62 protein-coding genes (2 of these 62 running past the window's edge) are annotated in these 53,846 nt (G+C 68.0%); 35 read left to right on the forward strand and 27 right to left on the reverse strand.

Going from position 1 to position 53,846, the window contains the following annotated elements:
- The 4 genes in view from KZC51_RS06110 to KZC51_RS06125 are tightly spaced (at most 40 nt apart) and all read left to right on the forward strand, a layout consistent with a single transcriptional unit that may run on beyond the window.
- A protein-coding gene (locus tag KZC51_RS06110) for an AAA family ATPase (RefSeq protein ID WP_247629117.1) crosses the window boundary here: on the forward strand, window positions 1-581 show its 3' portion. Its footprint begins 172 nt before the window's first position; 581 of the gene's 753 nt are visible here — the last part of the coding sequence; the start codon falls outside the window, past its left edge; the stop codon is at window positions 579-581.
- A gap of 40 nt (window positions 582-621) precedes the next feature.
- Entirely contained in the window at window positions 622-1,218 is a 597-nt protein-coding gene (locus KZC51_RS06115; RefSeq protein ID WP_247629118.1) for a TetR/AcrR family transcriptional regulator, read from the forward strand.
- A gap of 39 nt (window positions 1,219-1,257) precedes the next feature.
- The gene (locus KZC51_RS06120; RefSeq protein ID WP_247629119.1) at window positions 1,258-2,040 is read left to right on the forward strand and encodes an ABC transporter ATP-binding protein; all 783 of its coding nucleotides are present in this window, start codon (window positions 1,258-1,260) and stop codon (window positions 2,038-2,040) included.
- The gene (locus tag KZC51_RS06125) at window positions 2,037-2,771 is read left to right on the forward strand and encodes an ABC transporter permease (RefSeq protein WP_247629120.1); all 735 of its coding nucleotides are present in this window, start codon (window positions 2,037-2,039) and stop codon (window positions 2,769-2,771) included. Before KZC51_RS06120 ends, KZC51_RS06125 begins: the two co-directional genes overlap by 4 nt.
- Window positions 2,772-2,803: 32 nt before the next feature.
- On the opposite strand, the gene hrpB is transcribed toward KZC51_RS06125, so the two are convergent.
- The 3 genes from hrpB to KZC51_RS06140 all read right to left on the reverse strand — a co-directional run bounded on the left by hrpB (window position 2,804) and on the right by KZC51_RS06140 (window position 7,812).
- Window positions 2,804-5,356 (reverse strand): ATP-dependent helicase HrpB, encoded by a 2,553-nt coding sequence (hrpB, locus tag KZC51_RS06130; protein WP_247629121.1) that lies wholly within the window; start codon window positions 5,354-5,356, stop codon window positions 2,804-2,806.
- 202 nt (window positions 5,357-5,558) lie between these two features.
- A complete protein-coding gene (locus tag KZC51_RS06135) occupies window positions 5,559-7,169 on the reverse strand; it encodes an SPFH domain-containing protein (RefSeq protein WP_247629122.1) in 1,611 nt (536 codons plus the stop codon).
- Between the two features lie 214 nt (window positions 7,170-7,383).
- Window positions 7,384-7,812 (reverse strand): MarR family winged helix-turn-helix transcriptional regulator, encoded by a 429-nt coding sequence (locus tag KZC51_RS06140; protein WP_247629123.1) that lies wholly within the window; start codon window positions 7,810-7,812, stop codon window positions 7,384-7,386.
- Window positions 7,813-8,270: 458 nt separating this feature from the next.
- Here KZC51_RS06140 and KZC51_RS06145 point away from each other — a divergent pair, with 458 nt between their 5' ends.
- The 12 genes from KZC51_RS06145 (at window position 8,271) to KZC51_RS06200 (ending at window position 18,520) form a co-directional block, all read left to right on the forward strand.
- Entirely contained in the window at window positions 8,271-8,468 is a 198-nt protein-coding gene (locus KZC51_RS06145; RefSeq protein ID WP_247629124.1) for a hypothetical protein, read from the forward strand.
- Between the two features lie 167 nt (window positions 8,469-8,635).
- Window positions 8,636-9,298, forward strand: coding sequence for a GntR family transcriptional regulator (locus tag KZC51_RS06150; protein WP_247629125.1), 663 nt, complete (start codon window positions 8,636-8,638; stop codon window positions 9,296-9,298).
- 89 nt (window positions 9,299-9,387) lie between these two features.
- The gene (locus KZC51_RS06155) at window positions 9,388-10,365 is read left to right on the forward strand and encodes an ABC transporter permease (protein WP_247629126.1); all 978 of its coding nucleotides are present in this window, start codon (window positions 9,388-9,390) and stop codon (window positions 10,363-10,365) included.
- Window positions 10,366-10,394: 29 nt separating this feature from the next.
- A complete protein-coding gene (locus tag KZC51_RS06160) occupies window positions 10,395-12,107 on the forward strand; it encodes an ABC transporter substrate-binding protein (RefSeq protein WP_247629127.1) in 1,713 nt (570 codons plus the stop codon).
- A gap of 67 nt (window positions 12,108-12,174) precedes the next feature.
- Window positions 12,175-13,164, forward strand: coding sequence for an ABC transporter permease (locus KZC51_RS06165; protein ID WP_308194291.1), 990 nt, complete (start codon window positions 12,175-12,177; stop codon window positions 13,162-13,164).
- 1 nt (window position 13,165) lies between these two features.
- A complete protein-coding gene (locus KZC51_RS06170) occupies window positions 13,166-14,038 on the forward strand; it encodes an ABC transporter ATP-binding protein (RefSeq protein WP_247629128.1) in 873 nt (290 codons plus the stop codon).
- Window positions 14,035-14,823 carry an ATP-binding cassette domain-containing protein gene (locus KZC51_RS06175; RefSeq protein ID WP_247629129.1) on the forward strand — a complete coding sequence of 263 codons (789 nt, stop codon included), beginning with the start codon at window positions 14,035-14,037 and terminating at the stop codon, window positions 14,821-14,823. The genes KZC51_RS06170 and KZC51_RS06175 overlap by 4 nt, the downstream gene beginning before the upstream one ends.
- A gap of 68 nt (window positions 14,824-14,891) precedes the next feature.
- Window positions 14,892-15,953: a serine hydrolase domain-containing protein gene (locus tag KZC51_RS06180; RefSeq protein WP_247629130.1), complete on the forward strand. Its 1,062-nt coding sequence runs from the start codon at window positions 14,892-14,894 to the stop codon at window positions 15,951-15,953.
- 10 nt (window positions 15,954-15,963) lie between these two features.
- Entirely contained in the window at window positions 15,964-16,686 is a 723-nt protein-coding gene (locus KZC51_RS06185; RefSeq protein WP_247629131.1) for a maleate cis-trans isomerase family protein, read from the forward strand.
- Between the two features lie 10 nt (window positions 16,687-16,696).
- Window positions 16,697-17,500 carry a carbon-nitrogen family hydrolase gene (locus tag KZC51_RS06190; protein WP_247629132.1) on the forward strand — a complete coding sequence of 268 codons (804 nt, stop codon included), beginning with the start codon at window positions 16,697-16,699 and terminating at the stop codon, window positions 17,498-17,500.
- Window positions 17,497-18,186 carry a DUF2848 family protein gene (locus tag KZC51_RS06195; protein WP_247629133.1) on the forward strand — a complete coding sequence of 230 codons (690 nt, stop codon included), beginning with the start codon at window positions 17,497-17,499 and terminating at the stop codon, window positions 18,184-18,186. Before KZC51_RS06190 ends, KZC51_RS06195 begins: the two co-directional genes overlap by 4 nt.
- A complete protein-coding gene (locus KZC51_RS06200; RefSeq protein WP_247629134.1) occupies window positions 18,173-18,520 on the forward strand; it encodes a cupin domain-containing protein in 348 nt (115 codons plus the stop codon). The genes KZC51_RS06195 and KZC51_RS06200 overlap by 14 nt, the downstream gene beginning before the upstream one ends.
- Before the next feature lie 738 nt (window positions 18,521-19,258).
- Here KZC51_RS06200 and KZC51_RS06205 read toward each other — a convergent pair.
- Window positions 19,259-20,155, reverse strand: a complete 897-nt coding sequence (locus KZC51_RS06205) for a VOC family protein (protein ID WP_247629135.1) — start codon at window positions 20,153-20,155, stop codon at window positions 19,259-19,261.
- Window positions 20,155-20,526 carry a DoxX family protein gene (locus KZC51_RS06210; protein WP_247629136.1) on the reverse strand — a complete coding sequence of 124 codons (372 nt, stop codon included), beginning with the start codon at window positions 20,524-20,526 and terminating at the stop codon, window positions 20,155-20,157. The genes KZC51_RS06205 and KZC51_RS06210 overlap by 1 nt, the downstream gene beginning before the upstream one ends.
- A gap of 92 nt (window positions 20,527-20,618) precedes the next feature.
- Between KZC51_RS06210 and KZC51_RS06215 the strand changes: the two genes are divergently transcribed.
- The 3 genes from KZC51_RS06215 (at window position 20,619) to KZC51_RS17925 (ending at window position 21,720) form a co-directional block, all read left to right on the forward strand.
- A complete protein-coding gene (locus KZC51_RS06215; RefSeq protein WP_247629137.1) occupies window positions 20,619-21,083 on the forward strand; it encodes a MarR family winged helix-turn-helix transcriptional regulator in 465 nt (154 codons plus the stop codon).
- 88 nt (window positions 21,084-21,171) lie between these two features.
- Entirely contained in the window at window positions 21,172-21,513 is a 342-nt protein-coding gene (locus KZC51_RS06220; protein WP_247629138.1) for a hypothetical protein, read from the forward strand.
- A gap of 81 nt (window positions 21,514-21,594) precedes the next feature.
- Window positions 21,595-21,720 (forward strand): RNA polymerase sigma factor, encoded by a 126-nt coding sequence (locus KZC51_RS17925; RefSeq protein WP_372491794.1) that lies wholly within the window; start codon window positions 21,595-21,597, stop codon window positions 21,718-21,720.
- Window positions 21,721-21,777: 57 nt separating this feature from the next.
- Here the strand turns inward: KZC51_RS17925 and nhaA are convergent, their stop codons facing one another.
- The 3 genes from nhaA to KZC51_RS06235 form a co-directional block, all read right to left on the reverse strand.
- A complete protein-coding gene (nhaA, locus tag KZC51_RS06225) occupies window positions 21,778-23,049 on the reverse strand; it encodes a Na+/H+ antiporter NhaA (protein ID WP_247629139.1) in 1,272 nt (423 codons plus the stop codon).
- A gap of 69 nt (window positions 23,050-23,118) precedes the next feature.
- Window positions 23,119-23,292, reverse strand: coding sequence for a hypothetical protein (locus KZC51_RS06230; protein ID WP_247629140.1), 174 nt, complete (start codon window positions 23,290-23,292; stop codon window positions 23,119-23,121).
- 54 nt (window positions 23,293-23,346) lie between these two features.
- On the reverse strand, window positions 23,347-23,628 hold the full coding sequence (locus tag KZC51_RS06235; protein ID WP_247630599.1) for an ArsR/SmtB family transcription factor: 282 nt from the start codon (window positions 23,626-23,628) through the stop codon (window positions 23,347-23,349).
- A 143-nt stretch (window positions 23,629-23,771) separates the two neighbouring features.
- On the opposite strand from KZC51_RS06235, the gene KZC51_RS06240 reads away from it, so the two are divergent.
- From KZC51_RS06240 to KZC51_RS06250, 3 genes are all read left to right on the forward strand, one after another.
- A complete protein-coding gene (locus KZC51_RS06240) occupies window positions 23,772-25,073 on the forward strand; it encodes an FAD-dependent oxidoreductase (protein ID WP_247629141.1) in 1,302 nt (433 codons plus the stop codon).
- Between the two features lie 211 nt (window positions 25,074-25,284).
- On the forward strand, window positions 25,285-26,271 hold the full coding sequence (locus KZC51_RS06245; protein ID WP_247629142.1) for a metalloregulator ArsR/SmtB family transcription factor: 987 nt from the start codon (window positions 25,285-25,287) through the stop codon (window positions 26,269-26,271).
- Between the two features lie 26 nt (window positions 26,272-26,297).
- On the forward strand, window positions 26,298-26,705 hold the full coding sequence (locus tag KZC51_RS06250; protein WP_247629143.1) for an arsenate reductase ArsC: 408 nt from the start codon (window positions 26,298-26,300) through the stop codon (window positions 26,703-26,705).
- Window positions 26,706-26,709: 4 nt separating this feature from the next.
- Here KZC51_RS06250 and KZC51_RS06255 read toward each other — a convergent pair whose 3' ends face one another.
- Together KZC51_RS06255 and KZC51_RS17950 are read right to left on the reverse strand one after the other, a co-directional pair.
- Window positions 26,710-28,362 carry an FAD-dependent oxidoreductase gene (locus KZC51_RS06255; protein WP_247629144.1) on the reverse strand — a complete coding sequence of 551 codons (1,653 nt, stop codon included), beginning with the start codon at window positions 28,360-28,362 and terminating at the stop codon, window positions 26,710-26,712.
- Window positions 28,359-28,523: a DUF8730 family Cys-rich protein gene (locus KZC51_RS17950; RefSeq protein ID WP_504925993.1), complete on the reverse strand. Its 165-nt coding sequence runs from the start codon at window positions 28,521-28,523 to the stop codon at window positions 28,359-28,361. Before KZC51_RS17950 ends, KZC51_RS06255 begins: the two co-directional genes overlap by 4 nt.
- A gap of 90 nt (window positions 28,524-28,613) precedes the next feature.
- Here KZC51_RS17950 and KZC51_RS06260 point away from each other — a divergent pair, with 90 nt between their 5' ends.
- Window positions 28,614-28,892, forward strand: coding sequence for a metal-sensitive transcriptional regulator (locus tag KZC51_RS06260; RefSeq protein WP_247629145.1), 279 nt, complete (start codon window positions 28,614-28,616; stop codon window positions 28,890-28,892).
- A gap of 35 nt (window positions 28,893-28,927) precedes the next feature.
- On the opposite strand, the gene KZC51_RS06265 is transcribed toward KZC51_RS06260, so the two are convergent.
- Entirely contained in the window at window positions 28,928-29,434 is a 507-nt protein-coding gene (locus KZC51_RS06265; protein ID WP_247629146.1) for a hypothetical protein, read from the reverse strand.
- Between the two features lie 236 nt (window positions 29,435-29,670).
- Here KZC51_RS06265 and KZC51_RS06270 point away from each other — a divergent pair, with 236 nt between their 5' ends.
- Both KZC51_RS06270 and KZC51_RS06275 read left to right on the forward strand, forming a co-directional pair.
- Window positions 29,671-30,684, forward strand: a complete 1,014-nt coding sequence (locus KZC51_RS06270; protein WP_247629147.1) for a TerC family protein — start codon at window positions 29,671-29,673, stop codon at window positions 30,682-30,684.
- A 94-nt stretch (window positions 30,685-30,778) separates the two neighbouring features.
- Window positions 30,779-32,050, forward strand: coding sequence for a hemolysin family protein (locus KZC51_RS06275; protein ID WP_247629148.1), 1,272 nt, complete (start codon window positions 30,779-30,781; stop codon window positions 32,048-32,050).
- 40 nt (window positions 32,051-32,090) lie between these two features.
- On the opposite strand, the gene KZC51_RS06280 is transcribed toward KZC51_RS06275, so the two are convergent.
- Genes KZC51_RS06280 through KZC51_RS06300 form a run of 5 tightly spaced genes read right to left on the reverse strand, consistent with a single transcriptional unit; the run spans window position 32,091 to window position 36,666 of the window.
- The gene (locus KZC51_RS06280) at window positions 32,091-32,996 is read right to left on the reverse strand and encodes an arginase family protein (protein ID WP_247629149.1); all 906 of its coding nucleotides are present in this window, start codon (window positions 32,994-32,996) and stop codon (window positions 32,091-32,093) included.
- 45 nt (window positions 32,997-33,041) lie between these two features.
- Window positions 33,042-33,935 carry an SDR family NAD(P)-dependent oxidoreductase gene (locus KZC51_RS06285; protein ID WP_247629150.1) on the reverse strand — a complete coding sequence of 298 codons (894 nt, stop codon included), beginning with the start codon at window positions 33,933-33,935 and terminating at the stop codon, window positions 33,042-33,044.
- Window positions 33,936-33,939: 4 nt separating this feature from the next.
- Window positions 33,940-34,404 (reverse strand): GtrA family protein, encoded by a 465-nt coding sequence (locus tag KZC51_RS06290; protein WP_247629151.1) that lies wholly within the window; start codon window positions 34,402-34,404, stop codon window positions 33,940-33,942.
- On the reverse strand, window positions 34,397-35,146 hold the full coding sequence (locus tag KZC51_RS06295; protein WP_247629152.1) for a polyprenol monophosphomannose synthase: 750 nt from the start codon (window positions 35,144-35,146) through the stop codon (window positions 34,397-34,399). Before KZC51_RS06295 ends, KZC51_RS06290 begins: the two co-directional genes overlap by 8 nt.
- Before the next feature lie 2 nt (window positions 35,147-35,148).
- Complete coding sequence (locus KZC51_RS06300) at window positions 35,149-36,666, reverse strand: glycosyltransferase family 39 protein (protein ID WP_247629153.1); 1,518 nt, start codon at window positions 36,664-36,666, stop codon at window positions 35,149-35,151.
- 194 nt (window positions 36,667-36,860) lie between these two features.
- On the opposite strand from KZC51_RS06300, the gene KZC51_RS06305 reads away from it, so the two are divergent.
- Genes KZC51_RS06305 through KZC51_RS06315 form a run of 3 tightly spaced genes read left to right on the forward strand, consistent with a single transcriptional unit; the run spans window position 36,861 to window position 39,758 of the window.
- Entirely contained in the window at window positions 36,861-37,679 is an 819-nt protein-coding gene (locus tag KZC51_RS06305; protein WP_247629154.1) for a COG4705 family protein, read from the forward strand.
- 25 nt (window positions 37,680-37,704) lie between these two features.
- Window positions 37,705-38,385, forward strand: coding sequence for a response regulator transcription factor (locus KZC51_RS06310; RefSeq protein ID WP_247629155.1), 681 nt, complete (start codon window positions 37,705-37,707; stop codon window positions 38,383-38,385).
- On the forward strand, window positions 38,382-39,758 hold the full coding sequence (locus tag KZC51_RS06315) for a sensor histidine kinase (protein ID WP_247629156.1): 1,377 nt from the start codon (window positions 38,382-38,384) through the stop codon (window positions 39,756-39,758). Before KZC51_RS06310 ends, KZC51_RS06315 begins: the two co-directional genes overlap by 4 nt.
- A 37-nt stretch (window positions 39,759-39,795) precedes the next feature.
- Here KZC51_RS06315 and KZC51_RS06320 read toward each other — a convergent pair whose 3' ends face one another.
- The 4 genes from KZC51_RS06320 to KZC51_RS06335 all read right to left on the reverse strand — a co-directional run bounded on the left by KZC51_RS06320 (window position 39,796) and on the right by KZC51_RS06335 (window position 42,936).
- The gene (locus KZC51_RS06320; RefSeq protein WP_247629157.1) at window positions 39,796-41,037 is read right to left on the reverse strand and encodes a Dyp-type peroxidase; all 1,242 of its coding nucleotides are present in this window, start codon (window positions 41,035-41,037) and stop codon (window positions 39,796-39,798) included.
- On the reverse strand, window positions 41,037-41,576 hold the full coding sequence (locus KZC51_RS06325) for a copper chaperone PCu(A)C (RefSeq protein ID WP_247629158.1): 540 nt from the start codon (window positions 41,574-41,576) through the stop codon (window positions 41,037-41,039). The genes KZC51_RS06320 and KZC51_RS06325 overlap by 1 nt, the downstream gene beginning before the upstream one ends.
- An 11-nt stretch (window positions 41,577-41,587) precedes the next feature.
- Complete coding sequence (locus tag KZC51_RS06330; protein ID WP_247629159.1) at window positions 41,588-42,202, reverse strand: copper resistance CopC family protein; 615 nt, start codon at window positions 42,200-42,202, stop codon at window positions 41,588-41,590.
- Between the two features lie 119 nt (window positions 42,203-42,321).
- A complete protein-coding gene (locus tag KZC51_RS06335; RefSeq protein WP_247629160.1) occupies window positions 42,322-42,936 on the reverse strand; it encodes a hypothetical protein in 615 nt (204 codons plus the stop codon).
- Window positions 42,937-42,981: 45 nt separating this feature from the next.
- Between KZC51_RS06335 and KZC51_RS06340 the strand changes: the two genes are divergently transcribed.
- A complete protein-coding gene (locus KZC51_RS06340; protein ID WP_247629161.1) occupies window positions 42,982-43,401 on the forward strand; it encodes a hypothetical protein in 420 nt (139 codons plus the stop codon).
- Between the two features lie 30 nt (window positions 43,402-43,431).
- Here the strand turns inward: KZC51_RS06340 and KZC51_RS06345 are convergent, their stop codons facing one another.
- Both KZC51_RS06345 and KZC51_RS06350 read right to left on the reverse strand, forming a co-directional pair.
- Window positions 43,432-44,097 (reverse strand): cation efflux transmembrane domain-containing protein, encoded by a 666-nt coding sequence (locus tag KZC51_RS06345; protein WP_247629162.1) that lies wholly within the window; start codon window positions 44,095-44,097, stop codon window positions 43,432-43,434.
- Window positions 44,097-44,432 carry an ArsR/SmtB family transcription factor gene (locus KZC51_RS06350; RefSeq protein ID WP_247629163.1) on the reverse strand — a complete coding sequence of 112 codons (336 nt, stop codon included), beginning with the start codon at window positions 44,430-44,432 and terminating at the stop codon, window positions 44,097-44,099. The genes KZC51_RS06345 and KZC51_RS06350 overlap by 1 nt, the downstream gene beginning before the upstream one ends.
- Before the next feature lie 168 nt (window positions 44,433-44,600).
- Here KZC51_RS06350 and KZC51_RS06355 point away from each other — a divergent pair, with 168 nt between their 5' ends.
- A complete protein-coding gene (locus tag KZC51_RS06355) occupies window positions 44,601-45,536 on the forward strand; it encodes an alpha/beta fold hydrolase (RefSeq protein WP_247629164.1) in 936 nt (311 codons plus the stop codon).
- A gap of 330 nt (window positions 45,537-45,866) precedes the next feature.
- On the opposite strand, the gene KZC51_RS06360 is transcribed toward KZC51_RS06355, so the two are convergent.
- Window positions 45,867-46,409, reverse strand: coding sequence for a small multidrug efflux protein (locus KZC51_RS06360; protein ID WP_247629165.1), 543 nt, complete (start codon window positions 46,407-46,409; stop codon window positions 45,867-45,869).
- A gap of 154 nt (window positions 46,410-46,563) precedes the next feature.
- Between KZC51_RS06360 and KZC51_RS06365 the strand changes: the two genes are divergently transcribed.
- The 4 genes from KZC51_RS06365 (at window position 46,564) to thrC (ending at window position 50,410) form a co-directional block, all read left to right on the forward strand.
- Window positions 46,564-47,760: a sensor histidine kinase gene (locus KZC51_RS06365; RefSeq protein ID WP_247629166.1), complete on the forward strand. Its 1,197-nt coding sequence runs from the start codon at window positions 46,564-46,566 to the stop codon at window positions 47,758-47,760.
- Window positions 47,760-48,362, forward strand: a complete 603-nt coding sequence (locus tag KZC51_RS06370) for a response regulator transcription factor (RefSeq protein ID WP_247629167.1) — start codon at window positions 47,760-47,762, stop codon at window positions 48,360-48,362. The genes KZC51_RS06365 and KZC51_RS06370 overlap by 1 nt, the downstream gene beginning before the upstream one ends.
- Window positions 48,363-48,408: 46 nt before the next feature.
- Window positions 48,409-48,903: a methylated-DNA--[protein]-cysteine S-methyltransferase gene (locus tag KZC51_RS06375; protein ID WP_247629168.1), complete on the forward strand. Its 495-nt coding sequence runs from the start codon at window positions 48,409-48,411 to the stop codon at window positions 48,901-48,903.
- Window positions 48,904-49,006: 103 nt separating this feature from the next.
- Window positions 49,007-50,410: a threonine synthase gene (gene thrC / locus KZC51_RS06380; RefSeq protein ID WP_247629169.1), complete on the forward strand. Its 1,404-nt coding sequence runs from the start codon at window positions 49,007-49,009 to the stop codon at window positions 50,408-50,410.
- 81 nt (window positions 50,411-50,491) lie between these two features.
- Here thrC and KZC51_RS06385 read toward each other — a convergent pair whose 3' ends face one another.
- The 4 genes from KZC51_RS06385 to KZC51_RS06400 form a co-directional block, all read right to left on the reverse strand.
- The gene (locus KZC51_RS06385; protein WP_247629170.1) at window positions 50,492-50,902 is read right to left on the reverse strand and encodes a VOC family protein; all 411 of its coding nucleotides are present in this window, start codon (window positions 50,900-50,902) and stop codon (window positions 50,492-50,494) included.
- A gap of 98 nt (window positions 50,903-51,000) precedes the next feature.
- A complete protein-coding gene (locus KZC51_RS06390; RefSeq protein ID WP_247629171.1) occupies window positions 51,001-51,273 on the reverse strand; it encodes a glutaredoxin family protein in 273 nt (90 codons plus the stop codon).
- A 67-nt stretch (window positions 51,274-51,340) separates the two neighbouring features.
- Complete coding sequence (locus KZC51_RS06395) at window positions 51,341-51,739, reverse strand: DUF1801 domain-containing protein (RefSeq protein ID WP_247629172.1); 399 nt, start codon at window positions 51,737-51,739, stop codon at window positions 51,341-51,343.
- 38 nt (window positions 51,740-51,777) lie between these two features.
- The gene (locus KZC51_RS06400) at window positions 51,778-52,788 is read right to left on the reverse strand and encodes an FUSC family protein (RefSeq protein ID WP_247629173.1); all 1,011 of its coding nucleotides are present in this window, start codon (window positions 52,786-52,788) and stop codon (window positions 51,778-51,780) included.
- 159 nt (window positions 52,789-52,947) lie between these two features.
- Here KZC51_RS06400 and KZC51_RS06405 point away from each other — a divergent pair, with 159 nt between their 5' ends.
- On the forward strand, window positions 52,948-53,846 hold the 5' portion of the coding sequence (locus tag KZC51_RS06405) for a M20/M25/M40 family metallo-hydrolase (protein WP_247629174.1). Its footprint extends 451 nt past the window's final position; 899 of the gene's 1,350 nt are visible here — the first part of the coding sequence; the start codon lies at window positions 52,948-52,950; its stop codon lies off the right edge, out of view.

Raw genomic sequence — 53,846 nt, forward strand, 5'->3', positions numbered from 1 at the left:
TCGGCGAGAACGGCAGCGGCAAGTCGACCATCGTCGAGGGGGTCGCGATCGCGTACGGGCTGTCGCCCGAGGGCGGGTCGCGCCAGGCGAAGCACAGCACGCGACCGACCGAGTCGCCGTTGTCGGAGTGGCTGCGGCTCCAGCGCGGCGTCGGGGCGAACCGGTGGGGGTTCTTCCTGCGCGCCGAGACGATGCACTCGTTCTACACATATCTGGAAGAGAACCCGTCATCCCGCGGAGACGTCGCCTTCCACGAGATGAGTCATGGCGAGTCCTTCCTCGCACTGCTGGAGAGCAGGTTCGACGAACCGGGGTTCTACTGTCTCGACGAGCCCGAGGCCGCGCTGTCGTTCTCCTCGACGCTCGCACTCGTCGCGGTGCTGCAGCGCATCGTCGACGAGGGCGGCCAGGTGCTGTGCGCCACACACTCGCCGGTGCTCGCCGCGCTCCCCGGCGCGCGCATCCTCGAGGTCGGCGACTGGGGCATCCGTCCCGCCGAGTGGAACGACCTCGAACTCGTGAACCACTGGCGGTCGTTCCTCGACTCGCCGCCGCGCTACCTGCGTCATCTGCTCGACTGAGCCGGCATCCGTTCCCGAAGGAAGTCGTAGGCTGGCGGGCATGACCGAGCACACGGCCCCGAAGCGGCGTGGACGCCCGCGGGGAGTGTCCGACGCGCGGGAGCGGATCATCGCCGCGGCTGTCGACGAGTTCGGAGAGCACGGTTACGAGGCGGCGACGATCCGGCTCATCGCCGCACGTGCCGGCGTGGACTCGGCGCTCGTGCACCACTACTTCGGCACCAAGGCCGACCTCTTCGCCGAGGCCATCGGCATCCCGCTCCGCCCCGATATCGATGTGCCGGGGATCCTCGCCGGACCCAGGGACGGGATCGGCGAGCGACTGATCCGTTACGTGCTGCAGGCGTTCGAGCAACCGGAGATCCGCCGCCGTGGTGTCATGCTGCTGCGCACGGCGATCGGCAGCAAGTTCTCGACTCCGATGCTGGCCGGCTTCCTGTCGCGCGAACTGCTCTCGCGCGTGGCGAAGAGTCTCGACGTCGACGACGCGGAGCTGCGGGCCTCGCTCGTCGCCTCGCAGATCGCCGGGATGCTGATCGCGCGGTACGTGTTGCGGCTGCCGGCGCTCGCGGCCGCCTCGGTCGACGAACTGGTCGCCAGGGTGGGCCCCACGGTGCAGCGCTACCTCTTCGACTGACCGTTGACGTCGCTCGCGCGCAGGCGCATAATTCATCGCATGATGAATAATCTCGCGGTCGAGGTCTCGCAGCTGCGGGTGCAGCGCGGCAAGACCGCGGTGTTCGACGGGATCGACCTCGCCATCCCGCGCGGGCAGATCACCGGGCTGCTCGGTCCCTCCGGATGCGGCAAGACCACGCTCATGCGCTCGATCGTCGGCGTGCAGCGCATCATGTCCGGTGAGGTCACCGTGCTGGGCGAGCCGGGCGGATCCCGGCAGCTGCGGCATCGCGTGGCCTACGGCACTCAGGGCGCCGCGGTGTACGGCGATCTGAGCGTGCGGCAGAACCTGTCGTACTTCGCCGCGCTGCTCAAGGCTCCGAAGGGCGACGTCGATCGGGTGATCGCCGAAGTGGGACTCGGGCCGCAGGCCGGCCAGCTGGTCGACTCGCTCAGCGGCGGGCAGTCGACGCGGGTCTCGCTCGCGATGGCGCTGATCGGATCCCCCGAGCTCGTGGTGCTGGACGAGCCGACGGTCGGGCTCGACCCCGTGCTGCGATCCGAGCTGTGGGCGCTGTTCCGCAGTCTCGCCGACCGCGGGGTCACCCTCATCGTCTCGAGCCACGTCATGGATGAGGCTCTTCGCTGCGACCGGCTGCTGCTGCTGCGCGAGGGGCGGATCATCGCCGACACCACCCCGCACGCGCTCCTGGCCGACACCGGCACGGACGATCCGGAGGCTGCGTTCCTGGCGCTCATCGAACGAGATCGACCGTTCGCGGCGGACACCAGGAGATCACGCCGACACACGCGCGCGGATGACGGCGAGGCATCGGCATGAACGGACTGCGGATGCTCGCCACGGCAGGCAGGGTGCTGACGCAGTTGCGCCACGATCCGCGGTCGATCGCCCTGATGCTCATCGCGCCGAGCCTGCTGGTGGGTCTGTTCGCCTGGCTGTTCAGCGATCAGGAGGGCGTCTTCGACCGGTTCGGGGGTGCGATCCTGGCACTGTTCCCGTTCATCGTGATGTTCCTGATCACCTCGATCACCACGTTGCGGGAGCGCCGGTCCGGCACGCTGGAGCGTCTGATGACCACGCCGCTCGGCAAGGCCGACTTCATCCTCGGGTATGCGCTCGCCTTCGGGCTGATGGCGCTGCTGCAGGCCGTGATCACGGTGTCGTTCGCGGTGGGGGTATGCGGTCTCGACGTCGACGGTCCGCTGTGGCAGCTCGGACTGGTCGCGATCGTCGACGCCCTGCTCGGCACCGCGCTCGGACTGCTCGCCAGCGCGTTCGCCCAGACCGAGTTCCAGGCGGTGCAGTTCATGCCGGTGCTCGTCTTCCCGCAGATCATCCTGGGCGGGCTGTTCATGCCGCGCGACCAGATGCCCGATGTGCTGCACGCCATCTCGGACTGGCTGCCGCTGAGCTATGCGATCGACACGATCAACGCGGTCGCGGCGGGAGATGAGGGCTGGGACGTGTTCGGCCCGTTGCTCGTGGTGCTGGCGTTCGCGGTCGGCGCCCTCGTGCTGGCAGCGCTGACGCTGCGCCGGCGCACGCGCTGAGTCGGCGCACGCGCGGAGAACTCGGCCGCGGCTCAGCGCGCGGCGCGGTTCTTGGTGTGCCTGGTCGGCGCGGCGGCCCAGGGATCTTCCGGCCAGGGGTGCTTCGGGTACCGGCCGCGCATCTCCGCCCGCACCTGCGCATAGGGACCTGACCAGAATGAGGCGAGGTCGTCCGTGACGGCGAGCGGTCGGCCCGCGGGGGAGAGCAGATGGAACAACACCGGCACGCGTCCCTCGACCAGCCGCGGCGTCTCGGCCCAGCCGAAGCACTCCTGCAGTTTCACGGCGACCACGGGGCGCGCATCCGGGTCGTCGGGCGCCGGGTACACGATCCGCACGCGTGACCCGCTGGGCACCTCGAGTCGCTCGGGCACGAGCTCATCGAGGCGCACGGCCTCGGGCCACGGCAGCAGCCGGCGCAGCGCCGACGTCAGATCCAGTCGGGCTGCCGGGGTGCCGGAGGCGAGGGACTCGAGCTCCGGCGCGAGCCAGGTGTCGAGGGCGGCGAGGAGCCCGAGATCCGAGACGTCCGGCCAGGGCGCTCCTAGCTCGCGATGCAGCAGCGCCAGGCGACACCGCAGCTCTGCCGCGGAGGATGACCAGGTGAACAGGCCCAGCCCCTCGCGCTGCAGAGTGCGCCGCACCGCGTCACGGCCCTCGTCGGCCGATGCACGCACCGGTGCCGAGGAGCGCAGGATCGCCCCCACGCGGCGCTCGCGCCGGGCCTGCACGCGACCTCCGACGAACTCCGCCTCGACGCGGTCCGTGAGCAGATGACTCGCGGCCTGCTCCATCTGCTCCTCGCTGAGCGTCGCCGCCGACCGGACGACCGCCCCCGACCCGGCCGCCGCACGTCCGGAGGCGCGGGCGACGTCGGCGATGGCCAGCCATTCGACCCCCGCGAGCGGGCCGGTCACCCCCGCGCGGGTTCCGGATGCCAGCAGGAACGTCGCCCCGCCGGAGATCTGTTCCACACGGCGGGCGACCCGCTCGGGAAAAGCCAGCGCGATCACGAGACCGACGCCGTCGAGGTCGGAGCGCACACCCGGGGTCGCCGTGCTCAGACGCTCGAGGCGGTCTGCATCACTGCGCCAGCGACGGGCATCCGGCGTGCGCGCGCCTCGCAGTGCGATGAGCGCCTGGGCGACATCCGAGTCCGCGGTGCGCAGGTCGCCGCCCAGCAGCGCCACGACCTCGGCGGCGAGTCGAGCGCCCACCGCCGGTCCGCCATCACGCAAGGCGCGGGCCAGCCGCGGATCCGTGGGGATGCGGGCCAGGGCACGTCCCTCATCGGTGGCGCGGCCGTCGTCGTCGATCGCGCCCAGGCCGTGCAGCACCGTGAGGGCGTCGGACAGGCTGTCGGCGGGCAGCGGGTCGATCAGCCGCAGACCGGCACCGCCCGGGGCGCCCCAGCACGCGAGCAGCAGGGCGGCGTCCGCGAGGTCGGTCGACGCGATCTCCGGTGTCGGACGGGCGGGGGCAGCGGCGTAGGTGCGCTCATCGACGCAGCGGACGACGGTTCCCGGCCCCTGGCGGGTGGCGCGGCCGGCGCGCTGCACGCAGGACGAGCGGGAGGCCGCCGCGGTCACCAGTCCCGTCATCCCCCGTGCCGCGTCGCGCTGGGGAGTGCGGGACAGACACGTGTCGACCACCAGGCGCACACCGGGCACCGTGAGAGAGGACTCCGCGAGCGAGGTCGTGACGATGATGCGCGGTCGCTCATCGGCACGGCGGCCGCGCATCACGGCGTCCTGCTCAGCGGCGGGCATCCGGCCGTGCAGCTCGCGCACGTCGAAGGTGTCGGTGGCGTCGCGCACTCGGCGGGCGATCTCCGACACCTCTCGGGCGCCAGGGGCGAAGACGAGCACGTCGGCGGCCGGTTCGTCGTGGTGCAGCTCCCGCGCGGCGGATGCCGTGGTGCGCGCGACGTGATCGAGGAACGCCCCGGTGACTCCGCGTTCGTCAAGGCGTAGGGCGGAGCTCGGAGCCCAGCGCTCGGTGAGCGGGAACGCGGGCACATCGTGGTCGACGATCGGGGCCGGCTGCTCGTCGGTGCCGAGCACAGCGGCGATGCGCGCAGCGTCGAGGGTCGCCGACATGGCGATGAGCACGAGGTCGTCTCGCAGCTCGCGCACCTCCGAGAGCAGGCCGATCAGGAGGTCGGTCTCGAGTGCGCGCTCGTGCACCTCGTCGATGATCACGGCGTCCACGCCCTGGAGTCCCGGATCGTCGAGCAGGCGGCGCAGCAGCACACCGGCCGTGACGAACTCGACCCGTGTCTCCCGTGCGACCGCGCGCTCGCCGCGGACCGTGAACCCGACCCGCGTGCCGAGCGGCGAGCCGTCGAGCTGCGCGAGTCGACGTGCGGCTGCGCGGGCGGCGACGCGGCGCGGCTGCGTGACGATGACGCGGCCGGTCGCGCGCGAGGCGAGCAGCGGCGGCACCAGCGTGGTCTTGCCGGTGCCAGGGGGCGCGCTCACCACTGCGGACGTGCTCGTGTCGAGCGTCGCCGCGAGCTCATCGACGGCGGCCGCGAACGAGAGCCCTGCGCCGATGGCGGCGAGGTCGAAGGCGGCGGACGTCATCGTCCCAGTCTGCCCGGTCGGCGGGGTGCGGGGTCGTCCCCAACTCAGGAGAATTGCGTCCGATGTGGCACGAATCCGCATCTCTGCGCGGCGACGGCGACGGATCGCCTGAGTTGTGGACGGCGACCGGTTCAGCCGGCACGAGAACAGCGGATGCCGCGACCGAGATCGGCCGCGGCATCCGCTGTTCTGAGTGGGGAGACTACTCCGCGTCGGCTGCCGGTGCGGCGGGCGGCGGGGGAGTGGTCGGCGTCGGAACCCGGGGCTGCGCGGGGGCCTGCGCGGGGGCGGTGGCCGCGGCCACGCCTTCGCCGATGCCGCGGCCGACGGCCTGGCCCTGGATGATGCCCGCGAGGTCGAGTCCCGTGGCCGAGTGCACGCTGTCGAACACCGACCGCATCGCGATCGCGTTGTCGGCGCCGACGACCTGCGACGCGCCCTCGTCGCCCGAGCCGCCGATGATCGACACGTTGCCGATCGCCGCGTAGCCCTTCGAGAACTCAGCCATGATCGACGGCAGCACCTCGAGCACGCGCTGCGAGAGGAAGGCGTCCTGGTTCGAGGCGATCGCCTTCGCCTCGGCCTCGAGGGCGGCTGCTCGCGCGTCACCCTCGGCGCGGATGGCATCCGCCTCGGCGTTGGCGCGCAGTCGGCGTGCCTCTGCCTCGGCTTCGGCCTGGGATCGCAGTGCATCTGCCTCACCCTGCGCCTTCGCGACGGCTGCTGCAGCCTCACCATCGGCACGGGCCTTGTCGGCCTTCGCCTGCTGCTCGGCGATGCGGGTGCGGGCCTCTGCCTGCTTGACCTGCTCGATCGCGGCGGCCTCGGCCGCACGCTCACGGGTGTACAGCTCGGCTTGAGCACGCGTCTCCGCCTCGTACCGCTGGGCGTCGGCGACGCGCTTGACGTCGGCGTCGAGCTGGGCCTGGCGGTTCTCGGCCTGCTGCTGCAGCACGGCCTGCTGCGCCTGCTCGCGGGCGAGGTTCTCGGCCTGCTCGGCCTCGGCGCGCGCCCGGCCGATGCCCGCGTTGGAGTTCGCCGTGTTGGTGTCGAGCGCGGTCTGCTCGATCAGGTTGGCTTCCTGGTTCGCGATGTTCTTCTGGTTGATCGCGCGATCGGCGTTGGTCTGCGAGATCTCCGCGGACTGACGCTTCGCCTGGATCTCGGGAGCACCGAGCGACTGGATGTAACCGACCTTGTCGGTGATGCCCTTGATCTGGAACGAGTCCAGGATCAGACCCTGTTCGGCGAGCTCCTGCGAGACGTCGGCGGCGATCTGGTCGGAGAACTTCTTGCGCTCACGCATCAGCTCGACGACCGAGAGCGTCGCGACGATGCCGCGGAGGGCACCTTCCAGCTGCTCGGTGGTGAACTGCTCGATGGCCTTGTCCTGCGAGGCGAATCGCTCTGCCGCACGGCGGACCAGGATGGGGTCGGAGCCGATCTTCACGATCGCGACACCGTCGACGTTCAGGGTGACGCTGTCGAGCGACTGCGCCTCGGCGTTCAGGGAGACCTGGCGGGAGCGCAACGAGATGATCTCGTGGCGCTGCGTGATCGGGTTGACGAGCGACTTGCCGTTCACGATGACCGTGACGGGCGACTCCGACATCTCGGACGTGCTCGAGCCGTCGGTGGCGATGACGGCGCGTTGCACCTTCTGCTTGCGTCCCGAGATGACGAGCGCCTCATCGGCGCGGGCCACCTTGATCCAGCTGCGTGCGAACAGCAGCAGGATGAGCAGGATGATGACGGCGGCGACGATCGCGATGCCGACGATGATCAGGATGCCGACTGCTCCGGCGATCTCCATGGATGACCTCCCTGGTTCCCCCCGAGGGGGCGGTCTCGAGCGCGCCGTGGTGCGCGCCTTCACCTCCACCCTGTCAGAAAAGTACTTCTGACGTTCCGGCGCGGCGCCCTGGAGGAGAACTCGTTCTCGGGCGGAGAACCTCACGGGGATCATCCGCCCGACGTGGAGAAGTCTTCCCGCAGCGTGGCGGTCGCCGCGCTGCGGCGGCGGGAGGTCAGCCCTGGCGGAGCTTCTCGGCGAGGTCGCGCAGCGTGCGCAGCTCGTCGTCGCCGAGAGCCGACATCCGTTCGGCGATGGAGCGGCCGTGCACGGTGGCGAGCGAGCGGAACGCGCGCGCACCGGCCTCCGTGGCGCGGATGAGGGAGCCCCGCCCGTCGTCGGGGTCGGCGCACTTCGACACGAGCCCGCGCGTGACCATGCGGTCGACGAGTCGCGAGACGCTGGGCTGGCTGATCAGCATGTTCGCCGTGACGTCGCGCAGCCGCGCGGTCATGTCGGGGGAGCGGGTGACGGTGAGCAGCACGTCGTACTCGGCCTGCGCGAGCTCGCCGTGCTCGAAGTCCGCCATCATCTCGGTGAAGAGCTCGTGCTGCGCCCGGAACAGGCTCTCCCAGGCCTCCAGGGCGAGCTTGCGATCGGTCATCCTCACAGGATAGTGCGAACAGTAAAGGGCCGGTCGGAGAGGCTCCCGACCGGCCCTTGTCCCTTGCACCAAGAGTGTCCTGCAATCACATGCGGTGAGTGCCACAGCAAACATTCACCGTGTGATCACTGTATAACGGCGAGGTAACGAATGCAACGGTTTGGTCACGGCGATTTGAGAACCACGACCATTGGATGTGTCCGATCTCACGAGAGTTGTCGGAGTCTCACGAAGGCTGTCGGAGCGTCTCACGAAAGTGGCGGAGTCTCAGGAAGCCCGTCGGATCGCGGTGGCGCCGTCTCCCTGCCGTAAACGATCGTTTCCGGCGCGATCGAAAGTCACTAGCCGAACAGCTGCCGATAAGTCTCCGCGGAACCTGCACCATCGCTGGTGACAACTTGGGCTTGCCACGCTACAGCTGCCATCTACCAGCGACGAGACACAGATATCCTGTCCGCATGAAGAAGCCGCAGCAGTATCTCGCAGGCGCAGCGTCGCTCTTCGTTGTTTCGGCGAGCACCCTTCTGATAACAACGCCGAACTGGTGGTCGGGCGCGGGGGCTTTCGGCGCTCTGGTCGCAGGCTGGACGCTGCTCCTCAGAGAACTCGCCGAGCGCTCCACCACCAACAGCCAAGTCAGCTCTCCGCCCGAGTAAGGCGCTGCAGCTGCAGATGCCGCCAGCGGGCGCTGGCTCCAGGTACGCGTCGACGAGCTCGCAGGCTGCTGCCGGTCGACCGTTCAGAGCTTAGTCGATCCAGGCGAGTCCACATCGTTATGAACCCTCGGGTTCGTATCAGCGCATATCTGGTGTATACCTTATGTATGTCAAAGCTGACTGCCCACGAAACTGCGTACCGGTGGCTCACCCACCGCATCCGAGCAGTGCCGCCGAACGAGGGGACATATCTCCTCGAGGTTGAGGTGGCCGAGGCGGCAGAGGTCTCTCGCACTCCGGTGCGAGAAGCGATGACGCGCCTCCAGGCGGAGGGGCTTGTTCAGCGCACACCGCGTAAGGGTGTCTACGTGCCTCCCATCTCCGATGCCGAGATCGGCTGGCTCACCGAATCGCGCGAGCTCATCGAGCTGCATGCCTTCGCTTCCGTGCTTGGCGACAAGGGCACCGCAGAGGCGATGGCGGATGCACTTCGACGTCAGGAAGAGGTCACGGACGGGGCGGAGTTCATCGAACTCGACCACGACTTTCACAACGCGGCTGTCACAGCAGCCGGCAACTCTTTCCAGATCGCCTCCTACAAGCTTCTGGAGGAGCGCCAGATCCGGCTCGGTCGCGGAGCAGTCGCGGTTCGTGACGAGCGACGAGATGACGTGCTCCGCGAACACAGGGCGATCCTCAACGCGTTCGTGGCGGAAGATCTCCCCGCCCTGCGCGCTGCGGTAGCGGAGCACCTGGATAGAACACAGGAAAGCCTGAACGCCCGGCGCAGCCCGGGTTACCGAGCGAGCCGCGTCACGTCGCAGTCGTAACTTCCACGAAACACGGGACACATCATGCCGACACGAAGCACGCGCACACTTAGTGCATACATAACGTGTGCACTAAATGAGGAGGTGTCATGGCCACGATCGTGACGACGGAGCTGGCACCCACCACTGTGCCCACTCGGTACAACCTGGTCAGGTCGGTTCTCCGCAGCCCGACGGCATGTGTGTCTGGGGCGGTGATCCTGCTTGCCGTCCTCATCGGCGCCTTCGCGCCTCTCATCGAGTCGATCTACGGATACTCACCGACCACGGTCAACTCGCAGCTTCTCGATGCGAACGGAAATCCGCTTGGCTTCTCCGGCGGGATCACGTTTTCGACTGACAACGCATCGGGCCACATCCACATCATGGGAGTGGAACCGGGGACCGGGCGAGACCTGTTCATGCAGCTCGTCTACGGGATCCGAACGTCTCTCGTGATCTCCCTGTCCGGAGCTCTGCTCGCCGCTGTCATCGGTGTCGTGATCGGGCTTGTCGCGGGGTACGCGCCGAAGCGGACGAGTGCTGCCGTGGACTGGTTCATCGACATCGCCCTCGCTTTCCCGTTCCTCATCTTCTGCCTCGCTCTCATCCCGGTGACCAACACCTACCTGGCCGACGAGAACGGGCAGGTCAGTCCCTTCGCCCGCGGTCTCACGATCATCATCATCTTCGGCCTGTTCACCTGGATGACTGTCGCCCGCCTTGTGCGTGCGGAGGTGAAGTCGCTCTCTCAGCGCGAGTTCGTCGATGCGGCCCGTGTGGCTGGAGCGGGACATGGATGGATCCTTTTCCGCGAGCTCCTCCCCAATCTCTGGTCCCCGATCATCATCCAGACCTCGGCAGCGATCCCCATCCTGATCACCGCCGAAGCAGCGCTCTCATTCCTCGGCATCGGCATGGTCGAACCGACTCCTGACCTCGGACGCCTGCTGAACAACAGCATCCCGTACGCGCTGAGCAACCCCACCTACATGCTCGTCCCGGGCATCACCCTCGTCTCACTCGTCCTCGCATTCAACGTCTTCGGCGACGCGCTCCGTGACGCCGTAGATCCCCACACCCGATAGCACCAAGAACCCTGGAAGGAACGCAGAAGATGCGAAACAAGATTCTCTTGACCGCCGGCATCGTGGCCGCGGTCAGCATCACGCTCGCTGGCTGCACCTATAACGACGGCGGCTCTAGCGGCAGCACGTCAGGCCCCGCCGAGTCGCAGGTCATCACCGTCGACTACGAGGGATCCGCCGAAGCGCCCGCAGCCGAAGTGGTTGATGCGGTGTCCGGCGGGGAGGTCATCATCGCCGACGAAAGCCCGTTCGAGAGCACGGACCCCGCTGCGCTGAACGTCTCCGCGGCTCGCTCCGTCGGCACCGAACTGCTCTTCCGCACCCTCACCACCTACCTGACTGACGGTGAGTCAGGCGACACGTCGCTTGTCGGCGATCTCGCCACGAACGCCGGCTCCGCGAACGAGGACGACACCGTCTGGACTTACACGCTCCGCGAGGGCATCACCTTCGAAGACGGCACCCCCATCACCGCGCAGGACGTCGCCTACGGCATTGCCCGCTCCTTCACCACTCTGGGCGTCGCCGGCGAGCAGAACCTTCAGGACGCCCTCGACCCCGACCGCGCCTACCAGGGCCCCTACGACGGTGAGCTCCTGCCGCCCGGGGTGACCACCCCTGACGAGCAGACCATCGTGTTCACCCTCGACCAGCCCACCCCGTTGCTGCCCTACTTCCTCTCGACGGCCAACACCAGCCCGGTCCCGGCCGATGCCGACACGCGCCAGTCCTACGGCTCCGAGTTCGTCTCCACCGGCCCGTACCGCCTCGGTGAATACGTTCCCGAGCAGTACATGGTGCTTGTGCGCAACGAGGGCTGGGATCCGGAGACTGACCCGGTGCGCCACCAGTACCCGGACTCCTACCGGATCGAGTTCAACGTGTCGGCATCCACCCAGGTGCAGCGGGCACTCGCCAGCCAGGGCGCGGACGGGAACCTCCTCGGCTCGAGCAATGTCCCGCAACAGGACATGCCCTCCGTGACGGGCGACGACGAAGCGAACATCATCGCCGGTGCGATCCCCGCCACCTACTTCATCACCATCAACACTGAACGGGTCACGGACCTGGCGGTGCGTCAGGCGCTGAACTATGCGATCGACCGTGACGGGCTGGCAAAGGCGCGCGGCGGCGTCAACGTCGCCACCCCGCTGAACACCATCCTGCCGTCGGCCCTCGTCGGCTATGTCGAGTCGGACACCTACCCGATGTCGCCGGACGTGGAGGCCGCGGAGAAGGCGCTGGATGGACAGACCCCCGAGCTGACCTACTGCTACGCCAACTCCACTCTCGGCAATGGTGACGCCGTGGTCGTGCAGTCCTCTCTGGAGGCCGCCGGCTTTAAGATCAACCTCAACCCCATCGAGGGCGCCAGCTACGTGAGCACCGTCCGCAATCCGGACAGCGGCTGCGACCTGTTCTTCTTCAGCTGGGCACCGGCCTACCCGGACCCGTCCGCGGTCATGAACCCGCTCCTCAACGGTGCGTCGGGCATCAACCTGTCGCTGCTGGATGACAAGGCGGTCAACGACGAGCTCGCGACGCTCGCGGGTGAAAGCGACCGCGCGGTCGCTGCACCCCAGTACGGCGAACTCGATAAGACGGTCATGACGGACCAGGTCCCGATGATCCCCACTGTCAGCGAGAACGTGTACCAGCTCGCAGGCAGCAACGTGAAGGGGAGCTTCGTCAACCCGATCCGCTCGTTCCCCAGCCTCGTCAACATCTACCTCGAGCAGTAGAAACCACGGGCCGAGAGCGATCCCCTCGCTCGCTCTCGGCCCATCGCCCCTACACGAATGACATGCCGTGAACTTTCTGATCCGAAGAATCCTTCTGGCAGTAGCGACGCTGCTGGTCGTATCGATCGTGACCTTTCTGCTGTTCTTTGCGGCGCCCTCAGACCCTGCTGAAGCCCTCTGCGGAGTGAGAGGGTGCGGTGAAGAACAACTCGCACAGATCCGGGCCACCTACGGCCTCGACCTCCCTCTCTACGTGCAGTACTTCACCTTCCTGGGCGGCATCTTCTTCGGTCGCCAGATCGGAGTCGGAGGCGCGGCGATCGACTGCGTCGCCCCCTGCTTCGGTGTGTCCATGCGCACGGGCGAGGCCGTCACCGACATCATCGCCCGGGGTATCCCCGTCACGCTGAGCATCGTCATCGGCGGCTTCGTCCTCTACATGATCATCGGCGTCGGCCTCGGAGTCCTCGCAGCCACTCGCCACCGCACCATCATCGACCGGATCGCCGTCGGCGGATCCATCGCCGGAGCCTCACTGCCGATCTTCTTCGTTGGCCTCATCCTCACCACCGTGCTGGTGTACGGCCTCGAAGTCCTTCCTCGCCCCGGATACGTCGACCCCACGAAAGACCTTGCGGGTTGGGCCGGCGGGATGCTGCTGCCGTGGATCACCCTGGCGATCGTGAACTCCGCGATCTACGCACGGTTGTCGCGGTCCGCGATGCTCGACGCTCTGTCACAGGACTTCATCCGCACGGCGCGGGCGAAGGGACTGAGCACAGGCACCGTCAACCTCAAGCACGCCCTCCGCGCAGCGATCACCCCTATCGTCACGATCGCCGGCCTGGACCTCGGAGCACAGCTGGGCGGAATCGCCATCCTCGAGAACGTCTTCGGCCTCAACGGCGTCGGACAGATCGCGGTCACCGCAGTCGCCGCTGTGAACTTCCCCGTCGTCATGGGAGTCGTCCTGCTCGCGGCGTTCTTCGTCGTCGTGATGAACCTGGTCACAGACTCCATGCAACTAGTGCTCGACCCCCGGATCGAGAGGCGCTGACATGTCCCAGCCATTCCTCGAGGTGACGAACCTCACCATCAAGACCCAGGCCGGCAAAGTCCTCGTCGACGATCTGTCCTTCGGTGTCGAGAAGGGGGAGACCCTCGCGATCATCGGTGAATCAGGATCCGGGAAGAGCCTCACCTGCCTCGCGATCATGGGGCTGCTTGACCCCTTCATCATGAAGGTGAGCGGATCCATCCGCGTCGACGGCACCGAGCTGGTCGGCCTCCGGGAAGCGGGTTATCGGCGGCACCGAGGATCGTCGATTGGCATGGTCTTTCAAGATCCGCTGACCGCACTCCATCCGTTCTTCACGGTCGGCGCTCAACTCGTCGAAGGGCTGCGAGTGCACCGCCGCATCTCCAAGACGGAAGCACGAGACCTGTCCGTGGAGCTCCTCGAACGGGTGGGAATCGAGAACCCCGCCCAGCGGATGAAGCAGTACCCGCATCAGTTCTCCGGCGGCATGAGGCAGCGAGTCGTCATCGCCATGGCCGTGGCCAACCGCCCGGGACTACTCCTGGCCGATGAGCCGACCACCGCTCTTGACGTCTCCGTACAAGCGCAGGTTCTCACGCTGCTCCGCTCCCTCACCGACGAGCTCGGCTCCGCTGTGCTGCACGTAACCCACGACCTCGGCGTCACCCGAGAATCGGCGGACACCGTCCTCGTCATGCACAGCGGCCGCGTGCTCGAGCGCGGCCGCGTCTCCAAAGTGCTGCACACCCCCCGACATCCCTACACGCAGGCCCTGCTCGACAGCTACCCGACGCTCACCACGCCGCCCGAATCGACGCTGAAGCCCGCTGATGCCGCGCTCGCAGACCTGCCGCCCGTTGACTGGCGCGACCCGAAAGAAGAATCGGCATGACCACCGCCGCGGACTACCTGAAAGTCAACGACCTCGTCGTCGACTTCCGCACCAAGCGCCAACGAGCCGACCCGCGCACCAGACCCGCCGTCGGCGGAGTCGATTTCACCATCCCTCGCGGGTCCATCACAGGCCTGGTCGGAGAATCCGGATCCGGCAAGTCCACGTTCGGTCGTGTCCTCGTGGGGCTGCAACGCCCCACGTCCGGAGAGGTGGAGTTCGTTGACAAGGAACATGCCTCGCGCGCTCAAATGGTGTTCCAGGACCCGTACTCCTCGCTCAACCCACGACAGACCGTCCTCGAGCTGATCGGCATGCCGCTGCGCGTCGTCGGAATGAAATCCGCCAAGCAGCGCCGCGACCGTGTCCTCGAGATGCTCGGTTTCGTGGGGCTCACCGAAGAGCACCTCGATCGCTACCCGCACGAGTTCTCCGGGGGGCAACGCCAACGAATCGGCATTGCCCGTGCACTCGTCACGTCCCCAGATTTCATCGTCGCCGACGAACCGGTCTCTGGACTGGATGCCTCCGTGCAGGCGCAGGTGCTCGGGCTTCTGCGACGCTCCCGCGACGAGTTCGGTCTGACCATGCTGTTCATCAGCCACGATCTCGCCGTCACCCGTTACCTGTGTGAGCACATCGCGGTGATGCAGCACGGTCACATCGTCGAGGTCGGCACCCGCGACGAGGTCTTCAACAACCCGCAGCACCCCTATACGCGCGCGTTGCTCGCCGCGGTCCCGGGGGAGGGCCCGGCGCCCGCAGATCGAGAGGAAGCACCGTGAGGTACACCGAACCGGTTGTGAGCTCATCGTTCGTCGCTCCGGGGCTCGAGGGTGTTCGCTCCGCGTTCTTGGCCAACTTCGAGCAGGGGCTGGAGGTGGGAAGCAGTTTCGCCGCATTCAAAGACGGGAAGAGGATCGTGGATCTCGCCGCGGGAGTGGCACACCCCATGACCCTGGAGCCCTACACCCGGGACACCATCACGCTCTCATTCTCGGGAACCAAAGGGTTCGTCGCCATGTGCCTGGCAATCCTGCTGGATCGCGGTGAGATTGACCTCAACGAACCCGTCGTCCGATACTGGCCAGAGTTTGGGCAGCACGGGAAACACACCATCACCGTTCGTGATGTCGTCACGCATCGGTCCCGGCTTCCCGGGATCGATGTCCCCGTGGACTTCGACGACATCACGCACCCGCAACACATCGCCGCGATCCTCGCCGCTCAAGCACCCAGCACTGATCCGCGGGCGGGATTCTGCTACCACGCGCTCACCTACGGGTGGCTGTGCGCGGAGCTCGTGCGCCGCGTAGACGGGCGCAGCATCGGCACCTTTTTCCGCGAAGAAGTGGCTGCACCCCTCGATGCGGAGGTTTGGATCGGTCTGCCCGACGATGTTCTGCCGCGCGTATCCCACCTCATCCCGGACCCCGACTGGATCACGAATCCCGCCCTCAACGGCGAACGGTTCTCGGTGGACCCGCTGTTCCGCTCGATCATCGGAAACCCGCCGATTCTCGACCCCGGCGACTACCGCTGGAACACGCGCGCACTCCGCCAAGCGGAGATGCCGGCCTCCAACGGTGCCGGCACAGCAGTCGGAATCGCGAGCCTCTATGCGGGATTCCCTCACCTCATCAGCCTTCCCACACTTAACCTCGTGACCTCGCCCCTGGAGTCCGGGTTCGATGAGACCTACAACTCGCACAGCACCTACGGTGTGGGGTTCTCCCTCAAAGACGATGAACCGGGCCGACCCGCCGCTGTCGGCGGCTACGGGCATGCCGGCAATGGCGGCTCCGTGCATGGCTACTGGCCGGCGTCCGGAATCGCATACTCCTACCTCCCCAACCTGGCCCGTAAGACCGAGAGGGCCGCGCCGATCCTCGACGCGCTCTCCGCTGCGCTCTGAAAGGACTTCCATGTACGCCAAGAAAGCACGCATCGGATTGCTCATCCCTTCCCTCAACGTCGTCGCCGAGCAAGACTTCTTCCGTCTTCTCCCCGACGGATACCAGGCGATCTCCACCCGCATTCGGTTCGAGGGCGGAGGAAAAGCAGGTCTCGCCCGGATGAATGAGGAAGTGAGCAGCGGAACCTCCCTCCTCGTCACTGCCGGTGTCGACGCCGTGGGTTTCATCTGCACCTCCGGGAGCTTCATCGACGGCCCCGAGGGAGAACAGAAGCTCATCGAGAGCATCCGGTCAGAACTTCCCGAAACCACCCCGGTGATTACCACCTCCTATGCGATCGTCGACGCACTAAAGCACATGGACATCTCACGCATTGCGCTCGTCACCCCGTACGGGGATGATCTCAACGCGCTCGAAGTGGACTACTTCCAGTCCGCGGGCCTGGACGTGAAGCGATTCGCGTCGTTGTACGTCGGCGCTGCTGTCGAGGCCGGACGCCAGGATGATGACGCCGCCTACAACCTCGCCCGACAGTTCGACCGGGACGACCTGGACGCGATCGTGATCAGCTGCACCAACCTCCCCGCAATAGACGCAATCGATCGGCTCGAGAAGGAAACCGGGCTTCCCGTGATCACCAGCAACCAGGCCACCCTGTGGCAGCTGCTGCGCGCGCTGGGATGGTCGGGCTCACTCCCCGGATACGGGGCACTGCTACGAGACAACCTCTAAGGAGCCGAACATGCGCATCAACCTCATTCAGGCCTCCAGCCCCGACAACGAAGACATCACCACTCGCCGCGCACGCATCGCCGACATGGTGCTCAGCACGCGCGGTGACCTCGTCGTCCTCCCCGAGCTGTGGCCCGTCGGCTACAACAACTTCGACCAGTACGCCGAAACCGCCGAGCCAATGAACGGCGCAACCATCACCGATGCCTCGGTGTGGGCGCGCACCCTCGGCTCCTACGTGCACGTGGGGAGCTTTGTCGAAGATGCCGGCGACGGAAAGTTCCACAACACGACTGCGCTCATCAACCCCGACGGCGAACTCATCCACTCCTACCGGAAAATGCATGTCTTCGGCTACAAATCTCTCGAAGCAGAGCTGCTCGCCCCCGGAGAATCGATCACCGCAACCACCTGGCCGTTCGGCGAGGTCGGGTCAACCACCTGCTACGACCTTCGGTTCCCCGAACTCTGGCGCGGACTCGTAGATGAAGGTGCCGAGACCGTCATCACCCCCGCAGCCTGGCCACAGGCGCGTCTCGCACACTGGCGCCTCTTCACCTCCGCCCGAGCAGTCGAGAACCAGATGCTCATCATCGCCTGCAACGCTGCCGGGGAACAGCGCGGAGTCACCCTCGCGGGCCACTCCCGCGTCATCGATCCCTGGGGAAACGTCCTGCTCGAAGCCGATGACGCAGAAGGCATCTTCAGCATCGACGTCGACCCAGACATCGTCCGCCAAGTGCGAGCGGAATTCCCCGTACTCGGCGACAGAAAACTCACGTTCGGCCCCCGACCCACTGAAAGGCCGGCATGACCCCGCCCCGTGAAGCTCTCATCGATCTTCCCGAACTCCACAACCCAAAAGTAGTCGTCGTCGGATATGCAGGACGGGATCTTGCCTCAGTCCAGCACCACATCGACGAGCTCGCCGCCATCGGCGTGGCCCCGCCCCCCGAGGTTCCCATGCTGTACCCCATGCCCCAGGAGACTCTGGAACGCTCCGCCGCGATCGAGGTGCAGGGCCGCGGGACGTCCGGAGAGGTAGAGCCCGTTCTCGTGCGGGCAGGATCCCGCTGGTACCTCACCATCGGCTCCGATCACACAGACCGAGATCTCGAAGTCCAAGACATCCTTCTCTCCAAGCAGGTATGCGGGAAGCCCATCGCGTCGCAAGCGATCGCCCTCGATGGCGACCCGACTGACGGGGCTGCCGATGCCCTATGGGACTCCGCGCACATGGACAGCTGGGTGGATGGTGTGCCCTATCAGAGCGGACCACTCTCCACCCTTCGTCACCCCAGCGACCTCATCGAGCGCGTTACCGCAGCCAACGACACCACCGGCGATCTCGTGATCTTCGGCGGAACCGTACCCCTGATTGACGGCACGTTCCGACCCGGCCAGGTGTTCACCGCGACCCTGGCAGTGCCAGGCGTTGACTCACTCCACCTCGCATACACAACCACCGTCTCGAAAGAAGAAACCGATGAACAAGCCTGAAGTCGAATTCACTGACATCGAGACCGTGCCAGTCACCCCGTGTGCCGGCACCGTCGCAGAGCTAACCGAACGCATCCTCGCAGCGGACCCTGACAGCGGCACCGCCACCCGCATCCTGTACTTCGCCCCAGGATGCGACACCACCCCCAACGGCGTCCAGATCCACGACTTCTGGGAAGAGGTCTACATCCTCAACGGCTCCATCACGGACACCCGCCTCGGACAGACCTTCACAGCCGGAATGTACGCCGTCCGGCCCCCCGGAATGCCCCACGGCCCCTGGACCTCCACCGAAGGCGCCCAAACCTACGAAGTGCGATACCCGGCGTCCTAACACCAAGCGCCCCGACCGAGCTCAAACTAGCTGCTCCTGTCGATACAGTCGCGGCCACCGCTGAACGTCGATCCAGTGGTGGCCGCGTCCGCGTCTATGACGATCGCGCGGTCAACGTTTAAAGACTGCCGTGCCGGGTCGTCACCCCTGACTAACCGCAGACGGGGAAGGGTCGAGTCCCCAGTATTCGACCCTTCACTGACGTCCGCCTGGCGGAGTCCCGCGAGACGCTGCAGCCGCGGGGCACGATGCAGCGTACAAAAGGAGTAACCCTCGCAGTGACCACCGGCTAGGGTGCCCGCTCTCGTCACGGGTGAGGATCCAGCTGCGGGTCGAAGGCTCCCGCACGAACGTTCGGCCAGACTCGCTTACGGTGTAAGTCCTTGCGATCGGCTGACCACCACCGCCCACCGAAAACGATCGTTTCCGGCGGGCGCACCGAGGTCGCCGGCCGACTGCACGACACGCCGGTCCCTCAGCTGCCGAAACATCATGCCGGAACATGTTGCGCCGAAACGGTCCGCCCGACTTTTAGGCAGGGTGAGAGCGAAACGCGATTACCGACAAGTTTCGTGAGACAACCGGCAGTTTGTGCGGCGCACCACTTACCCGTCTTTCCGGGGATGCCCTGTCTCACCAACCGACAGCTCTCGCGAGATCGGACACATTGGATGCGCGTGATCGGGGCGGAGCACGTCGACCAGGACGGGCCACGCGCCCCTGACCGGCATCCGCGACTCACCGCCCCTGCGGCGAGATCACCAACCGCGTGCCCCACGGGTCGGCGAGATGCAGGCTGCGACCGTCGTCGGCGCCGTGGATCCCGTGACCGAGCACCCGTTCCGCCATCGCCTCGACGTCGTCGCGGGTCGGCACCTGGATGCGCACATCGCCGAGCCCGAGGGAGGCGGCACGGGGTCCGGCCCCGGCGCTCTGCCAGGTGTTCATGCCGATGTGATGGTGGTAGCCGCCGGCAGAGACGAACAGGGCCGATCCCAGATCGGCGGTGACGTCGAGGCCGAGCACGTCGACGTAGAACCGCTTCGCCGTGGGGATGTCGCCCACCTGCAGGTGCACGTGACCGATCGCCGCGGTGTCTCCGGCGGTGGCCGCATCCTCGTCGAGCCACTGCCGCAGGAACGCATTCGGGTCGAGCGGGAGGGAGTCCATCACCACACCGCCGCCCGGTGTCCGCTGCCACTCGCCGCGAGGGCGGTCATGGTAGAGCTCGAGGCCGTTGCCCTCGGGATCGGTGAAGTAGAACGCCTCGCTGACGAGGTGGTCCGCTGAGCCCGTGAAGGTCTGGGGCACCCGCTGGGCCATCTGGAAGAGCGAGGATGCGAGCTGCTGCGGATCCTGGAACAGGATGGCCGTGTGATAGAGCCCGGCGCCGCGGGGGTTCGCCGCGGGGAGGTCCCTTTCCTGCCGCAGCGTCATGATCTTCTGCGCGCCGCGTCCGAGCACGGCAGAGGCGCCGGAGTGCTCGAGCACATCGAGCGTGACGGCATCGCGGTAGTAAGCGGTCATGGCGTCGAGGTCGCGGACGAGCAGCTCGACGGTGTCCATCTGCGTGCCGTCGGGCGCGGCTCCTGTCGTCGCCGTCGGAGTCGAGCGCCAGTCCCCGGGCGAAGACATCACGCCCATGATGCGAATCCGAGCCAGGCGGCGGCGATGGCGAGCACCAGCAGCACGATGTTCACCACGAGCGTCTTGACCTCGCCGCGCACGACGTGGGTGACGATCGCGCCGAGCTGCACCAGCACCAGACCGACGGCGGCGAGCGGGGCCAGGATCGTGGCGATGCCGGTGAGCGGGGGAAGGATCAGGCCGAGGGCGCCGAGCACCTCGACGACTCCGATCGCCTTGACCGTCCACAGCGGGAAGTCGGGAGCCCAGGTCAGGCCGGACTCGGCCAGCGTGGCCGGTGGGCGAACGACCTTCATCGCACCAGCGCCGAGATAGGCGAGTGCGAGCAGCCCCGCGACGATCCAATATGCGATCAACATCGTGATCTCCTTCTGAGGTCCTGCGATCCGGATACGAATGGTTGTTGCTTCAACTAACGTACGCTGGTCGCATGGCATTCCAGGTTCCGAGAATGGATGAGCGTGAGTCGCGCGCCTGGCTCGGCCTGGTGGCTGTGACGCAGCTGCTTCCGGCCGCTCTGGATTCGCAGCTGCAGCGGGAAGCGCACCTGACGCACTTCGAGTTCATGGTGCTGACGGTGCTCCGGTTCGCGCCGCAGAGCACGCTGCGCATGACCGCTCTCGCCGACGCCACCCATGCGACGCTCGCGAGGCTCTCCCACGTCTGCACGCGTCTGGAGAAGCGCGGGGTGGTGGAGCGCACACCGTCTCCCGACGATCGGCGGGCGACCGACGTCCGGCTCACCTCCGACGGGCGGCGGATGCTGATCCGCGCGATGCCGGGGCATATCGCGACCGCACGACGCCTCGTGATCGATGCGCTGACCCCGGCGCAGCTGGACGCGCTGGCCGAGATCGCCGAGTCGATCACCGACCGGTTGACGGCCGGTGGGGCGTGCCCGCCCGACCGCGACTGATGCGTCGCCGCAACGACTTCTCTCCGACTGCAACGTTTCCTCGCCTGCCGGCCATGTTCTTGATGAGCCACGATGGACGAGGAGCGTCATGAACGATCAGGAACTCGATGAGCGGTTGCGCCGCGCCGATCCGGCCGGCCGTGCCCCGGAGACGCTCGAGTGGACGATAGACCAGCTGGTCACACGTCCACTCGTCGCTCGCCCGCAGGAGTGGATGCAGCACCCTCGCCCCCAGGACATCGGCTCCCCGGAGTCGATCCAACCCTGGGCGGTGGTCGAGCAGGGCCTCGCCGTGCTCGATCACGTGATCCCCGGCATCGCGTGGGGGGCCGCGACTCCCGGCGAGTCCTTCGAGCCGGGCGATCCGCATCTGGCGTCGGTCACCCAGTTGTGCCGCGACGACCTCGACAGTCTCGAGCCCGGCGAATGACGCCGAAGCTGCGCGCGCCGGTGCCGGACATCACCGCCGGCGCCGAGCGGATCGAATCCATCGTCCGGCGAGATCATCCGTCTGCGTCACTGGGACGGGTTCGCGCTCACCGAGATCGCACAGCACCTCGGCAGGCCTGCGGGAACGATCCGCAGTCGCTACAGCCGAGCGCGCGCCGTGTTGCGGGCCGTCCTCGAGGCGGAGTGAGCCGGTTGCACGGAACGGATGTCCGATCCGTGCGACCGGCTCTGCGGGGGTGTCGCCTCAGTCGACGAGCTGAGCGCGGCGCGCGCGAGCGTTGCGGCGGGCCAGGATCACTCCGCCGATGACCGCAGCGAGGAACGACCCGAGGAGCACGCCGATCTTCACATGCTCGTCGGCGACCGAGCTCGATCCATAGGCGAGCTCGCCGACCAGGAGAGAGACGGTGAAGCCGATTCCGGCGACGAAGCTCATACCGACCAGGTCTGGCCAGCGCAGCGTCTCGTCGAGGCGCAGTGCGGGGAGTCGACTGAGCAGGAACGTCGTCGCGAGGATCCCGATGGGCTTTCCGGCGACCAAGCCCACGATGATGCCGATCGTGATCGGGTCGGTGAGTGCAGAGCGGAGTCCATCGAGTCCGCCGATGGTCACCCCTGCGGCGAAGAACGCGAAGATCGGCACGGCGAAGAGCGTCGCAACGACACCCCAGCGGTCCGCGAAGTGCGGAGCCATGCCGTCGTACAGCGGCTCGCCGGACTCATCGTTCCCCGCGCGCACGCGAGCGCGTTCCGTGGGTACCACGGGCACGACGAAGCCGAGCAGCACACCGGCGACCGTGGCATGCACGCCTGCGGTGTGGATGCACACCCACACCGCGATCGCGAGCGGCAGCAGGATCCACCAGGCGCACACACCCTTCTGTGCGAGCAGCGCGAATCCGGCCAGCGGCAGCAGCGCGAGAGCGAGCCACGGGACGCTGATCGTCTCGGTGTAGAAGGTCGCGATGATGGTGATCGCGATCAGGTCATCGATGATCGCCAGCGTCAGCAGGAAGACGCGGAGTGCAGGAGGGAGGAATTTCCCGACCACGGCGATCACGGCGACGGCGAAGGCGATGTCCGTCGCGGTGGGGATCGCCCACCCGCGCAGCACGTCCGCCCCGCTGTTCACGTTGATCATGACGAAGATCAATGCCGGCACGGCGACGCCTCCCACCGCCGCGGCGATCGGCAGGGCGGCCTGGCGTGGGTCGCGCAGGCGTCCGGTGACGAACTCCTCCTTCAGCTCGAGGCCCACGACGAAGAAGAAGATCGCCAGCAGCCCGTCGGCGGCCCAGGCCCCGACGCTGAGCTCGAGATGCAGTTCGGGGATGCCGAAGGTGAAGTCGCGCACCGATTCGTACCAGGGGGCCGCCGGGCTGTTCGCCAGGATGAGGGCGGCCACCGTCGCCACGAGAAGGAGAGAGCCTCCGAGGACGTCGCTGCGGGCGTTGGAGCGGATGCCCCGCCACAGCTCGTGCGGAGCGAGGGAGAAACGAGAAGGGGAAGTGGACACGACGAGACCTCACGGGGGAGAAGGGGTGGATGGCACAGAAGACCACCGCCCCGTCCTTCGAGGCGTGGCCTAGGTGCGTGGCGGTGGGCAGCCGGCGATCTCGCCGTGCGAGAGCGTGCCCCACACGCTGGTCCATCCGTTCGTGCCGGGGTGCAGCACGACGCGCATCCACTCCCTCATCGGGGTCGCCGAGCGCAGCTCATGCGGAGCGCGCGTCGAGCCGGCGATCGAGAGGATGGGCATCAGACCAGCCTATCGGGAGCGCTGATGCACCTGGAGACGGCATGCACGCGCTGCTCACAGGGCGCGGAGGGCTGCGGCGGCGGCATCCATCGCGTCGACGTCGAGAGCGAAGTAGGCCCACTTGCCGCGTTGTTCGCGCGTGACGAGTCCGGCGTCCGCGAGGAGCTTCATGTGGTGAGAAACGGTGCCCTGCGAGAGGCCGACGGGCTCGGTCAGGTCGCAGATGCACGCCTCCCCGCCCGCGCCGGCAGCGATGAGAGACAACAGTCTGACCCGCGTGGGGTCGCCCAGCGCCTTGAACACCCGAGCGACACGGTCGGCATCCTCGGGGGACATCGAGGGGCTGATGCGCGGGACACAGCACTCGCTCGCTTCGCTCCTCGTTGGCACGCTCACGAGTCGATTCTGACACGCATTGACAATCTTCGATAGGTCGATCAGAGTCGTCATATTGAAGAATCTCAATGTGAGGAGATGTGATGTCCGAGCTTCCTGTCGTCGTCATCGGAGCGGGCCCGCAGGGCCTTGCCGCCGCGGCGCATCTCGTCGAACGCGACGTGAGCGTCATCGTCGTCGAGCGTGGGCGTGGTCCTGCCTCGGCGGTCTCCGAATGGGGGCATGTGCGCCTGTTCTCGGCGTGGCCGGAGCTCACGGATGCAGCCGCCCGTCGCCTGCTCGAGTCGACCGGGTGGAGTGCGCCCGTGTCGGGCTATCCGACCGGGGCGGAGTGGGTGCGCGACTACCTGGCGCCGCTCGCCGGTGTCATGGGAGAGCGGATCCGCTACGGCGCGACCGTCACCGGAGTGGCGCGCCAGGGGCGGGACAAAGTCGTCGACGCAGGGCGCAGGAGTCAACCGTTCGTCGTCCACACGGTCGATGGCGAGGGCGGCGAATCCCGCTTTCTCGCCCGTGCTGTCATCGACGCGAGCGGCACCTGGGGGCTACCGAATCCTGCGGGGGCGGACGGCTTCCCTGCCATCGGCGAGACCGCGGCAGTGGACCTGATCTCGTACCGCATCCCTGCCGAAATCTCGGAACTCGCCGGTTCGCATGTCGTCGTCGTGGGGGCAGGGCACTCGGCAACTCACGCCGTACTGCGCCTGAGCGAGCTGGCACGTCGGTCACCGGGAACGCGCGTGACCTGGTTGCTGCGCCGGGGGAGTGCGGCGAACGTCTTCGGCGGCGGCGCCGGAGACGAGCTTACCGAGCGCGCCGCACTCGGCTCCCGTGCGCGCAAGGTGATCGACGACGGTGTCGTGGATCTGGTGACAGGGTTCCGTGTCGCCGAGTTCCGGCAGCGCGATGACGGGCTGACGGTCATCGCCGAAGACGGACGCGAGGTAACGGCTGTCGGGCACGTCTTCGCCCTCACCGGCTTCCGTCCTGACACCGGGATGCTGCGAGAGCTGCGGATCGACCTCGATCCCACGCTCGAGGCCGTCGCGGGCATCGCATCCGATATCGACCCGAACATCCACTCCTGCGGATCGGTGCCTGCGACCGGCGCGAGAGAGCTTGCGCAGCCGGAAGCGGGGTTCTTCATCGTCGGAGCGAAGTCGTACGGGCGAGCCCCGACCTTCCTGGCGCTCACCGGGTATGAGCAGGTACGCAGCGTCGTCGCGCATCTCACGGGCGACGTCGTGGCGGCCGCCCGCAGCGAGCTCACCCTTCCGGCAACCGGAGTGTGCGGCGGATCCGGAGACTTCGACGACAACGCGGCTGGGTGCTGTGTCGCCCCCGCTGTCCTTCAGATCGGTGCGCGGCCGGTGAGCGCCCCCTGATCCCCGCTCGGCGGGGCATACTCCGGCCTCTCACACCGTCTCGACGACGGTGGCGTCCTGAGCTGAACGACAGGTGAACTCTCTGCCACACCCTTGCTTCTTGAATCGATAGTCATCAATATAGAAACATGTCGAATCAAGAGATCGGGTCGATCGTCTTCGTGGGCGGGCCTGTCCACACCGACCCGTGCTCCGCCGAGAGGATGCCGTCATGAGTGTCACCCTGACGACCGCAGATGACACCTGCAGTCCCGTCGCCACCCACGCCATCGGGCTGGAGGCCGCCTCCTCGGTCGCAGCCACGCTGAAGGCCCTGTCGGATCCGCTGCGGCTGCGGATGCTGTCGGCCATCGCATCCGACCCGCGCGGCGAGTCCTGTGTCTGCGATCTCGCCGAGCTCGCGGATGTCTCGCAGCCGACCGTCTCACACCATCTCAAGGTGCTGAAGGATGTCGACGTCCTCACCTCCGAGCGGCGGGGAACCTGGGTCTGGTACCGGATCGATCCGAGCCGACGGAGCGCCGTCACGGCACTGCTCGATTCGTTCGCACCCGCCAGCGTCGCGCCCTGGAGCGGCGACGGCGAAGCGCGCCGGCCCGACTTCGATGCACGGGTGACCCGTCTCGCGCAGGAGCTCGCGGCGGAGACCCCGGAGCTCGATGCCGACGTCGTGCTCACGACCGTCCGCGAGTCCTACACGGCCCTCGCGCGGACCGCTCGCGTCACCTCGGCGCTGGTTCCCCTCACCGAGCGCTTCGCCCGTCAGCGCCTCAGCGACCTCACCCGTGACCGGGCCACGGCGGTGCCCCAGGTGCTGTTCGTCTGTGTCGCCAACGCCGGACGCTCGCAACTCGCCGCGGCGCTCGTCAACAAGCTCGCCGGTGGCAAGGTCGTGGCCCGCTCGGCGGGATCGAGCCCGGCGGACGTCATCCACCCGCATGTGCGCTCGCTGCTGGCCGAGATCGAAGGCGATACCGCAGCCGAGCGATTCCCGAAGCCGCTCACCGACGACGCCGTCCGCGCGGCCGACGTCGTCATCACGATGGGGTGCGGCGATGTCTGCCCCATCATCCCCGGGGTGCGCTACGACGACTGGGCTGTCGGCGACCCGGCCCTCGCCTCGCCCGAAGGCGTCGAGGCCATCCGCGACGACATCGCCGGCCGCGTGCGCGCACTCGTCGACGACCTCCTTCCCTGATCCCACCCCTCGCACCTGGAGCACTCATGACCGACACGACCACCATGCCCTCCGTCCTCTTCGTCTGCGTGCACAACGCCGGCCGCTCGCAGATGGCCGCCGGGTTCCTGCGCGAGATCGCCGGTGACCGCATCGAGGTGCGCTCCGCCGGTTCGATGCCCGCCGAGCAGATCAACCCGATCGCCGTCGAAGCCATGTCCGAAGTCGGCATCGACATCACCGCCGAGCAGCCCAAGGTGCTCACCACGGAGGCCGTTCAAGCCTCGGATGTGGTGATCACGATGGGATGCGGCGACGCCTGCCCCTTCTTCCCCGGCAAGCGCTACGAGGATTGGAAGCTCGACGACCCGGCCGGCCAGGGCATTGATGCGGTGCGCCCGATCCGGGACGACATCCGTGCGCGGATCGAACAGCTGGTGAGCGAACTGATCTGACTGATCAGGTCCGGCTGCCGGATCTCGCGCTCCGGGCGTCGTGCCAGGTGCGGTAGCCTCCGTCGAGGTTGCGCACGGCGAAGCCGTGCTGTGCGAGCAGGCGGGTGGCGGCGTGTCCCCGCAGCCCGACCTGGCAGTGGACGATGAGCGGGCCGTCGGGAAGCTCGTCGAGACGCTCTCTGAGTTCGTCGAGCGGCACGTTGATCGCTCCGGGGATGGCCCCGGCTGCGAACTCCGCCGGTGTCCGCACGTCGATCAGCGCTGCTCCCGCGGTGAGCGCGTCATCGAGTTCGTGCCACTGCAGCGTCGGGGTCGTGCCGGATCGGGTGTTCTCCGCGACGTATCCGAGCATGTTCACGGCATCCTTGGCTGAGCCGAACTGCGGCGCGTAGGCGAGTTCGAGCTGGGACAGCTCGGAGGCCGGGAGCCCCGCGTGCATCGCCGTCGCGATCACGTCGATCCGCTTGTCGATCCCCTCGCGACCGACGATCTGCGCGCCGAGGATGCGATCCGTCAGGGGGTCCGCGAGGAGCTTCATCGACATCGTCTCCGCGCCAGGGAAGTAGCCGGCGTGTGATGCGGGGTGCACGTGCGCCGTGTAGAAGTCGCGGCCGGCGGTCGTCAGCTGCTTCTCGCTCCAGCCGACCTTCGCGGCGACGCTTCCGAAGACGCTGACGATGCCTGTGCCGAGAGCCGGTCGCGACGACGGAGCGCGACCGGCGATGATGTCGGCGACCATTCGACCGTGCCGGTTCGCCAAGCCGGCCATCGTGATCAGCGCGGTGCCCCCACCGACGAGCTCGGTCTTCTCCACGCCGTCACCCACAGCGAAGACATCGGGGGCGCTGGTGCGGCAGGATGCGTCGACGCGGATTCCGCCTGTCTCGCCGATCGCGATCCCCGCCGCGGTCGCGAGCTGCGTCTCCGGGGTGACACCGGATGCATCGACGATGAGTTCGGCAGGAGCCGACGTGCCATCGCTCAGCGCGACAGCGCCGTCCGTCGTCCCGGTGATCGTCACGCAGAGCCGCACATCCACGCCGTGTGAGCGCACGGCGGCGAGGATCGGGGCGCTCATCTCGATGTCCAACGGCGAGAGCAACTGCTCACCGCGCTGCACCAGTGTCACGGCGGCGCCTCGGCTGACGAGATTCTCGGCAGCCTCGAGCCCGGTATAGCCACCGCCGATGACCACGACGGGGATGCCGGGGCGCGTGAGCGAGGAGTGGATCGCGTCGGCGTCGGCGACCGTGCGCAGCGAGAGGACGGGGATGCTCGATCCCGTCTCGGCTCGTCGGGGGGAGGCGCCGAGCGCGAGCACGAGAGCGTCGTATGTCTCGACGGTGCGCCGACCGCTGTCGAGGTCGATCACGTCGACCGTCTTCCGAGCCGTGTCGATACGCGAGGCCTCATGCCGTACGCGCACGTCGAGGCGGAAGCGTCTGTGCAGGGAGTCCGGTGTCTGCAGCAGCAGCGATGCCCGCTCCGGGATCACGCCCCCGACGTAGTAGGGCAGGCCGCAGTTGGCATACGAGACCTCGGGCCCGCGTTCGATCACGGTGATCTCGGCGGATTCGTCGAGTCTGCGCAGCCTGGTCGCCGCCGACATTCCGCCGGCCACCCCTCCGACGATCAGGACCCTGCGGGGCGCGGTCATCGCTGGAAGAGCCTCGAGAAGAAACCGCCCTGGCTCGGCTGCTTCGGGTGCCCGGGGCACCACTGAGACGACGGGACCGAGCGGCGCACGGACTCGACGTGCTGACCGCACCCCGCCCATGTGGTCTTCCCGCAGGTTCGACAACTGACGGCTCGGCACATATCGATCTCCTCTTCTTATACCCCGGTGGGTATGTAGAACTATACCCTAGGGGGTATCGTAGAAGTTCAGTCCACACACAGGGAGAGACGATGATCATCGAGAACGCAGACGCGCAACGAAAGATCCTCAACCGGCTCAAGCGCGCTCAGGGGCAGCTGGCGGCGGTCATCGCCGCAGTGGAGGCGGAGAGCGACTGCCGGACCGTCGTCACCCAGCTCTCTGCCGTGAGCTCCGCCCTGGACAGGGCGGGTTTCCAGATCATCGCGACCGCGATGAAGGAGTGCCTCGCCGACCCCGACGACGGTGCGCAGAATGCGGAGGGCGTGTCGCTGGCAGAACTCGAGAAGCTCTTCCTGTCATTGTCCTGACCGCGGCTTCGCGACGGGGTGCCCTCCGGCGCGCCCTACCCGTGGGCCAGCACCTGCAGTCCGATCACGGCCAGGCCGAGCGCAGCCTCGGCGCCGAGCGCGATGAGCCGCTGGAACCAGGTCAAGGGGATACGCCGCACCGCGACCCAGCCGATCACGATCAGCGAGGCGAGCAGGGCGATCGCGCTCGCGTGCAGCGCCGCTTCGGTGCTCCACACGCCGAGCGCGGCGACGCCGAGGAAGAGGAACGGCAGCACCACGGTGCTCAGTGCCCCGAAGCTCGACCCGACCGCGTGGCGCAGCTCGGCGCGGGTGAACAGGCGTCCGTGCACCACCAGGTGCGAGACGAGATCGGCGGTGAACACCGCGAGCAACGTGCCCAGCACGGTGACGATCAAGGTCGTGGCGGACTGGCCGGCGGTCGCGTGGCCATGGCTGGAGAGGGTGATCACGACCGCGAGGGCGGCGAAGGTGAGGTAGATCCGCTCCTTCAGATGCGCCGCGCGCGCGGCTCGTTCGGCGTCGTCGATCTCGTGAGCCATACCGGTCTCCGCTCTGTGGGGGCGGATCCAGCGTAATCGGGCCTCGGAGCCGGTTCGCGGCGAATCGTCAGAGAGCACCCTCCGCAGCCCCTTACAATGGGGGTACCAAGGGGAGTACTCCGACACGGTGGGTTCGTCATTACGGATGCAGTCGCATCCCGGTCCACCGGTTCCTGATCTCAGGAATGGAGAAGACTTTGGCGCTGCTTTTTGCTACGCCGAGTCTGGAGCCTCTCTTGGAAATCACGCCCCTCATCTGGGTCATCACGATCGCGGTCACGATCGCGTTCTTCGTCTATGAGTTCTTCGCGCACGTGCGCACACCGCACGAGCCGAGCATCGCCGAGTCCGCGCGGTGGTCGATCTTCTACATCAGCCTCGCGCTGCTGTTCGGTGTCGGCATCGGCGTCTTCTCCGGGTGGACGTTCGGCGGGGAGTACTTCGCCGGGTATCTGACCGAGAAGGCACTGTCGGTCGACAACCTCTTCGTGTTCCTGATCGTGATGACCGGGTTCGCGGTACCGAAGATCTATCAGCAGAAGGTGCTGATGATCGGCATCGTGATCGCGCTGATCCTGCGCGGGATCTTCATCGCGGTCGGCGCGACGCTGATCGAGAACTTCTCCTGGATCTTCTACCTGTTCGGCGCGTTGCTCCTCGTGCTCGCCTACCGTCAGGCGTTCAGCAACCATGAGAGCGACCCCGCCAACGGACGCTTCATGACCTTCGTCCGCCGCCACCTTCCCGTGAGCGACGAGTACAACGAGGACCGTCTGACGGTCGTCAAGAACGGCAAGCGCTTCGTCACACCGATGCTCCTGACGATCATCGCGATCGGCTTCGTCGACCTGGTCTTCGCGGTCGACTCGATCCCCGCGATCTACGGCCTGACCGACGAGGCGTACATCGTGTTCACCGCGAACGCCTTCGCGCTCATGGGTCTGCGTCAGCTGTACTTCCTGATCGGCGGTCTCCTGGAGCGCCTGGTCTACCTCGCGCAGGGTCTCGCGGTCATCCTCGCGTTCATCGGCGTCAAGCTCGTCTTCCACGCCCTGCATGTCAACGAGCTCCCGTTCGTCAACGGCGGTGAGCCGGTGCTCTGGGCCCCCGAGATCCCCATCTGGTTCTCGCTGCTCTTCATCGCCGCGACCATCGCGGTCGCCACGGTCGCCAGCCTCATGAAGACGCGACGCGACCCCGCCGCCGTCACTTCCGACACCGAAACCCCCATCACAAAGGAGCACTCTTGAGCGCGCAGCGCTGTTCTGACTCTTCGGACTCTGACAGTACGAGCGTCCGGTTCGCACCGGGCGCTCACCCCACGACAGACAGGGCCGCCCGCTGATGGGCGACCTGCTCTGGAACATCGCTCTCGTCTTCGCGTTCGTGCTCATCGGTGGCGTGTTCGCCGCCACCGAGATGGCGCTCGTCACGCTGCGCGAGAGCCAGATCACGGCGATCGGCCAGCGCGGACGCCGCGGCGCGAAGGTCGCGGCCCTCGCCCGCAACCCCAACACCTTTCTCTCCGCGGTGCAGATCGGGGTGACCGTGGCCGGCTTCGCGTCGGCCGCGTACGGTGCGACCTCGATCGCGCCGTCCGTGGCTCCGGTGCTCGAGTCGTGGGGAATGGCGGCCCCGCTGTCGCTCACCGTCGCGACGCTGGTGCTCACGCTGGTCATCGCGTACCTGTCGCTCGTGCTCGGCGAGCTCGTGCCGAAGCGTCTGGCGATCCAGCGCAACGCGCAGTTCGCCTACGCCGTCGCTCCTGCGCTGAACGGTTTCGCGACCGTCATGCGTCCGGTGATCTGGCTGCTGTCGGTCTCGACCAATGCGCTCGTACGCGTGCTCGGCGGCGATCCGCACAAGACCGCCGACGAGATGACCGACGAGGAGGTGCGCGAGATCGTCGCCAGCCATCAGGGACTTCCGGATGACGAGCGGCGGATCCTGGACGACGTGCTGTCTCTGCGCGGGCGGCAGATCAGCGAGGTCATGCGACCGCGTCCGGAGGTCGTCGCACTCGACGAGACGTTCACGGTGGGCGAGGCGATCGCGCAGGCGCGGGAGCTGCCGTTCTCGCGGTACCCCGTGTCGGACAAGTCCATCGACGACATCACCGGGTTCGTCCATGTGCGCGACCTGTTCGAGGCCGTCGCCGAGGAGCCGACGCAGGCGCTCTCGACGCTGGTGCGCCCCATCCTCTACATCCCGTCGACGGCGCGGGTGCTGCCGACGCTCACGCGACTGCGGGCCGAGGGGCACCACATCGCCGTCGTCGTGGACGAATACGGCGGAACCGACGGGCTCGTCACGCTTGAAGACCTCGTGGAGGAGGTCGTCGGAGAGATCTTCGACGAGTACGACACCGCCGAGCTGGAGGTTGCGGGCGGCGCCATCGACGGTCGGCTCAACCTGCAGGACTTCGAGGAGGCGACCGGCATCGAGCTGCCCCGAGGATCCTCCGACACGATCGCCGGGTTCGTGACCGAGCAGCTCGGACGCCTGGCGGTCGTCGGCGATGTCGTGGAGGTCGAGGGGGCCACCATCCAGGTGGCCGAGCTCGACCGGCGCCGCATCGCCCGGGTGCGGGTGACCGCACACAGCGAGTCCGACTGACGCGCCTCCGGTGGCCGCCCGGCGGTCGTGCGCCGAGGCGTCAGCCGGGGCGGACGGCGCTGCCCAGGCCACCCAAGCCCTCCGTGAGGATGTCGACGAGCACCCGCGCGTAGCGCCCGTCGGGGTCGAGATCGGGGTCGAACACGGTCACGGATGCGCCGATCGCGTTCGGCGCGAGAGCGCGGAGGAGTGCGGTGAGGTCGGTGGACGAGAGGCCGCCGGGGTCGGGGCTGTCGACGGCGGGCATCACGGTCGGGTCGAGCACGTCGACATCGACCTGAAGCCAGTACCTCCCGCCGGCGACCGCGGCGGACTCGGCGGCGACAGTGACGGCACCGCGCGCGGCGACGTCCGCGGCCGGCGTCACGCGAGCCAGGATGCCGCGCACCTCTTCCTGCTCCTCGTCGTCGGCGCGGTGGCCGATGTGGGCCGTGCGGTCCGCCGAGAAATACGGCCCCTGCCCGTCGATGTCCGCGATGGCGGGCCAGTGCCGTCCGATCGCTGCGGCGAGTGCTTCGCCGGCCACACTCGCGCACTCCTCGCTGTTGCCGGGGTGGCGGAAGTCGGTGTGTCCGTCGATGTGCACGAGCCCGGTATCGCCGTCGCGCACCGCCGAGAGTCCCGCGCCGAGGAGCACGGCGCAGTCGCCGCCGATCACCAACGGTGCGGTTCCGGCCTCGAGCGCGGCGGTGATCCGTGCGGAGAGCCGTCGAGAATGGTCGATCATCGCCGTCTCGTTGCGTACATGCCCGGCCGCTCTGGTGTCGTCATCGTCGACGTAGCGCCCCGAAAGGACGATGCCTCCGTCGCGAGCGCCGAGCGTGGCGAACCGGTGGAACAGCCCGGCCTCGCGCAGCGCCTCTGGTGCCTTTGCCGCACCGGGGACGCTTCCGGGTTGCGGCGGGCGGAGCCCGAGGTTGCTCGGGGCCGAGAGCAGGGTGATCATGCACCCAGTCTGGCGAGGGGGTCGGACATCGCCGGCGCTGCGGCGTCAGGCCGAGAAGGGAACCCCGGTGATCCGCTCGGCCGCGTCCCACAGCGCGGCACCGGTAGCGGGGGAGTGCACCTGGTCCGATGCGCTGACACGGGCCGGGGCGCCCCGGAACTCCAGCGCGCTGCTCGGACCCCAGTAGTCGCCGCCGACGACATCGGCGCCGGTGGCGGCGTGCACGATCGGTAGCGCCCCGCCGTCCTTTCCCTGCACGACCACGCGTGTCGGCGCGGCGAGGGCGCGCAGGATGGCCGGCGTCTCGACCGCACCCGGGCGCTGCGGGGTGAGCGGATCGACCGCGTAGCCCGGGTGCGCGCACACCGCAAGGCGAGACGAGTCGGCCCAGCGACGGTCGAGCTCGAACGCGAAGGCCATGAGTGCGGCCTTCGAGCGCCCGTACTGCCGGAGGGAGGAGCCCCGCCACGAATCGGAGAGCGTGGCGGGGTCGATGTCAGCGAAGCGGTGGGCGAGCGACCCGACGGCGACCACACGGGCATCCTGCGCGAGGGCGTGCTCGAGCTGGGCGAGGAGCGCGAAGTGCCCGAGGAAGTTCGTGCCGACCATCAGGTCGAGCCCATCGCTCGTGCGGGCATCGCGGCGCGCAGCTTTCACCCCCGCATTGCAGATGACGGCGTCGAGCTGCTCGTCGACGCCGACCGCCGCCTCGGCGACGCTCGTGAGGGACCCGAGGTCGAGGGGGAGGATGCCCAGATCGGCTGCCGGCACCTGCGACCTGACCGCAGCCACGGCCTGCCGCGCACGGTCGGGGGAGCGGCAGCCCAGCACGACGCGGGCGCCTCGCGCCGCCAGCTGCTCGACGCACCAGTACCCGATCCCCGCGTTTGCACCGGTGACGAGGATCGTGCGGCCGTGCAGTTCGGCGAGAGCATCCATCCCCTCAACCTACGTGCTGCAGGGGGCTGAGCGATTCGGCACGGAACACCCAACGACGCGACGCGCTGAAGCGGAAGAGGGAGCCGAGCAGGAGGCCGATCACGTTGGCGGAGATGTTGTCGGCCAGCGCCGAGGTGAATCCGAACAGGTAGTGGCTGATCGCGAGGCATCCGAGTGCGATGGCGCTTCCGACGAGGCTGACGGCGATGAAAGATGCCATCTCGACAGTGATGCTCGTGCCGCGCCTGTCCCGGAACGTCCACCACCGGTTTCCTGCCCAGTTCGCCAGGATCGCGAGTGCAGTGGCCGCGACCTTCGCGATCAGCACCGCGCCCGTGACGCTTCCATCGGGCAGGATCGTGGCGCGCAGGGCGTTGAAGACGACGACATCGATCACCACGCCCACGCCTCCCACCGCCGCGAAGCGGATGAGGTCTCGTGCGAGGGGCCCGGTGTGGCTCTCAGGCATGGCGGGGCTCCCCGCTTGTGCGGCCCGGGGAGTGCGAGCGGGACTCCCATGCCCAGCGGGTGACGCGCCACATCGCCTCGGCCACGATGCGTCCCCGCATCTTCGACGCTCCCAGCCGCCGATCGGTGAAGGTGATCGGCACCTCCGCGATCGAGAGGCCGGCGTTGTTCGCGCGCCACAGCATCTCGATCTGGAAGCAGTACCCCTCGCTCTGGATGCCATCAAGACCGATGCGATCGAGCGCTGCCGCGCGAAAAGCACGATAGCCGCTGGTCACATCGTGCTGCGGAAGGTGCAGCGCCGCCCGGGCGTAGGCACTCCCGGCTCGGGACAGTGTGCGCCGCGACACGGGCCAGTCTTCGACGGCACCGCCGGGCACCCACCGTGAGCCGATGACCACGTCGGCGGTCCGTACGGCGTCGAGGAGACGCTCGAGTTCCTCGGGATGGTGCGATCCGTCGGCATCGCACTCGACGACGACACCGTATCCGTGTTGTCGTGCCCAGGAGAAGCCGTGCAGATACGCGGCACCGAGCCCGGACTTGCCGGGCCGATGGAGCACGTGCACCGCCTCATCCCGACGGGCCAGTTCATCAGCGATCCCACCGGTGCCGTCCGGAGAGCCATCGTCGACGACGAGGAGGTCAGCCGTGGGAACGCTCAGGCGGAGACGGTCGACCAGGGGACCGATGTTCTCCGCTTCGTTGTAGGTGGGCAGGATGACGAGAGCGCGATCGGACATTGTTACTCCTTGGTCAAGTGGTAGACGGTGGTGCGGTTGATTCGATGAGAGGCGTCGACCCGGAAGTCGTCCTGCAACAGCGCAGTGATGTCGGCGGGACGGCCGAACGGAGAGGACAGTTCCACCGCCCAGATGCTCGTCTCTCCCGGTGCGTCGGCGACAGCGACCATGTTCGGTACGACCGCATCCCACAGATGCGTGCGCTCGGCGTAGGAGGTCCGCAGCGCCAGGTCCTGCAGATCGGAGAACGCGTGCGGGTAGAGGGAGACGAGGATGCGGGGGTCTCTCGATGGCTTCGTCGTCTGGTCGAAGATCACTGCGTCTCCGTGGTGGGCGTTCGTTGCGATGTACTCCGCGACGTCGCGCCAATCGCTTCCGCCGTCCTTCGCCCACGGGGTGCGTTGCCCGAGATAGACGGGCACGCACACGACCACGAGAGCGATGACCAACCCGAGCGGAACGATGCGTCGTCGGTGCGCGGCGAGAAGTGAGCCGACTGCCTCGGCACCGCGTGCGATGAGGATTGCGGCGGCCGGGGTGCAGAACGAGAGATAGCGCACGTTGTACGTCGGCGAGATCAGGTTGCCCGCGAGCAGGAGTGCAGTGGGAACCACGAGCCACAGCAGCGCGAGCACGGTGAGGTGCTGGTCCGGTCGGTCCTTCGCGCTCCCGCGCACCAGAGCAACAACGAGCGCTGCGGAGGCCGCGATCACGAGGTACCACGCGAAGAGCGCAACCACGGGGTGCCCGAACCACTGCGACACGAGCACGTTCCGGACTGTCGTGTAGTCGCGTCGCGCGAGAAAGGCGATCTGGGCGCGCTGCTGGTATCCGAGAACCACGATGGGCGTCGCGAGCACCACCGACGCTGCGGTGGAACGCAACCACGACGCGAAACGCTCACGATGCATGACCGCGACGTACAGGCCGTGCACGACGAGCAGCAGGCCCAGATAGAGGAAGAGGTACATGCACGCCGCCGCGCCGAAGGCGTAGCCGATCCAGCCGCCGATCCCGGCACGGCGCCGGAGAAGGCGCAGGAGCAGCACGGTCAGCCACACGGCAGCAGCCGCACCGAGGGCATACGAGCGGGCCTCGGAGGCCATCGACGTCGTTCGAGGAAGCACGACCGCGGCGATACCAGCCATGGTCGCGAACCGATCGCTCGCAGACCCCCGCACCAACACCACGATTCCGGCGACCATCACCCCGGCGGCGAGGGCGCTGAGCAGCCGTGTGGCTGCCTCCGCGGATCCGAACGCGCCCACCCACAGGTGAAGCATCACGTAGTAGAGGCCGTGCACGGCATCGACCGAGCCGAGCATTCCGGCCAGACTCGACCAGGACCGCTCCGCCGACATCACGCTGGCTGCCTCATCGCCCCAGTAGGACGGGATCCATGAGCCCGTGAATCCCACGGCGGCGCCGACGGTGCCCCACAGCCAGGGGGCGGAGGCACGTGGAATCCGCCATCGCGCACGACGAGCCTCCTCGGCCGGCGCGATCGTCGTAGACGACATCTTGTTCCTCCGAATGGGTGGGTGCGATGTCGTCGTCACCCTGCCCCTGGAACATCGGAACTGCCTCGGCTGGTCGCCCTGCGGTATGAGAACTCTCTCAAGATTGCGGACAGGAGTGCTTCTCTGAGAGAACACTCACCGGGCAGCATGCCGCTGCGGGGCGAACGCCAAGCATCCGTCGAGACCCTGTGGGCATGACGAACCCCATGCCCGACCACATGCGCACCATCCTGATGAACAGGGTGCCCGAGGTGACCCTCGCCTTCTGGGTGATCAAGATCCTCTCCACGACCACCGGCGAGACCTTCGCCGACTACCTCAACGTCGACCTCGGCCTGGGACTGAGCATCACCACCTGGGTGATGGGCGGCCTCCTTCTGACCGCGCTCGCCGCCCAGTTCGCCACGAGGCGCTACACCTCAGGTATCTATTGGACGGTCGTCGTGCTGATCAGCATCGTGGGAACGCTCCTCACCGATAATCTGACCGATGTGCTCGGTGTCCCGCTCTGGGTTAGCACGCTCATCTTCAGCGTCGTACTCGCCGTCACGTTCGGAATCTGGTTCGCCCGCGAGCACACGCTCTCCATCCACACGATCTTCACGCGACGTCGCGAGTCGTTCTACTGGATCGCCGTCCTGTTCACCTTCGCGCTCGGCACCGCCGCGGGCGACCTCATCTCGGAAGGGATCGGTGTCGGCTATGTCTTCGGCACGGTCCTCTTCGCCGCGCTGATCGGGGTCATCGTGATCGCCCGCTTCGCATTCCGCCTCAACGTGGTGTTCTGCTTCTGGGCCGCATACATCCTGACGCGCCCGCTGGGAGCCTCGATTGGGGACCTGCTCTCACAACGCCCTTCCGACGGTGGTCTCGGCCTCGGGACGACGGTGACGAGCCTCGTCTTCCTGGTGATCATCGTCGCAGTCGCGGTGTACCTCGGGGTGAAGACGTCCGCGCAACGCCGCGAAGCGCTGGCCCCCGGTCGCTCGCCGCAGGTTGTGGCCGCCCCGTAGGATCGCCACGAGGGAGGTCGATCACGTGACTCTGCGAATACTCACGGTCGAGGACGAGCGCGAGATGGCGGATCTCATCGCCAGGGGCCTGCGAGCAGATGGGTATGTCGTCGATGTCGCCGGTGACGGGGTGGAGGCGATGGCGTTCGCCAGCGACGGCGGTTATGACATCGCGATCCTCGACGTGATGCTTCCCGGCATGTCGGGCTTCGAGCTGTGCAGATGGTTGCGGCGGCAGCACTCAGGGCTCGCGATCATCCTCCTGACTGCGCGCGATGCCGTGGACGACCGGGTGCGCGGTCTCGATGCGGGCGCCGACGACTACTTGACCAAGCCGTTCGAGTTCGTCGAGCTCGCCGCCCGGTTGCGTGCGCTGAGCCGCAGGGACGCGATCGGCAGCACCCGCATGCACGTCGGTGGCCTGCACATCGACATGACCAGGCATCAGATCTCGACGGACTCCGGCGAGCTGCGGTTGAGTCGTACCGAGTTCGATCTGCTGCGCCTGCTCGCGTCGAACGTGGGACGGGTGATGCCCAGGGCGGAGATCCTGGATGTGATCTGGGGTTCCGCCGCCTACATCGACCCGAATATCGTCGACCAGTACATCAGCTACGTCCGTCGCAAGCTCGACACTGTCGACGCGCACGTGCGCATCGTCACCGCGCGCGGCGTGGGATTCGAGTTGATCGCGATGGACCCGTGAATTCGTCCAGGCTGGGGATCCGGACGCGGATCACCGGAGGAAGCCTGCTGATCGCGATCCTGATCTCCGTCATCGCCGGCATCGTGATCTACACCCAGGTCGAGCGGCTCGTGAACGAGAGCCAGGCACGCATCCTCGAGGGGATCGCGGGCCAATACGTCACGGCCATCACCACGGGCGACACGGAGGAGCTGGACATGCCCGGCCACGGGCAGCTCGTGCTGGTCGTCGACTCCAGCGGCGCGATCGCGGTCGACACCTTCCCCGCCGACCTGGCCGCACAGACCCCGGACCTGGTCGCGCGTCGGGACGGAACGCGCACGGTCGAGGCCGGCTCCGCCGAGTTCCTCGTCCGTTCCACGTCGGTGGATGCGGCGGACGGTACCTGGCACGTGATCACGGCGAGCGACAGCGACACGAACGTGCTCGACGAGGTGGCGTGGCTGCTCATCGTCAGCATCGCCGTGATCAACATCGCTTTCGGAGCCTCGTCGTGGTTGATCGGGTCTGCGGCGCTCGGCCCGGTCTCGCAGCTGCGGCGGAGCGCCGCCGCTCTGGTCGCGAGCCCCAGTACCGAGACGCTTCCGGTTGGCGCGGCGCGCGACGAGATCTCAGAGCTGGCCGAGACTCTCAACACGCTCATCGCGGAGCTGCGGGCGTCCGCGGAGCGGGAGCGGCAGATCGTCTCCGATGCGAGTCATGAGATCCGCACCCCGCTCGCGATCATCCAGACGCGTCTGGAGCTCGCCCAGCGCGAGGCTCGCAGTCTCGATGACATGAAGGTCGACGTCGCCGCCGCGCAGCGGACCCTCGCCCGGTTGTCCTCCCTCGCCGCTTCGCTGCTGGAGCTGTCGCGAATCGACGCGCAGCACTCTTCCGGAAGTGCAACCGTCGGAGCGCTCGTCGCTGAGCTGGCGGAGGCCGCTGATCGCGGACGTCTGCGCGTCGCTGATCGCAACATCCTGATCGACTACACCGACGACATCTCCAGCCCTTCGGCCGTCGTCGCGGTGAGCGAGGAGGACTTCGGTCGGGTGTGTGACAACCTCGTCGGCAACGCCGTGCACGCGATCCGAGACCGCGGCAGCGTGCAGCTCCGTCTCGCCGAGGAGCAGGGCGCCGTGATCCTGACCGTCACCGATGACGGCGGCGGAATGAACGAGGACTTCGTGCCACTCGCCCTGGATCGCTTCTCGCGGCAGAGCGAGGCGCGCACCGGGGGCGGCGCGGGCCTGGGGCTGCCCATCGTCGCCGGGATCGCAGCCAATGCGGGAGGCCTCGTCGAGTTGAGGAACGATCCCGGCGTCGGGTTGTGCGTGTCCGTGCGACTGCCCACCAGGCAGCCACACGGGAATACACTGACCCCCGGGTAGGGCTGCTCGGCCGTCCTCGCTCTGGAGGCATGAGCTGTCACGGCCGTTGCTCTCCCGTGAGGAGGGTGTCGCCGATGAAGCCGCCCTCGCGGCACCCCGGTGGAACGGCGAACACGGCGGAGCCGATCGGGGTGGTCCACTCGTTGAGCAGATCGAGCTCGTCGAGCCGTCGCTGCATCGGGGTGAACTGCCGGTCGACGTCGGCCTGGAACGACACGAAGATCAGCCCGGACTCCGAGACGCTGCTCCCGGCTGGCCGCTCGTCGTAGTTGTAGGCCCGACGGAAGATCTTCTCTCTGTCATCGCCCCGGGCGCGACGGATGTGAGCGAACTGCGGGATGACGGGGAAGCCGATCGATGTCGTCGCCTCGAAGTCGGGTTCGTCGAACTCCTCCTTCCCGGTCAGGGGAGCGCCGTTCGCGAGGTTCCGTCCGATCGACGCCTCCCGTCCGCTGCGGTCGAGCCGATCCCACTTGTCGAGGTCCATCCGGATGCGGCGGATCACGGCGCTCGTGCCACCGGCCAGCCAGTCGTCATCCGACCACACCACGGCGTCGAAGTCCTTCGTCCCCGGCTGCGGGTTCGTGGTGCCGTCGACCTGTCCGAACAGGTTGCGCATGGTCGTGCCCGCTCGTTCGGTGCCGTGGGCGCGGCGGAACCCGTTCTGACTCCAGCGCAGACTCGCGAAGCTGCGGGTGTCCTTCAGCAGCATGCGCGCCGCGTGCGCCACGGTCAGCGGATCGTCTCCGGCGATCTGCAACAGCAGGTCGCCGTCGCTGAACTCGGGCTGGAGCCGGTCGACCGTGAAGGCCGGGAGCGGCGCGAGCCACGACGGCCCCGTGCTGGCGGCGCGTGCGACCAGCCCTGGGCCGAAGCCGAAGGTCACGGTCAGCCGCGCAGGCGCCAGGGCGAGTTCGGGCTCCGAGTCCGCGAGCGCGGGGGTGCCCTGGGTGAGGCGGGCGGCGTCGTCGGTGAGGATGCGCAGCAGGCGGGTGAGCCCCTCGCGGTCGGTCGTGTCGAGCAGGTCCAGACCGAGGAACAGGCCGTGAGCCTGCGCCGGGGTGTCGATCCCGGCCTGGTGGATGCCGAAGAAGGGCACCGTCTGTTCGCCGTTCAGGGGCGTCGATGGTGCGGTCGCCGGTGCGTCCTGTCGAGTGAGCGCGTAGTCGACACCGATCGCCGCGGCCGCGCCGACACCGGCGACAGCTCCTCCGAGGAGGAACTGCCGCCGGGTCGACCCGGTGCGATCGGTGCGCGCGCCCTCAGCGGGCGCCGGCATCAGTGATCCATGCCTTCGTGCTCGTCGCCGTCCTCGTAGTTCTCGTTCGCGCCGGAGTAGTCCTTCACGGGAGCAGTGAACTCGTACGTCGAGTCGTCGGAGAACGTCAGAGTGATGGTGACCTCGGCGCCCGCCTGCAGCGGCTCGGCGAGATCCATGAGCATGATGTGGCTGGCTCCGGGCTCCAGCGGCAATGTGCCCCCTGCCGGGATAACGAAACCGCCCGCGATCTCGCGCATGACCATCTCGCCCGCCTCGTTCTCCACGGTCTCGTGCAGCTCGACCATGGTCGAGGCGGCGGTCTCGGCGGAGACGACGGTCACGTCATCCGATCCGGTGTTGGTGAGGGTGCCGAACGCTGCCGACATCCCCTCCTCGGCGGACTTCACCCACGCGTCCTCGATCGTGACCGAATCGCCGGCCGGAGCGGACTCCGACTCGGCCGGAGCAGCGGTGCCGGCGCATCCGGTCAGCGCGAGCAGCGAGACCGCGACCAGCGCGGCGAAGCGTGACAGGGGCTTCAGGGAGGTGTTGTTCATGGGATGACCTTTCACAGTTCTCGTTCTGCGGTGCCGTCGTTCTCGGGCACCGCAACTGCCGTCCGTGGACGGCGAAGGAATCGATAGAGGGCGAACGCGGCGACGGCGATGACCGCCCCGCCTCCGCCGATGAGCAGCGCGCGAGGCGCGCCGCTCGGTTCCTGAGTGGTCTGATCCCCAGGGTCCTCTGCATTTGTGGTGGACTGCCCGCCGCCTGCGTCCTGCGACGCCATCGGTTCGGCATCCCCGACCGTGAACGGGACGATGCCCGAGATCGGATGTCCGTCTTCCGAGACGACCTGCCAGCGCACCTGGTAGCCGGAATCCGGCATGCCGGGCTTGACGTCGACGGTCACAGTGTTGCCTTCGACCTCGACATCGCCGCCGGCCCAGTCGCGGCCGTCCTCATCGATCACGAGTACCACGGCCCCCGTGGTCGATTCTCCGAGCATCAGCAGCTCTCCCGAGAACGTCAGGACGATCTTCTCGGGAGCGGCGTCCAGCCGCTCGCCGGCTTGCGGGGTGCTGTGGACCAGGGCGTCGTGGGCGGATGCCGGCACAGCCGTCGCGAGGATCGCGACCGCCGCCACCGTCACCCCCACCACCCATCGGCGGACAGGAGACATGATGAAGGACCTCTCGACAGGCGTCGTCGAGCGACGCCGCACGTGCGTTCGGAGCGCTCGCGCGGAGGAGTCTCCGGGCGGGCGCGGATCGCCGCCGGCCAGGACAGCCGGGGCGTGGATCAGACCGTGCGGAGGGCAGGCGGGGCGCGCCCGCGAAGGGTCGCGAGCAGCGGTGCGCTGTGCGGCGCTTCGATGCGAGCGCCGATGAAGGCGCGGGACGTACGGCGCGGCAGAGGAGCGGCGAGGACGGCGTCGATGCGCTGCTGCATCCAGCGGACGCTCTGCTGGGCGAGATCGCGCAGGCCGAGGAGCAGGCGCTCGCCGCGGTGCAGAGCGAAGGTCGTCACCATCGCGGCGAACGCGTGGCCGATCCACATCGTGGCGTCGAGCGCGACGATGGTGTCGGCGCTCCCGGCGATCGCGGGAAGCACGACGGGGGCGCCGTGCACGTGGGGCGCCACGGCAGCAGCGGACGAGGATGAGACGGTCCCCAGCACGAACAGCACGTGGAAGAGGAACTGGCTGATCGCGACCGAGAGCGTCAGCCTCAGCGCGGAAAGACGGCGGCCGGCGAGCAGTACGCACACCATGAACGACAGCACCCAGGGGACCGCGATGCCCAGCAGGCCGGGCATCGCGCCACCGGCGGAGACGTGACCGGCGAGGGCGGCGAAGATCGCCACGGACGACGCCGCGAACCCACGCAGGACCGCGGGCCTCCTGGACTGATGCACGTTTTCCATTCTGTCAGGCCGATGCCCGCTCGATAGACTCCCCGCATGCGGATCCGCCCGATCGATCTCGTCGACGTCCTGGTGTATCTCGTGGTCCTCGGCGCTTTCAGCCAGCTCTTCCCCGCAGTGATCTCCGAGACGTTCCTGCTGGCTCTCCTGACCGCGATCCTGCTCAAGATCGTGCTCGAGATCGTCGTGTGGGTGAAGTCGCAGGCGCTCGCCCGCATCCGCTCAGAGGGGGCTGTCGCCTCGCGGGTGATCGGCGTCGTCGTGCTCGTACTGGTGCTCCCGGGGAGCAAGTTCCTGGTGCTGGAGCTGGTCGATCTCGTGTTCGGCGACGCCGTGCAGCTCGGCGGCTTCTTCCTCGTCACTCTGCTGATCGTCGTGCTCATGCTGTCGCGCGGCGGCGTGCGGCGGCTTTTCGCCTCTTCTGAGCCCCGACAGGGCGACGCGGAGATCTCCTAGCCCGCAGGGAGCATCGGTCGCCCGTGCTCGTCAGTGCTCGTGGTGCTCGTGGTGCTCGTCCTCCTCGAGCAGCATGCCCACCGACGTGGCGCACGCGTCGCCCCTCCACGCCTCCAGCCCCTCGCGCACGGCGAAGGCCGCGATCACGAGCCCGGCGACGGCATCCGCCCACCACCACCCGAAGAGCGTGTTGACGACGAGGCCGATGAGCACGGCGGCCGACAGGTAGGTGCAGATCAGCGTCTGCATCGAGTCGGCGACGGCGGTCGCTGATCCGATCTCCCGCCCGGCCCGCCGCTCCGCGAACGACAGGAAGGGCATCACGGCCACGCTGATCGCGGTCAACACGATGCCGACGGTGCTGTGCTCCGGACGCTGCGCGGTGACCAATGACAGCACCGAGGTCGCAGTGACGTAGATCGCGAGGGCGAAGAAGGCGACGGCGATCACCCGCAGGGTCGGCTTCTCCCACCGCTCGGGGTCGCGGCGCGTGAACTGCCACGCGACGGCGGCGGCCGAGAGCACCTCGATCGTGGAGTCCAGGCCGAAGCCGATCAGCGCGGCGGATGACGCCACCGAGCCCGCGGCGATCGCGATGACCGCTTCGATCAGGTTGTACCCGATCGTGATCGCGACGATCAGGCGGATGCGGCGGTGCAGAGTCTCGTGCCGTGCCGAGGAGACGACGGCCGACATCAGCAGGTGCAGCCTTCTCCGGAGCAGCAGTCGGGTTCGACGATCAGCACCACGCGCATGAGCTCGTCCAGTGCGGGAGCGAGGTGCTCATCGGTCAGCCGGTACCGGCTGCGGCGGCCGTCAGGAACGCTCTCGACGAGACCGCACCCGCGCAGGCAGGCGAGGTGGTTCGACATCACCTGACGCGAGACGCCGAGCGACTCGGCGAGGTCGGCCGGATAAGCGGCGTTCTCACGCAGCGCGAGCAGGATGCCGGCGCGTGTGGGGTCCGACAGTGCGTGTCCGAGTCGGGCGACGGCGGCGGTGTGCGTCAGGGAGGCGGGAGCGGCGATCACTCTCTGAGAGTACAGATAATTCTGAATTCATTCAAGGCTGTACTCACATCATGACAGTTGTCACCGCGATCGGTGACGCGCCGGCACTTCTCCCCGGATGCCGTCGGTGATGGGCTGAGAGGACACTCCCGGACCTGTCTTCATCGGTCCCCGACCCGAACGGAACCCATGCGAAAGCTCGCGAAATCCCTGCTCATCACCGTCGGCGTCCTCGTCGCCATCCCCGTGCTCGCCGTTGCGTCCACCGCGGTCGGCAATGCGATCGCCACCCAGGTGGAATCGTCCCAGATCACCGCCTACGGGCAGGGCGTGGAGGTCGACGGCAAGACCATGAATGTCGTGGTCTCCGGCGACGGCGAGGAGACGATCGTGCTGCTGCCCGGTCTCGGCACCGCGTCGCCGGGGCGCGACTTCGAGCCCCTGACCGACGAGCTGTCGAAGGACTATCGGGTGGTCGTCGTCGAGCCGTTCGGCACCGGGCTCAGCGACGCCACCGACAGCCCGCGCACGAGTGAGAACATCGCGGCGGAGATCCATGAAGCCCTCCAGCAGCTCGGCGTCACGAAGTACGCGCTCATGGCGCACTCGATCGGCGGTATCTACGCGCTCACCTACAGCGCCGCATACCCCGACGAGCTCACGGCCTTCATCGGCATCGACAACAGCGTGCCCGATCAGGCGGGCTCCGACGAGCCGATCCCGACCGACGCGATGGTGGTGCTGCGGAACCTCGGGATCACGCGTCTGCTCGCCGCGGTCGCTGGCGACCCGTACGACGGGCTGCCCTACGATGACGAGTCCCGACGGCAGATGGCGATGCTGAGCGCGAAGAACGCGGGGGCGCCGACCATGGTCGACGAGGTCGAGCACACTCCCGGCAACTTCGCCGCGGTCAGCGGGAAGGTCTTCCCGGCCGATCTGCCGGTGTTGAGCTTCGTGAGCGGTCAGGACACCGCGGAGTGGATCGAGATCCACGAGCAGCAGGCAGCGAGCGTCGAGCACGGAGAAGTCGTGGTCCTGGACGGGCCGCACTACCTGCACCACGAACGGGCGACGGAGATCGCTCAGGGAACAGCTGCGTTCCTCTCGGCGCTGGATCACTGACATCGTCAGAGCGGTTGCCGACTCCCGGGCTCGGCAACCGCTTTCGCGTACCCGGCATCCGGCCGTGACGGATCACGGAACCTGTGACGATCGACGGAGGTATGTCCACGGATCGGTCCGTGGTTCGTCATCGTCTCCGTGATTCGTCGGCCGGGGGTGCCGGCCCGTCCACCGGGGGATGCCGTGTCCGACCGTGATCGGTCGGCACCACTCCGCCACCACTCCGGCGCGGCGGAGGCTGACGACGGATGTCGGGCGCCGCGGCGGTCATGCCCGCCGACGCAGAACACCCCCGTCGATCTGACAGGGGTGTTCCGGTTCGTGCGCAGGTCAGCTCACGGCGTAGACCGCGCCGCCGATGATGACGGAGACGACCGTGGTCCAGCCGACGATCGCGACCGCCTGCCAGAGGAGGATGCGCGCCTTGCCGATTCCGGCTGCCGCGAGCATCGTCGCGGTGAAGTGCGTGGGGAGCAGGAGCGGGCCGAGCAGGCTCACTCCGGGCACGCCGTAGCGCTCGAATGCGCGCTGGAACTTCTCCGTGCGGGCGGTGCGGTGTCCGGCATCCACAGAGGGCGTCTCGTCGACCAGCGGCGCTCCGCCGCCGACGACCACGGACTCGCGGCTGCGAGAGCGGTTGACGATCGCCTGCCGGGCTCCGGAGCTGGCGAGCACGAGGATCGCGACGCAGACGAAGTTCCCGATCATCGCGGCGATGGCGGCGATCACAGGCGGGATGCCGCCGATGATCCCGATCCCCGCCGCGCCCTCGCCCTCGATGAACGGGATGGCACCGGCGAGAGCGACGATGAGCGGCTGCACGAGATCCGGGACCTGGGCGACCAGGTTCTGGAAGGTGTCGATGAGGTTCATGGTGATGCTCCTGGGGTCGGTGCAGCGGTCTCCTCGCTGCGATGACTCCAGTCCATCGGGATGCTGCGGCGAGCGGCAGTGCCGTGCTGTCACCTCTTTCCGGGCGGATCTCATGCGCCGTCCGTGACAACTGTCACGCCCGTATCGTGGTGGGGTGACCAGCCCTGACGTGCCTCTCGCCCTCGCCGCGCCGACGCCGGGGGCCCGACAGCTGTCCCGTGGCGTCACCGCGACCTGGTGGTACACCGCGACGGCCGTGATCGCCTTCGAGCTCACGATCGTCGGTGCGTGGACGGCCATCACGATGGCGGTCGATCTGAGGGCATTCGTCGGAGTCGTGGTGGGCGGTGGCGGTCTGCTCTGGATCGCCTCCACGATTCCGCTGCTGGTCGACTATCGGCACCGGCTCGACGCAGAGCCGGGTGTGCGTTGGGCGCGGCTGGTCGTGCCGCTCCTGGTCGCCGTCGCCTACGGGATCGCAGCGGGTGCCGTCGCCGGGAGCTGGCAGCTGCTGCTGATGCCGATCGCGCAGTCCCTCGTGCTGCTGAACTGGCCGCGAGGGGTGCGCTACCGCGTCGTCCTCGCCGTGACGATCGCGCTGATCTGCCTCGCCGTGGTGGATTCCACCGTCGATGTCACCGAGGAGATCCCGTTGTTGTTCCCCGTCGCCTACACGGTGCTGCTGCCGCTCATGACGGTCAGCTCGCTGTGGTGGTGGGACGTGCTGATCACCCTCGACAGGGCGAGGGCTTCGGAGTCTCGCCTGGCCGCGACTCAGGAGCGGCTGCGTGTCGCGACCGATGTGCACGACCTGCAGGGCCATCATCTCCAGGTGGTGGCGCTGCAGCTGGAACTCGCGGAACGATTGATGCCGCAGGATGCCGCTGCCGGCATGGAGCAGCTTCGAGCCGCGCGCGCCAGTGTCGATGACGCACGCCAGGGCACGCGCGACCTCGCGCTGCGTTTCCGTTCGGTCCCGCTCGGCGACGAGATCGCGAACGCCCGCGATCTGCTTCGCGCTGCCGGGCTCGATGTCGAGGCGGTGATCCCCGCCGACGCCGATGAGGCCCCCGCCGCGGCGCTGGGCCCGGTGATCCGGGAGACGACCACGAACGTGCTCCGGCACGGCGGCGGGCACCGCGCACGTCTCGTGCTCGCCCGGGAGGGCGCCTCCTGGCGCTACTCGATCTCGAACGACGCGGTCGGCGGTGCGCTCCAGGATGCGGCCGGCTCCGGGCTCGAGGGCATCCGACGACGCATCGACGAGGCGAACGGCACGCTCGAGGTCGGTCGCGATGCCGAGGAGTTCACGGTCGCGGTGACCGTGCCCATGCACCCGGCGGCGACCTGATGATCCGCGTGCTGCTCGCCGATGACGAGGCCATGATCCGCTCAGCGCTCGCCGCGTTGCTGCGACTCGAAGACGACATCGAGGTCATCGCGGAATGCGCGGACGGGGAACAGGCCGTCGCGGAAGCACTGCGACTGCGTCCCGACGTCTGCCTGCTCGACCTGGAGATGCCAGGGCTCGACGGGGTGCAGGTCTCTGAGCGCCTGAACCGCGCGATCGCCACACGCTGCATCGTCGTGACCCGCCATGCCAGGCCCGGCGTACTGCGTCGCGCGCTGGCATCCGGCGTGGCGGGATTCCTGCCCAAGTCCCGCGGTGCCGACGAGGTGGCCGCCGTCATCCGTCGGGTCGCCGCAGGCGCCCGTTACGTCGACCCCGAAGTCGCCGCCGACGCCTTGAGCGACGAACGCTCGCCGCTCACCGATCGCGAGCTCGACGTGCTGCGCGCCGGACGTCGGGGAGAGACCACCGGGCAGATCGCCCGCACACTCGCCCTGGCGCCGGGAACCGTGCGCAACCACATCTCCGCGATCCTCGGCAAGCTCGCGGTCGGCACGCGCCAGCAGGCGGTGCTGATCGCCGAGGAGCGCGGCTGGATCTGATCGTCGGGGCAGCCGCGGCGTCCGCACGCCGGGGTAGCCTCATCGCATGAGTTCGTTCGGATCGCTGTCGACCCCGGTGGGCGTGGTCGGCGTCGTGAGCGACGGCTCGGCGATCACCCGAGTCACCTGGCGCTCCGAGGCCCCGGATGGCGTCGCAGCAGAACCGGATGCGCTGGTGGGCGAGGCGCTCGCCCAGTTGCGCGCGTACTTCGATGGGCGGCTGCACACCTTCGACGTGCCGATCGACCTCGGCGACCAGACCGTCGCCACACGGGCAGTGCTGTTGGCGCTCTACGAGACGGTCGGACACGGCGAGACCGTGACCTACGGCGGTCTGGCTGCGCGCAGCGGCACGACGGTGCCGGCGCGGGGGATCGGCTCGATCATGGGCGCGAACCCGGTGCCGCTGATCGTTCCCTGCCATCGCGTGGTCGCCGGGGATGGCCTGGGCGGCTACTCGGGAGGCGACCCCGGCGAAGGGCTCATGACCAAGCGGTGGCTCCTGGAGCACGAGGGCGCGCTGCCGACCTCCCTGTTCTGAGCGCGGCGGCGCTGAGCATGGCGTGAGCATCCGTCATCCCGTCATCGGGCGCCGGCGCGGCCTGAGAGAATGGACACGCCGAGTCCCGAGCCGAGGAGCCAACGTGCAGTTCATCTCCACCCGCGGCGGCATGCAGCCGCAGCCGTTCAGCGAGACGCTCTTGGAGGGCCTCGCGCCCGATGGGGGGCTCGCCGTTCCCGAGGCGATGCCGACCGTGAGCCCCGAGACGCTCGAGCGGTGGCGGGCGCTGACCTACCCGCAGCTCGCGACCGAGGTGCTCGGACTCTTCGCCACCGACATCCCGCGCGAAGACCTCGCGCGCATGACGGATGCGGCCTACGCCTCCTTCCCCGAGAGCGTCGTCCCGCTGCGCTCGATCGGCGACGGTCTCACGCTCGTCGGACTGTCCGAGGGGCCGACCCTGGCGTTCAAGGACATGGCGATGCAGTTCCTCGGCCAGGTGATCGAGTACGCGTTGGAGCGCAAGGGATCGGTGCTCAACATCCTCGGTGCGACCTCGGGTGACACCGGCTCAGCAGCAGAGCACGCGCTGCGCGGCAAGGAGCGCATCTCGGTCTTCATGCTCTCGCCGCAGGGCCGGATGAGCGCGTTCCAGCGCGCCCAGATGTTCTCGCTCGACGATGCGAACGTGCACAACATCGCGGTCGAGGGCGTCTTCGACGACTGCCAGAACCTGGTCAAGCACCTCGCCGGCGACCTGGAGTTCAAGCGCTCGCAGAACCTGGGTGCGGTGAACTCGATCAACCTCGCCCGCATCACGGCGCAGACCGTCTACTACTTCTGGGCCTGGCTGCGGGCGACGGATGCGCACGGCGCGACCGAGGTGTCGTTCACGGTTCCGTCCGGAAACTTCGGCAACATCCTCTCCGGCTTCTTCGCGAAGCAGATGGGTCTGCCGATCCGCCGTCTCGTGCTCGCTGCGAACGAGAACAACGTGCTCGACGAGTTCTTCCGCACAGGGATCTACCGCCCGCGCAGCGCCGCGCAGACATTGGCGACCTCCAGCCCCTCGATGGACATCTCGAAGGCCTCGAACCTGGAGCGCTTCATCTTCGAGCTCGTCGATCGCGACCCGGAGCGTGTCGTCGGCGCCTGGCGCGAGCTCGATCACCAGGGATTCTTCGACTTCAGCGACCAGCAGCCCCGCTTCGCCGACGAGTTCGGCATCGTCAGCGGCACCAGCACGCACGCGGACCGCCTCGCGACCATCCGCTCGGTGCACGAGTCCTCGGGCGAGATCATCGATCCGCACACGGCCGATGGCGTGAAGGTCGCGCGCGAGCACGTCGAAGACGGCGTGCCGATGCTCGTGCTCGAGACGGCCAAGCCCGAGAAGTTCGCCGAGACCATCCTCGAGGCGATCGGCGTCGAGCTCGACTACTCGCCGGAGCTCCGGCAGATGCTCGACGCTCCGCAGCACGTGACGGAGATGGCCGACGACGAGCTCGCGCTGCGGGCGTTCATCGCGGCCCACGCTCTGCGCTGAGCAGAACACATCTCACGAGCGACCAGACCCCGTTCCGCTGACGCCAGCGGAACGGGGTCTCGTCCGTTCTGAGTCCGCGCGTCATTCGGGGTCGCCGTGCAGCATCCACGGGATGCCGAAGCGGTCGACCAGCATGCCGAAGGTGCCACCCCACGGCGGCACGTCGAGCGGCATCGTGACGGTGCCGCCGTCGGCGAGCCCGTCCCAGACCTCCTGGGTGCGGGCCCGTGTGTTGCCGCTCAGCGACACCGAGAAACCCTGAGGGATCTCGTACGGCATGCCGTCGGGCGTGTCCGAGCCCATCAGCACCAGGCCGTCGGCGGTGGTGAGCTGGGCGTGCATCACCAGGTCCTTCTGGCTCGGATCCTGGATCATGTCGGGGAAGTCGCCGAAGACGGTGATCTCCAGTGCACCGCCAAGCACACTCTGATAGAACTCCATCGCCTGACGGGCTTCGGTGCGGAAGGAGAGATACGGGTTGAGGTTGGCCATGAGAACTCCCGGGATGAGTGGCGGGCCGTGCTCGACCCGATTCCTGCTCAGTCTCCGACGACGACCACGTCCCCACAAGACCGATCGCGCGAAGTCCCCTAGGTCGAACGGGGGAGCGCTCTGACTGCGGCGGTGAGCACCTGCGGGACCGTCGGTACACCCTCGGCGCGGAACACCTGCGCTCCGCTGTCGTCGCGGATGATCACGGTCGGGGTGAAGCGGATGTCGAGCGCCTCGGCGGCGTCGGGGTCGCGCGCCACGTCGATCTCGGTGACGGTCGCATCCGGCAGGAAGCGGACGGCGTCGGCCAGTACCGCCCGGGTGCGAGAGCACGCCCCGCAGAACGCGGAGGTGACCAGCGTCAGTTCCATCGATGCCCCTTCCCTCGGTTGCCTGCTCAGTGATGCAACCGGGCGAGAACGCCGGGTGTTCCCGGCGTCAGAACGCGGTGCGCTTGACGAGGCCGCGGTTCGTGCGGATGTGCTCGTAGTCCCATTGGATGTCGCGCGCGGCGGCGAGCCAGGCGGCGAGAGTGTCGGTGTCGATCTCGGAGACGTCGTCGTAGCGCACCTCGGCGGCCTGGAACGTGCCGGACGCCGTGAGGCCGGGGAGAGCGAACGACTGACCGCTCCAGAACATGAGCCGCACCGCATCCTTCAGCCGGTGGTAGCCCACGATCGGATTGCCATCGAGGAACCAGACCGGATGCGCATGCCAGACCTTGCTCTCCGCCTCGGGGAGGCCCCGCTCGATCTCGGTCGCGAGCACGGCGCAGATCTCCTGATCCGACGGGGAGAGCCGGCGGTGGTACTCGTCGATCTCGGCGGGGCGTGTCATGAACCGAGTATGTCGCTGCGCCGAGCGAAACGCGAGGGTCAGTCGCGCGGGGGGATCGCGCGCGGATGCAGCAGTCCGGACGCCGCTCCGAGCGCCGCCCCGACGACGGTGTCGACGATGCGCTCGAGCGCCACGTCGACCGATCCGATGCTGCCGGTCGCCGCTCCCGTCAGCAGCAGCACCAACGGAGTGATGAACACGAGCGCGAGCGCGTAGTGGCGCACGACGACGAGTTCGATGGCGAACTGCAGTGCGCCCAACAGCAGCGCCAGCCACAGCCCGTACGGATGCAGGAGCGAGAGCAGCACGTACACGCCGGCGCCGACGATCGTGCCGAGCATGCGATGCAGTCCGCGTTGGAACGCCGCCCGCCGCGCGGCAGCGACACCGATCACCGCGACCGCCGAGCCGACGATCCAGTAGGTGCGCTCGGGGTCGATGATCAGCCCGAGCAGCACGCCGAGCACGGCGACGATGGCGACGCGCACCAGCAGCAGGCGGGAGTCTGCGCTCAACGCCGGACCAGGCAGGAGCTCGCGCACGGGCTTCGCGGTGATGGCGCGCACGCGGGGGAGTAGTAGCGGGGTCATCGCCACGATGTAGGAGAACACGCACCCCGCGGTCAGTGCGGCGACGTACACGACCGGCGAGATCGACCCGGCGGCGACCACATGAGCGGACAGCCCGAACACGAGCACGAAGAACAGGGGCCCCGGTGGTCCGAGACGGAAGCCGAAGGCGAGCGCCGCACTGGCGATCGCGACGAGCACGACGCCGATGCTGACGAGCCAGTCGTCGCCCGACGCCAATACCCCGAGTGCGGCGCACACGACGAGCCCGAGGGCGACGAACGGAAGGACGCGTGCTCTGTCGACCACGGCCGCCGAGCCGGCGAACAACACCGTGAACGCACCGGAGGCGGCGATGTAGCCGAGGGAGGCGTTGCCGAGGAGCGTCATCACTGCGATCGGCGCCGCGATGCCGAGCGCCGCCTGGGTCGCCAGCGGCCAGCGGGGGCCGCGGGACGGCGCGAAGGCGAACAGGCTCACGCTTCCATTGTGCGCCGCCGCAGACCTCGCGGCGCGCGAGCCTCCATCCTGCCGAGGGGGCAGCGCCGTGCAGCGCTTCCGGAGCCAGACACGTGAACAACGGGCTGCGCTGTCGAGCGGTGCAGGATGACAGGGGCATGCGCGCCGCTCGTCGCTACGATGGCGAACGTGACCTCAGTGACCGTGCGCCCCGGCATCGACGAACGACTCTCGCGGATGATCCAACTGCCCACCGTGTCCGCCGAGCTGGAGGAGCGCGGCGCCGAACCGTTCGAGAGCTTCGTCGCGCTGATCGCCGAGCTCTACCCGCGCACACACGAGCACCTCACGGTGGAGCGTCACACGGACTTCGGTCTGCTGTTCCGCTGGGCGGGGAAGGCCGAACAGTCGGAGGGGCCCGTCGTGCTGATGGCCCACTACGACGTGGTCCCGGTCGACGAGAGCGACGCCTGGACCCATCCGCCGTTCGCCGGGGTCATCGCCGACGGCATCGTCTACGGTCGGGGTGCGCTCGATGACAAGGGACCGTTGATCGTCGTGCTCGAAGCGGTCGAGAATCTGCTGAGCGACGGTTTCGTCCCGGCGCGCGACGTGTACCTCTCGTTCGGCGGCAACGAGGAGACGTACGGGCGCGCGGCGCAGGAGATCGCCGCCGTGTTCCGTGAGCGCGGCATCGTGCCCTGGCTCGTGGTCGACGAAGGCGGCGCCGTGGTCGATGCACCGCTGCCGTTCGTGCCAGGGCGTGCGGCGATGATCGGCGTCGGCGAGAAGGGCGTCATGACGGTGACGCTCTCGGCGCGCGGCGAGGGCGGCCATGCGTCCGCACCACCGTCTCTCACAGCCGTCCGACGCATCGCGCGGGCCGTGGACCGCCTCGGTCCTGCCACGTTCCGGCCCCGGGCGTCGACGGCGATCCTGCGAATGCTGACGCGGCTGTCCGCAGAGACGCCTGGCCCCGCGCGCCATCTGCTGCGATTCCTCGGGGCGGCGCCGCTGGTGACGGCACGGCTGTTCGCGCTGCTCGGCGGAGAGCCGGCAGCCCTCGTCCGCACCACGAT

The sequence above is a fragment of the Microbacterium croceum genome, assembly GCF_023091245.1.
In the GTDB taxonomy this organism is placed as follows: Bacteria; Actinomycetota; Actinomycetes; order Actinomycetales; family Microbacteriaceae; genus Microbacterium; species Microbacterium croceum.

Excerpts from the sequence above, each read along its gene's own strand:
- KZC51_RS06115 (WP_247629118.1), top strand. The coding sequence starts at position 622 with ATGACCGAGCACACGGCCCCGAAGCGGCGTGGACGCCCGCGGGGAGTG.
- KZC51_RS06120 (WP_247629119.1), top strand. The coding sequence starts at position 1,258 with ATGATGAATAATCTCGCGGTCGAGGTCTCGCAGCTGCGGGTGCAGCGC.
- KZC51_RS06125 (WP_247629120.1), top strand. The coding sequence starts at position 2,037 with ATGAACGGACTGCGGATGCTCGCCACGGCAGGCAGGGTGCTGACGCAG.
- hrpB (WP_247629121.1), bottom strand. The coding sequence starts at position 5,356 with ATGACGTCCGCCGCCTTCGACCTCGCCGCCATCGGCGCAGGGCTCTCG.
- KZC51_RS06135 (WP_247629122.1), bottom strand. The coding sequence starts at position 7,169 with ATGGAGATCGCCGGAGCAGTCGGCATCCTGATCATCGTCGGCATCGCG.
- KZC51_RS06140 (WP_247629123.1), bottom strand. The coding sequence starts at position 7,812 with ATGACCGATCGCAAGCTCGCCCTGGAGGCCTGGGAGAGCCTGTTCCGG.
- KZC51_RS06145 (WP_247629124.1), top strand. The coding sequence starts at position 8,271 with ATGAAGAAGCCGCAGCAGTATCTCGCAGGCGCAGCGTCGCTCTTCGTT.
- KZC51_RS06150 (WP_247629125.1), top strand. The coding sequence starts at position 8,636 with ATGTCAAAGCTGACTGCCCACGAAACTGCGTACCGGTGGCTCACCCAC.
- KZC51_RS06155 (WP_247629126.1), top strand. The coding sequence starts at position 9,388 with ATGGCCACGATCGTGACGACGGAGCTGGCACCCACCACTGTGCCCACT.
- KZC51_RS06160 (WP_247629127.1), top strand. The coding sequence starts at position 10,395 with ATGCGAAACAAGATTCTCTTGACCGCCGGCATCGTGGCCGCGGTCAGC.
- KZC51_RS06170 (WP_247629128.1), top strand. The coding sequence starts at position 13,166 with ATGTCCCAGCCATTCCTCGAGGTGACGAACCTCACCATCAAGACCCAG.
- KZC51_RS06175 (WP_247629129.1), top strand. The coding sequence starts at position 14,035 with ATGACCACCGCCGCGGACTACCTGAAAGTCAACGACCTCGTCGTCGAC.
- KZC51_RS06185 (WP_247629131.1), top strand. The coding sequence starts at position 15,964 with ATGTACGCCAAGAAAGCACGCATCGGATTGCTCATCCCTTCCCTCAAC.
- KZC51_RS06190 (WP_247629132.1), top strand. The coding sequence starts at position 16,697 with ATGCGCATCAACCTCATTCAGGCCTCCAGCCCCGACAACGAAGACATC.
- KZC51_RS06195 (WP_247629133.1), top strand. The coding sequence starts at position 17,497 with ATGACCCCGCCCCGTGAAGCTCTCATCGATCTTCCCGAACTCCACAAC.
- KZC51_RS06200 (WP_247629134.1), top strand. The coding sequence starts at position 18,173 with ATGAACAAGCCTGAAGTCGAATTCACTGACATCGAGACCGTGCCAGTC.
- KZC51_RS06205 (WP_247629135.1), bottom strand. The coding sequence starts at position 20,155 with ATGTCTTCGCCCGGGGACTGGCGCTCGACTCCGACGGCGACGACAGGA.
- KZC51_RS06210 (WP_247629136.1), bottom strand. The coding sequence starts at position 20,526 with ATGTTGATCGCATATTGGATCGTCGCGGGGCTGCTCGCACTCGCCTAT.
- KZC51_RS06215 (WP_247629137.1), top strand. The coding sequence starts at position 20,619 with ATGGATGAGCGTGAGTCGCGCGCCTGGCTCGGCCTGGTGGCTGTGACG.
- KZC51_RS06220 (WP_247629138.1), top strand. The coding sequence starts at position 21,172 with ATGAACGATCAGGAACTCGATGAGCGGTTGCGCCGCGCCGATCCGGCC.
- KZC51_RS06230 (WP_247629140.1), bottom strand. The coding sequence starts at position 23,292 with ATGCCCATCCTCTCGATCGCCGGCTCGACGCGCGCTCCGCATGAGCTG.
- KZC51_RS06235 (WP_247630599.1), bottom strand. The coding sequence starts at position 23,628 with ATGTCCCCCGAGGATGCCGACCGTGTCGCTCGGGTGTTCAAGGCGCTG.
- KZC51_RS06240 (WP_247629141.1), top strand. The coding sequence starts at position 23,772 with ATGTCCGAGCTTCCTGTCGTCGTCATCGGAGCGGGCCCGCAGGGCCTT.
- KZC51_RS06245 (WP_247629142.1), top strand. The coding sequence starts at position 25,285 with ATGAGTGTCACCCTGACGACCGCAGATGACACCTGCAGTCCCGTCGCC.
- KZC51_RS06250 (WP_247629143.1), top strand. The coding sequence starts at position 26,298 with ATGACCGACACGACCACCATGCCCTCCGTCCTCTTCGTCTGCGTGCAC.
- KZC51_RS06255 (WP_247629144.1), bottom strand. The coding sequence starts at position 28,362 with ATGACCGCGCCCCGCAGGGTCCTGATCGTCGGAGGGGTGGCCGGCGGA.
- KZC51_RS17950 (WP_504925993.1), bottom strand. The coding sequence starts at position 28,523 with ATGTGCCGAGCCGTCAGTTGTCGAACCTGCGGGAAGACCACATGGGCG.
- KZC51_RS06260 (WP_247629145.1), top strand. The coding sequence starts at position 28,614 with ATGATCATCGAGAACGCAGACGCGCAACGAAAGATCCTCAACCGGCTC.
- KZC51_RS06265 (WP_247629146.1), bottom strand. The coding sequence starts at position 29,434 with ATGGCTCACGAGATCGACGACGCCGAACGAGCCGCGCGCGCGGCGCAT.
- KZC51_RS06275 (WP_247629148.1), top strand. The coding sequence starts at position 30,779 with ATGGGCGACCTGCTCTGGAACATCGCTCTCGTCTTCGCGTTCGTGCTC.
- KZC51_RS06280 (WP_247629149.1), bottom strand. The coding sequence starts at position 32,996 with ATGATCACCCTGCTCTCGGCCCCGAGCAACCTCGGGCTCCGCCCGCCG.
- KZC51_RS06285 (WP_247629150.1), bottom strand. The coding sequence starts at position 33,935 with ATGGATGCTCTCGCCGAACTGCACGGCCGCACGATCCTCGTCACCGGT.
- KZC51_RS06290 (WP_247629151.1), bottom strand. The coding sequence starts at position 34,404 with ATGCCTGAGAGCCACACCGGGCCCCTCGCACGAGACCTCATCCGCTTC.
- KZC51_RS06295 (WP_247629152.1), bottom strand. The coding sequence starts at position 35,146 with ATGTCCGATCGCGCTCTCGTCATCCTGCCCACCTACAACGAAGCGGAG.
- KZC51_RS06300 (WP_247629153.1), bottom strand. The coding sequence starts at position 36,666 with ATGTCGTCTACGACGATCGCGCCGGCCGAGGAGGCTCGTCGTGCGCGA.
- KZC51_RS06305 (WP_247629154.1), top strand. The coding sequence starts at position 36,861 with ATGACGAACCCCATGCCCGACCACATGCGCACCATCCTGATGAACAGG.
- KZC51_RS06320 (WP_247629157.1), bottom strand. The coding sequence starts at position 41,037 with ATGCCGGCGCCCGCTGAGGGCGCGCGCACCGATCGCACCGGGTCGACC.
- KZC51_RS06325 (WP_247629158.1), bottom strand. The coding sequence starts at position 41,576 with ATGAACAACACCTCCCTGAAGCCCCTGTCACGCTTCGCCGCGCTGGTC.
- KZC51_RS06330 (WP_247629159.1), bottom strand. The coding sequence starts at position 42,202 with ATGTCTCCTGTCCGCCGATGGGTGGTGGGGGTGACGGTGGCGGCGGTC.
- KZC51_RS06340 (WP_247629161.1), top strand. The coding sequence starts at position 42,982 with ATGCGGATCCGCCCGATCGATCTCGTCGACGTCCTGGTGTATCTCGTG.
- KZC51_RS06345 (WP_247629162.1), bottom strand. The coding sequence starts at position 44,097 with ATGTCGGCCGTCGTCTCCTCGGCACGGCACGAGACTCTGCACCGCCGC.
- KZC51_RS06355 (WP_247629164.1), top strand. The coding sequence starts at position 44,601 with ATGCGAAAGCTCGCGAAATCCCTGCTCATCACCGTCGGCGTCCTCGTC.
- KZC51_RS06360 (WP_247629165.1), bottom strand. The coding sequence starts at position 46,409 with ATGAACCTCATCGACACCTTCCAGAACCTGGTCGCCCAGGTCCCGGAT.
- KZC51_RS06370 (WP_247629167.1), top strand. The coding sequence starts at position 47,760 with ATGATCCGCGTGCTGCTCGCCGATGACGAGGCCATGATCCGCTCAGCG.
- KZC51_RS06375 (WP_247629168.1), top strand. The coding sequence starts at position 48,409 with ATGAGTTCGTTCGGATCGCTGTCGACCCCGGTGGGCGTGGTCGGCGTC.
- KZC51_RS06385 (WP_247629170.1), bottom strand. The coding sequence starts at position 50,902 with ATGGCCAACCTCAACCCGTATCTCTCCTTCCGCACCGAAGCCCGTCAG.
- KZC51_RS06390 (WP_247629171.1), bottom strand. The coding sequence starts at position 51,273 with ATGGAACTGACGCTGGTCACCTCCGCGTTCTGCGGGGCGTGCTCTCGC.
- KZC51_RS06395 (WP_247629172.1), bottom strand. The coding sequence starts at position 51,739 with ATGACACGCCCCGCCGAGATCGACGAGTACCACCGCCGGCTCTCCCCG.